A 54,011-nucleotide genomic window follows, 5' to 3' on the forward strand; every position below is an offset into this window, starting at 1 on the left:
CAATCTGGGGCTGGACCTGCGCGGCGGCGCGCATCTTTTGGCCGAGGTCAAGGTTCAGGACGTCTACGAATCCCGCATGGATGCCATGTGGCCGGAAATCCGCGACGCTTTGCGCGATGAGCGGGCTACGGTTGGCACGATCCGCCGTCAGGACTCGGCCCCTGACGAGATTCGCGTGCGCATCAGCCAGCCCGAGGGGATGGCCCGTGCTCTTGAGGTCGTGCGCGGTTTGGCCCGTCAGGTCCAGACGCTTTCGGGCGTTGGCGCGACGGATATCGAAGCCCGCGCCGAGGGTGACACTATCGTTGTGCAACTGTCGGATGCCGAAAAGCTGGCCTCAGACGACCGTACCGTGCGCCAATCGCTTGAGATCATCCGCCGCCGGATTGATGAGGTCGGCACCCGCGAGCCCACGATTCAACGCCAGGGCGCGGATCGTATCCTGATTCAGGTGCCAGGCATCGGCTCGGCGGGAGAGCTGAAGGACATCATCGGCACGACCGCCCAACTGACCTTCAACCCCGTCGGCGGTCGCACCACCGACGCAGATGCAACGCCGGGTATCGGGCAGGAAGTTGTGCCCTCGATTGACGAAGAGGGCGTGTATTACATCATCGACTCGGCCCCCGTTGTGACGGGTGAGGAGCTGGTGGATGCCCAGCCCGCGTTCGATCAGAACGGTCGTCCGGCGGTCAACTTCCGGTTCAACACCTCGGGCGCGCGTAAATTCGGCGACTATACGCTGGAAAATATCGGCGCCCCGTTTGCGATTGTGCTGGATGATGAGGTGATCTCGGCGCCTGTGATCCAGAGCCACATTCCGGGCGGGTCGGGCATCATCACCGGTAATTTTACCGTCGAGGAAAGCACCAATCTGGCCGTCCTGCTGCGCGCAGGCGCGCTGCCTGCTGGGCTGGACTTCCTGGAAGAGCGCACCATCGGCCCAGAGCTGGGGCAAGATAGCATTGACGCCGGTAAAGTGGCGACCATCGTGGCCTTTGTGGCCGTGCTGGTCTTTATGGCGCTCAGCTATGGGCTGTTCGGTATCTTCGCCAATATTGCGTTGATACTGAACGTCGGGCTGCTGTTTGGTCTTCTATCACTGATCGGGGCGACGCTGACTCTGCCGGGGATCGCGGGGATCGTGCTGACCGTCGGTATGGCAGTGGATGCCAACGTGCTGATCTTTGAACGTATCCGCGAGGAACTGAAATCCGCCAAAGGTCCGGCGCGTGCGATTGAACTGGGTTATGAAAAGGCACTGTCGGCCATTCTGGACGCGAACGTCACCACATTCATCACGGCGACGATCCTCTTTGCCATGGGCAGCGGGCCGGTGCGCGGTTTTGCCATCACTCTGGGTCTGGGTATCCTCACCTCGGTCTTCACCGCGATCTTCGTGACGCGCCTGATGATCGTGATGTGGTTCGAACGCCGCCGCCCGAAAACGATCGAGGTTTGATCATGAGACTGAAACTTGTCCCGCAGGAAACCTCGTTCGATTTCTTCAGCCGGTGGAAGATCTGGCTGGGGATTTCCGGCCTGATGATGGTCGTGGCCTTCACGTCCTTCATGCTGCAAGGTCTGAACTTCGGCATCGACTTCCGGGGCGGCACCACGATCCGCACCCAATCCGCACAGGAGATCGACGTCGGCGCCTATCGCGACGCCATCGCGCCGCTGGAATTGGGCGATGTCACCATCACCGAGATTTTCGACCCAACCTTTGGCGAAGACGAAAACGTCGCCATGATCCGCATTCAGGCGCAGGCCGATGCCGAGGCGGTCTCGGCCGCGACGGTAACGGCTGTGGAAGAGGCATTGAAGGCAGCAGCCCCCGATATTCAATTCGTGTCGGTCGAATCCGTCGGCCCCAAAGTCTCGGGTGAGTTGATCCAGACTGCCGTAATCGCTGTGGTTCTCGCCATCGGGGCCGTGCTTGTCTATATCTGGCTGCGCTTCGAATGGCAGTTCGCCTTGGGCGCGGTAGCCGCGCTTGTGCATGACGTGATCCTGACCATCGGTATTTTCTCGGAACTGCAAATCCGCTTCGATCTGGCCATCATCGCGGCGCTGCTGACCATCGTGGGTTATTCACTGAACGATACTGTGGTTGTCTTCGACCGCGTGCGTGAAAACCTGCGCAAGTACAAGAAGAAAGACCTGAAAGAGGTGCTGAACATCTCAATCAACGAGACCCTCAGCCGGACGGTCATGACCTCGGTCACAACCCTGCTGGCGCTGATCTCGCTGTACGTGCTGGGCGGAGACGTCATCCGCGGCTTTGTCTTTGCGATGATCTGGGGCGTGATCGTGGGGACCTATTCCTCGGTCTTCGTGGCCTCGACCATCTTGCTGTGGCTGGGGGTCAAACGCGACTGGTCCAAGCCGTCGAATACGGCGGGCAACCAGTTTGCAAACGTCGACGCCTGATCTTTTCGGCCAGTCCACTGTGGGGCTGGCCATCCTTTTATGCGCCGCCTTCCTCAGCGGCCTCGTGCGCGGCTTTTCCGGCTTTGGCACGGCCCTTATCTTCCTGCCTATCGCGACGCCCATTCTGGGCCCGTTCGGCGCGCTGATAGGGCTGACCATCATGGACATCTTCGGCCCGCTCCCCAACCTGCGTCGTGCGTGGCGCGAGGTTGAGCGGGGCGATCTGATCCGCCTTGTGGCTGGATGCGCGCTGATCTTACCGGCTGGGCTTTGGGTGCTGACGCAAGTTGACCCGGATGTGTTTCGGTACGCGGTCAGCCTGCTGGCCCTTGCGATGTTGGCTATTTTGATCTTGGGCCTGCGCTATCACGGTCCTGTCAGCCGTGCGATGGTGGCCGGGATCGGCTGCGCGGCAGGGTTTCTGGGCGGAGTCGCGGGCTTGCCAGGCCCCATCGTGATCCTGTTTTACATGTCCCGTCCGCTGCCCGTGGCCGTCATCCGCGCCACGATCCTTCTGTTCCTGTTCGCGTTTGACTTCCTGCTGTTCGGCTATCTGACCGGAATGGGCCGCGTGACCCTCGCGGCCGCGCTGCTGGGCCTCATGCTTGCCATACCCAATCTGATCGGCAACTGGCTGGGCGGGAAATTGTTCCGCCCCGAATACGAGCGGCTCTACCGCGCGGCTGCATATGTCGCGATTGCGCTTGCCGCCTTGTCGGGCCTGCCACTTTGGGGCTAAAACCCCACCATGCGATTGAACGAGATCACCTATACCAACGCCACCCCGATAGACGGCTACGGCCCCGGCTTTTTTCGCATCGGCGGACAGGTCCACGATGGTCCGGTTCTAACCGGCCCAAGCGGAACAACCGGGTGGAACGGGTATGACGACCAAACACCTCTGCTGAACCTCGCCGATCATATCGACGTGCTGTTCATCGGCACCGGTGCCGAGCTGACCCATATCTCGGCCACCCTGCGCCGCACGCTCGAAGACGCAGGCATCGGCGTCGAGATCATGAATTCCCCGGCCGCCTGCCGCACCTACAATGTGCTGTTGTCTGAGGGTCGCCGTATCGCGCTGGCCGCACTCCCTGTCTGAAGGATCCTCCTTCATCTGGCCATAAATTCCTCGGGGAGCGTGAGGGGCTGGCCCCCCATTCCTGACCTGACCACACAAAGCCACCGCTAAAGCTCTGCGGCAATTCCCACCTTTTGTCCGTCCCCACAATCCGTTAAGCGAGCGATATGACACTGACCGTGACCGATCTGGCCATTACGCGTGGCGGCATTCCCGTGCTCGAAGGGCTCAGCTTTACGCTGCCTGCCGGCAAAGCGCTGATCCTGCGCGGCCCCAATGGGATCGGCAAAACAACCCTTCTACGTACGCTGGCCGGATTACAACCTCCGCTGCATGGCCGCATCGAAGGGGCCGAGGATCAGATTGCCTATGCCTCACATTCCGACGGGCTGAAACCCACGTTGACTGTTGTCGAGAACCTTAACTTCTGGGCCTCGGTCTTTGGCACGCAAGGCATACAAATGGCGCTGGACGCTTTTGCCCTGAATGATCTGGCCGACCGCCACGCAGGCAACCTGTCGGCTGGGCAGAAACGACGCTTGGGGCTGGCGCGGATGCTGGTTACGGGGCGGCCGATCTGGATGCTGGACGAGCCCACCGTCTCGCTGGACCAAAACGCGGTGAAAATGTTCGCCGACGCGGTACGCACGCATCTGGGGCAGGGGGGCTCGGCCCTGATTGCCACCCATATCAACCTCGGCCTGGATGGAGAGGTTCTGGATGTCGGCCCCAACAAGGCCAAACCCAAACCCATCGACGACTTCGACGGAGGTTTCCTGTGATCGCCCTGCTGTTGCGTGACCTGAAACTGGCGCTGCGCGCGGGCGGCGGGTTCGGCCTTGGTCTAGCCTTCTTCCTGATTGTGACCGTATTGGTGCCGTTCTCAGTGGGGCCGCAATCCTCGCTGCTCTCGACCATCGCGCCGGGTATCCTGTGGCTGGGCGCTCTGCTGGCCTGCCTGCTGTCGTTGGACCGCCTGCTGGCGCTGGATTGGGAAGACGGCTCGCTAGACCTGCTGGCCACGGCACCACTGCCACTGGAATCGGTGGTGACGATCAAGGCGTTGGCCCATTGGCTGACCACCGGCCTGCCACTGGTTCTGGCCGCGCCTTTTCTGGGCGTGCTGCTGAACCTGCCGGTGCCGGGGTTCTCGTGGCTTGTGATCTCACTGCTGATCGGCACTCCGGCCATGAGCGTCATCGGCACCTTCGGCGCTGCCCTGACCGTCGGCCTGAAGCGTGGCGGTTTGCTGCTGTCGCTGCTGGTCCTGCCGCTTTACGTCCCCACGCTGATCTTCGGCGCCGAAGTGGCCCGCCGAGGCGCTACGGGGATGGAAACCCAGACCCCACTGCTCATGCTGGCGGGGATCACTGCCGCCACTATTGCGTTGCTGCCGTTTGCCAGCGCCGCCGTTTTGCGTATCAACCTTCGGTGACGTGCTCAAACTTTGACTGAGGTCAATTGAGAACACGCCCGACTCGGACTAGATAAGGCCCATGTCTATCGCAGCCAAAGCCAACGCCCTCTGGGAATACGCCAATCCGCGCAAGTTCCTTGCCACCAGTGAACGTGTGATGCCGTTTTTCTGGATTACGTCCATCGCCTGCATCGTGGTGGGGCTAATCTGGGGGTTCTTCTTCACGCCCGATGATTACAAACAGGGCTCGACCGTCAAGATCATATACCTGCACGTCCCGGCGGCGCTGATGGCGATCAATTGCTGGCTGATGATGCTGGCGACCTCGCTGGTCTGGCTGGTGCGTCGCCACCATGTCAGTGCTCTGGCGGCCCGCGCGGCCGCGCCCATTGGCATCGTCATGACGCTGATCGCACTGGCGACGGGCGCGATTTGGGGTCAGCCCATGTGGGGCACATGGTGGGCCTGGGACCCGCGCCTGACCTCATTCCTGATCCTGTTCCTGTTCTACCTGGGCTACGTCGCCCTGTGGGAAGCGATCGAAGACTCTGATACCGCCGCCGATCTGACCTCGGTTCTATGTCTAGTGGGATCCGTCTTTGCGCTCCTCAGCCGCTATGCGGTGAATTTCTGGAATCAGGGGCTACATCAGGGTGCGTCCGTGATGCGGGCTGCCGCAGTGACCGGTGCAGATACCGAGGAAAAGGTCAGCAATATCTATTTCTATCCGCTGCTTCTGTGCATGATCGGGTTTGTCCTGCTGTTCATTGCGCTGGTGCTGTATCGCACGGGTACGGAAATCCGCGCGCGCCGGATCAAGGCGCTGCTGGCACGGGAAAGGGTAAACGGATGATCCCTGATCTTGGAAAATACGCCGACACGGTGATGTGGTCCTATGTCGTCTCGATTGCTTTGCTGGTCGCGTTGATCGTGTTCAGCGTGATGCGAGGCCGAAAAGTCCGCGCCGAGATGGAGAAGGTCGAGCAAAGGATGACGCGCAATGGCTAAAATCTCACCTCTGATGGTTGCGCCGCCGTTGATCTTTGGGGCGTTCGCCGTGCTCGCCGCCGTAGGAATGTTTCGCGACGATCCAAACGCGCTCCCCTCAGCCCGCGAAGGACAAACCGCACCGCCGGTTGTATTGACACAGTTCGAGGGCAAACCAAATTTCGACGATGCCACCCTGCGCGATGGTGAAGTCAAGCTGGTCAACTATTGGGCCAGTTGGTGTGCGCCCTGCCGGGTTGAGCATCCGAACCTGCAGGCGCTGTCCGACGAAGGCATCCCGGTCTACGGCATCAACTACAAGGACCAGTTGGACAATGCCGAAGGCTTCCTGACTGAACTGGGTGATCCCTATGCGGGAATTGGGCGTGATGAACAGGGCCGCATGGGGCTGGACTGGGGCGTCTACGGCGTGCCGGAAACCTATGTGATCGACGGCGAGGGTACGATCATTCTGCGCTTTGCCGGTCCGATCACGCAACGGGTGATCGAAAGTACGATCCGCCCGGCATTGAAAAAGGCGGGAGCCAACTAGAACCCGCCCCTTCTTCTGCTCAAAAACACTTCGGAGCGGGGGCAGAGCCTCGCAAAACAAAAGGACGCCTGCAGGCGTCCTTTCTCTTTTCAGCTCTGGCCTCAGATCACCCCGCCTTGGCGAGATTCCGCAGCACGTAATGCAGCACACCGCCGTTTTCGATGTATTCGATCTCGGGCGCGGTATCGATGCGGCACTTCAGGGTGATGGCCTTCTCGGACCCGTCTGCATAGGTGATGGTGCAGGGCACCTCTTGCAGCGGCTCAACACTGTCCAGCCCGGTGATCGAGACCGTCTCATCCCCCGTCAGACCCAGCGACTTGCGGGTATCGCCGCCGGTGAATTCCAGCGGAATAACACCCATCCCCACAAGGTTCGAGCGGTGGATACGCTCAAAGCTTTCGGCGATCACCGCCTTCACCCCCAGCAGAGCCGTCCCCTTGGCCGCCCAGTCGCGGCTGGAGCCTGCGCCATATTGCTCGCCGCCGAACACCACCAGCGGCGTACCTTCGGCCTGATAGGCCATCGACGCCTCATAGACCGAGGTCTGCTGCCCATCCGGCCCCTTGGTATAGCCACCTTCAACGCCATCCAGCATCTCGTTCTTGATGCGGATATTGGCGAAGGTGCCGCGCATCATGACCTCATGGTTGCCCCGGCGCGACCCGTAGGAGTTGAACTCGCGCGGTTGCACCTGACGGTCGGTCAGATATTTGCCCGCAGGCGTCTGCGTGGCAAATGACCCGGCGGGCGAGATGTGGTCGGTTGTCACCATATCGCCAAGGATCAGCAGCACCTTGGCCCCGTCGATGTTTGAAATCGTGCCCGGCTCGGGGCTCATGCCCTGAAAATAGGGCGGGTTCTGGATATAGGTCGATGTGGGCGGCCAGTCATAGGTTTCCTGCTGGGGCACCTCGACGTCTTGCCATTTCTCGTCGCCTTTGAAGACATCGGCATATTTCGATTGGAACGCCTCGCGGGTGACAGTTTGCTGGACCAACTCGGCAATCTCGCTTTGGGTGGGCCAGATGTCTTTCATGAAGACGTCATTGCCGTCCTTGTCCTGCCCGATCGGTTCCGAAGTCAGGTCGATATCCATCGTTCCCGCCAGCGCATAGACCACCACCAGAGGCGGCGACGCCAGATAGTTGGCGCGTACATCCGGCGAAATCCGCCCCTCAAAGTTGCGGTTGCCCGACAGGACCGAGGTGGCGACCAGATCGCCCTCGGCAATAGCCTCGGACAGTTCTTTCTGGATGGGCCCCGAGTTGCCGATGCAGGTGGTGCAGCCATAGCCCACAAGGTTAAAGCCGATCTTGTCCAGATCGGCCTGCAGACCGGCGGCCTCAAGATAGGCCGACACAACCTGCGACCCCGGCGCGAGCGAGGTCTTGACCCATGGCTTGCGGTCCAACCCCAACGCGGCGGCCTTGCGGGCCACAAGCCCTGCGCCGATCATCACATAAGGGTTCGAGGTGTTGGTACATGAGGTGATCGAGGCGATCACGACCTTGCCCGATTCCAACGTGTAGTCTTCGCCTTTGACGGGCACTTCCTTGCCCATCGGGCGCTTGAACGTCTCGGCCATTTCACGCTCGAACGCGGATTTGGCGTCGGTCAGGGCGACGTAATCCTGCGGTCGTTTGGGTCCCGAGATCGCCGGAACGATGGTGCCCATATCAAGGCTCAGAGTATCGGTGTAGATCGGGTTGTAATTCTCATCCCGCCAGAACCCGTTTTCCTTGGCATAGGCTTCGACCAGCGCCAGACGGTCCTCATCCCGGCCGGTGTTGCGCATATAGCGCAGGGTCTCGCCGTCGATCGGGAAGAAGCCACAAGTCGCGCCATATTCGGGGGCCATGTTTGCAATGGTCGCCCGGTCGGCCAGCGGCAGACGGTCGAGACCCTCGCCAAAGAATTCGACGAATTTGCCCACCACGCCCTTTTCGCGCAGCATTTCCACGACCTTCAGCACCAGATCGGTGCCGGTGGTGCCTTCGACCATTGCGCCGGTCAGTTCAAAGCCCACAACCTCGGGGATCAGCATCGAGATCGGCTGACCCAACATCGCCGCCTCAGCCTCGATCCCGCCGACGCCCCAGCCCAAAACGGCCATGCCGTTAACCATGGTGGTGTGGCTGTCAGTGCCGACCAGCGTGTCGGGGTAGGCGACCTCATCCCCGTTCTGGTCGGTGTCCGTCCAGACGGTTTGGGCCAGATATTCCAGGTTCACCTGATGGCAGATGCCGGTGCCGGGGGGCACAACGCGGAAGTTGTTGAACGCGGACTGCCCCCATTTCAGGAACTGGTAGCGTTCCATGTTCCGCTCATATTCACGGTCCACATTCATCTGGAACGCGCGCGGGTTGCCGAATTCATCGATCATGACCGAGTGGTCGATGACCAGATCGACCGGGTTCAGCGGGTTGATCTTTTGCGCGTCACCGCCCAAGCCCTTGATCCCGTCGCGCATCGCGGCCAGATCGACCACCGCCGGAACGCCGGTGAAATCCTGCATCAATACGCGGGCCGGACGATAGGCGATCTCACGTGGGTTTTTGCCGCCATTGCTGGCCCATTCGCCAAACGCCTTAATGTCATCGACCGAGACGGAAAAGCCCGCATCCTCGAACCGCAGCATATTTTCCAGCACCACTTTCAGGGCGGCAGGCAAGCGCGAGAAATCGCCAAGCCCGGCCTCTTGCGCGGCAGGGATTGAATAATAGGCAATGGACTTGCCATTCACGCTTAGGCTGCGGCGTGTCTTGGCGGTGTCCTGTCCGGTTTTGATGGGCATCAGGTGGCCTCCCTCTCAAATGACTTGGAAATTGGGATTCGCTATGGGTTTTCTGTAGCATGATTGTCTCCTGTTTGGGCGCAGGAAACCGTTCCCATTTATCTTGTATGCGGTGGTATGCAATTCAAGAGGCTTCTGTTGCGGTTTCTCAAGAAACCTTGATTGGTGGGTGAAGCGCAAAGAATGGTACACCATTCACGCAGGTTATCGCATCCAGACATAATAGTTATCAGCCCGAGGTCAGATATGATCAGAACCGCCGCCGTTGCCTCTTTGCTTTCACTTGTTTTGACCGCTCCTGTAGCGGCCGAAAGCGACCCGGTCGTGATCGAGCTGTTCACCTCACAAGGTTGTTCGTCCTGCCCGCCTGCCGACAAGCTTATGCACGAGCTGGTCAAGCGCGACGATGTGATCGGTCTGGCCCTGCATGTGGATTACTGGGATTACATCGGTTGGGAGGATGAATATGCCAAGCCCGACCATACCTTGCGCCAGCGGGCCTATGCCCGTTGGGGGGGGCGCTCGATGATTTACACGCCGCAGATGGTCATCAACGGTCAGCAAGATGTTGTCGGCGCGAAATCGCAAGAGCTTGAACGGATCATCGACGCCCATCTGACCGCCGCGCCCGAGGCCGAGGTCGTGGCCGCACGTGTTGGAAACGAAGTGACTGTGGATGTCACCCCAGTCGACCTGCCAGGTGGCGGGACCTACGACGTGCGGGTGGTGCAGTATTCACCCATGCGCCATGCCTCGATCCGTCGCGGAGAGCTGGCGGGGCATGAGCTTGACTATGCCAATGTGGTCGAAGCCTGGCAGATGGCCGGGAAATGGGATGGGGTCGCGCCGCAGCAGTTTTCGGCGCAGCTGACATCGGATTTGCCCGCGGTCGTTCTGGTGCAGATGGCCGGACACGGCCCGATTGTTGCGGCCGCTAAGGTCAAGTAATCAGGGCATGTCCTCAGGCTGCACACCCAGCCCATTCCAGGTTTTCCACCGGCGGTGAATCCAGAACCACTGACCCATGTTCCTGCGAACCATGGCCTCAAGATCGTCATTGGTGAACTGAGTCATGGTTCTTGGGTCGGTGTGCTCGACCGGGTCGTGCAGCACGATTTCGAAATCAATACCGTTAGGTTGGCGTACAGCATAGCAAGGGATCAAAACGGCGTTGTATTTCATCGCCAATTCCGCATTCAGCACCGAAGTGACAGCGGGTTTTCCGAAAAACGTCAACTCTTCACCGCCATGCGCGTGGAGATCGGACACAATCGCAATGATCCCGCCTTTCTTAAGCGTGCGAACCATTTCGACCATACCACGGCGACCCTGTTCGAACATCGGGGCGCCGGTCTTGTAGAAAGCATCGACATACATATCGTTGAAGTACGGATTCGCCATACGGCGATACAGGCATCCAATGGGTTGCCCGCTGCGGGTTTGTAGGGCTATCCGCGCGGCAAGGTAATGCCCAAAATGCGCCGTGATCATCATCACCGGCTTGCCTTGTGCAACCGCGTCGTCAAACGCGGCGATACCAGGACCAGAAATCTTGGCGTGGCTTTGGCGTTCGGTGAAGCCTTCGGGCGAAAAATGCTCCATTATTGCGCGCCCGGCATTGTCGGGTACTGCCTTGCAGATCCGGCTGACCTCTTCTTCCGGCAGCTCCGGGCAGGTCAGCTTGAGGTTGGTTCTTACGCGTTTTGTAAAGCCGACCACAGGAGCCAGAGCGCGCATGAGCGCGCCCATGGTTGCTATCCGCCGCTCGTAGGGTAACAGCCGCATCGCACTGATCACGCCTTTCAGGAAAAGACCGGTCACATAGTATTGGCCAAGCTCAAAACGGCTGAGTTCAGACTTTTCAACGGGCATTCAGAGGTCTCGGCGGCTGCTTCCATTTGGATGTCAGACATACAAGCCGATGGTCGCAACCACAAGCGTTCAGCGAAACACGCTGAAGGCAGGGTCATTCTTCGGTTTCGTCTTCCACCAAAGAGATCGCACCGTCGTCCACCAGGGCGCGAATGGCGCCGACAATTTGCGTCATGGCGTCTTCACCTTCTGCCTGTTTGACCTTGCCGCGCTCAGCCATTTCCTCGCGCAGATTGTCTGCCATCCGCGAAGACATGTTGGTCAGAAGATATTCGACCGAGGCCTTGTCGCCTTCGGTATCAGCCCCTGCAAGGGCGGTGACAAGGACGGGTTGGTCGACACTCCGCAAGACTGCAGGAACATCCCTGGGCAAGATGCGGGCAGGGATATGGGCGAAGGTGAAAATTGATTGCCGCACGAGGCTGGCAAAATCGGAATCTTCTTCGTCCAGCGCCGTTAGCAGGCCATCGCGAGTGGACGCAGCAGATTGATTTAGGATAGCGCCGACCCGTTCTCCGGGGCCGTCGTTAAAGGCGGTTGCTGGTCGTTGATCAAGCTGCGCTGCCAGAGACCAGCCAATCCGTTCAACAGCCTCGGGCGTGATATTGGTGGTTTTTGACACGGCGTAAGTGATGCGCCGCGCCACGGGGCCGGGCAGATGCCCCAGCATTTGCGCAGCCTTGGCGGTTTCCAGTTTGGACAGCATGACAGCGGCGATTTCGATGCTTTCGGCCTGCGCGATCTGAGCCAGATCTTCGGCCGGAATTTCCCTGAGACGCTGCCACGGATCACCGACTTGGCGTACACCCGCCACTTTGCGCAATCGTGCCGCTGTTGCCGGAGCGATCTTGCCGTTCACGGCGTCCAATGCGCCCGCCAACCCGTGAGGGAATGACAGGCCGATACTTTCCAGAGCCTCGGCAAACTCGGCAGCGACGGCGTCCAGTGTTACGCGATCCACCAGCCCCATTTGCCCCAGCTGATGAGTCAGTTTTTCCTGTAGCTCGTCGGGAAGCTCCTCCAAGGGAATGTCGGCACCTTCGTTCAGCAATAGCCTGACAACGACGGCAGCCTTTTCCCGGCTGCTGAGTGCGCGTGGTACAACGCGCGGGGCATCGTCAACACTGTCGCTTGCGGAAGGTGTGGCCCCTGATGCCACCTGTATCAATGTGTTTGTGTCCTGCATCTGCCTGCGGTGCCAAATTGCTGTTCCGCAGGCAGACTACAGAGAGTCGGGTAAAGAAAAGCTGAAGCTTAGTAGTTGAAGGTCAGCCCGGTGCGGATCGCCTCGCGCAGGGATGCCTCGGCCCAAGTACCCTCTCCACCGCGTGCCTTGATCTCGCGCCATTGTTCGATGGCCAGATCAGTTTTACCCGCGGCCACAAAGCCCTGCGCCATATAGGACCGTGCAAGAATGTTGTCAGGGTTCGTCTTGATGGCGTCCTGGTAATAGGCATTTGCCAGTTCCAGCTTACCCATCTTGCGGAAGGTAAAGCCCCAATAGGTCTGCACGCGATCATCGTCCTGATCCATGATGCGCAGAATGCTTTGGGCATTTTCAAACTGTCCGTCATACGCAAGTTCGCGCACTGCACTATACAGTTCGTCTTCCGAAAAGCTGGTTTTGTCGGGCTTTACGCAACGGCCACGATCTTTGTCATACACCCGACCAAACAGGCATTTCTTCGTCGTGTTCGTTGTTTTGGGGGGACGGGTGTCATTTCCACCCGCTGCATACACGGCGGGTGCGAATGCAAATGCCTGAAGGGCAATGGCAGAAGCTAGTACGAGGCGCATATTCCTACTCCGTTCTCTGGGCTGTTCTGATCAATCATAGTGCGATCTGACAAAAAGCTAACAACCGCAGGCTCGCTTTTATTCACGAGTAGGAAATAATTTCTTAGCCGCTGACGTTTTCTTTACAGCTGTGGCTTACCGCGTCCCAAGAGGTTCCGGGCGCACAGGACTGTGTTTGTTCCGTGTGCGAACCGCAAGCCAAAGCGGCAGTGGTCGAACTTGCCAGCGCCAACGCGCAGATAAGAGAGCGGATCATTGTGTTTCTCCTGATTGGAAATACACAAGCATACTATCTGAATTTGGTCGAATTTTCAAAAGAACAAGGCCCGGATCCGCCAATGCAGTCCGGGCCTTTGAAAGGATTGATATTAGTCAGCTCACTCGCCGAAGACGCGGGCGAAGATCGTGTCTACATGTTTGGTGTGATAACCAAGGTCGAATTTTTCTTCGATTTCTTCAGGGCTCAGCGCAGCGGTGACATCGGGGTCAGCCAGCAGTTCCTCTTTGAAATCGGTGCGGTGTTCCCAAACCTTCAACGCGTTGCGCTGAACCATGGCATAGGCGTCTTCGCGGCTGACACCAGCCTGTGTCAGGGCCAGCAGTACACGCTGGCTCATCACCAGGCCGGGGAACTTGTTCATGTTCTCGAGCATGTTCTCGGGGAAGATCAGCATCTTGTCGATCACCCCAGTCAGACGGGCCAGCGCAAAATCCAGAGTGATCGTCGCATCGGGCCCGATCATCCGTTCAACCGAGGAATGCGAGATATCGCGTTCATGCCAAAGGGCCACATTCTCCATCGCCGGGATTACGGCAGCGCGCACCATGCGGGCCAGACCGGTCAGGTTCTCGGTCAGGACCGGGTTTTTCTTATGCGGCATGGCCGACGAGCCCTTTTGGCCCATCGAGAAGAACTCGGCCCCCTCCAGCACCTCGGTCCGCTGCATGTGGCGGATTTCGATGGCAATGTTTTCGATGCTGCTGGCGATGACGCCTAGCGTGGCAAAGAACGCTGCGTGACGGTCGCGCGGGATGACCTGCGTGCTGATCGGTTCGGGGACCAAGCCCAGCTGGTCGCAGACATGTTCTTCGACACGCGGGTCGATATTGGCGAAGGTGCCGACGGCACCGCTGATCGCGCCGGTTGCGATTTCGGCGCGGGCATCGCGCATCCGCGACAGGTTGCGGTCCATTTCGGCGTAGAAGCGCGCAAAGGTCAGACCCATGGTGGTGGGCTCTGCGTGGATGCCGTGGCTGCGACCAATACGGACGGTGTCTTTGTGCTCGATCGCGCGACGCTTCAGAGCGGTCAGCAGGCCTTCGAGGTCGGCGATCAGCAGATCAGCGGCGCGGGTCAGTTGGACGTTCAGGCAGGTGTCCAGCACGTCCGAAGACGTCATGCCCTGATGCACGAAACGGGCCTCTTCGCTACCGACATGCTCGGCCAAATGGGTCAGGAAGGCGATGACGTCGTGCTTGGTGACGGCTTCAATTTCGTCAATGCGAGCGACGTCGAATTCCACGTCCTTGGCTTTCCAGACAGCCTCGGCGTTCTCACGCGGGATGACGCCCAGATCGGCCATGGCGTCACAGGCATGTGCCTCGATCTCGTACCAGATGCGGAACTTGGATTCGGGCGACCAGATGGCGACCATATCGGGGCGGGAATAGCGTGGAATCATTGGCAGCGGCACCTTATTGTGATTTGGCAGGATGCGATGCGGCGGGGTTTAAACCCGCGCAGGCCAACGAACAAGGCGTGAGTGCGAATATGAGACGGTTTGCCCTGATTTTGGCCCTTTGGCCCGGTTTTGCCGCCGCGACCGAGTTCTGGCCGCTGACCGGAGATAAGATTCAGTCGACATTGGCCGGGCAGACACTCAGCTACGCAGAGGGCGTAACGCAGAACTTCGAAGCAAGCGGAGTGACGCATTACTTCTCGGGGCGACCCAGTGCTGGACGTTGGGCGGTGCGAGAGGACAGGTATTGCTCGACCTGGCCACCGTCCGAGCTGTGGGCTTGTTATGACGTTTTGCAAAGTGGTTTGATCATTCGCTTCATTGATGACAATGGCGAGATCACGGATGGGTATCTGTCCGAATGAACGCACCCGGCGATTTGTTTGATTTTGAAGGCCAATGGACCTTAACCCGGACAATCCGCGATGCGCGGGCAGGGCAGGTGGTGCAGGCGGACGGAACGGCCGTTCTGCACCGCGCCGATCACGGATTGGTCTATGACGAAGAGGTCACGCTGCGCATTCCCGGTCAGGCCGAGATGAAGGGGACACGTCGCTATATGTGGCACGCGGATCGTGATGGGATCGCGATACACTTCGACGACGGACGGTATTTTCACCGGTTGAAACTAGGTTCGCAGCAGGTTGCCGATCACCATGATTGCGCACCTGACAGCTATGGCGCGACTTATGATTTTGGGAACTGGCCGCGCTGGAACGTGCGTTGGGTCGTATCCGGGCCGCGAAAATCCTATGAAATGGACACGCAATACGTCCTGCGATAACGTATTCACCTTGAAGTGATCGCCCGGATTGGGCATTGCTGTTGCGGAATTCCGATCCGAATTGGGGAGAAGTGAAGATGAATGCAAACGTACTGGCCAACGCGATTGGCCCGCGTGAGGGCACAGCACTGCGCGTCAAGCAAGTGGTTCTGGTCGCGTTGGGCATCGTTGCTCTGGCCGTTGCCGCGAAAATCAAAGTACCGATGTTTCCGGTACCGATGACAATGGGCACTTTTGCAGTGTTGAGCATCGGCACCGCATATGGCGCGCGTCTGGGTCTTGTGACCATGCTGGGCTATCTGCTGATTGGTGCGTTGGGCTTTGATGTATTCGCGGGATCGTCGGCCGAGAAATTTGGCCTGACCTACATGATGGGTGGCACTGGCGGCTACCTTGTCGGCTATCTGATGGCGACCGTTCTGTTGGGCGCTTTGGCAGCACGCGGTTGGGACCGTTCGGTCGGAAAGCTGGCGCTGGCGCTGGTTCTGGCGAACGTCCTGATCTACGTTCCGGGCCTGCTGTGGCTGGGTCAGCTTTATGGCTGGGACCAACCGATTCTGGAGTGGGGTATGACTCCGTTCCTGGTGGGCGATGCGGTTAAACTGGCGCTTGCAGCCCTGTTGATCCCCGCTTTGTGGAAGCTGGTGGGCGACGCCCGCGCCTGATTTTCCGCGCAACTGACATTTACGACCCGCGCTCGGAGCAATCCCGGCGCGGGTTTTTTGTTATGCCAAGACTGGACAAACCCGAAGGTGACAGGTCAATCTAGGTTAAAAGAAACAATAGGTTATTTGGATATGTTTTTGCGATTGAGCTCTGCTTTTGCGGCGATGTGGCTAAGCGCTGTTCCGGCCTTGGCTGAAACGCCTGTCACGTATACCGATAACGGGCGCGCGCTGTTCAGCTTTTCTGTGCCCGACTTTTGGGCGGTCCGAACCGGTGGCCCGCGCGAGATCGAGGATACCGAACTGGGTGATCCGCGTGCTGTCGCACGGGTGATGGGCGTCCGGCCTGTGACCGATGATACGGTCTGGATCGGGTTCGTATCCCCCGCCGGGGTCGCCTCTATAGACGGCGGGCTGCGGTATTTGCAGGACATTGACAAGTTTCTGGTCAAGTCCCCGGTTGCATCCGATACCGTTTCGACCCGGATCGGCGGGCTGCCTGCGCAAGTTATTCGTGGTACCGGAACCCGTGAAGGACGGGGGGTCAACTTTACCGCAACCGTGATCGATCTGCCGCGCGACCGTGTGGCCGTTGCTGTCGCTGTTCTGCGCGACGGCGCGGATCCGGCTTACGTGGACGACCTGAACGCGGTGTTCGATTCGTTCCAGGCAGCGCGGTGAGGAGAGTGGACATGACCAGTAAACTGATCAGAAGAACCTTTCTGGCGCTGAGCCTGGGCGCCGCCAGTTTCACGCTCTCGGCCTGCGACGGAGTCACCGTAGGTGTCGGCTACGGGTATGACCCGTTTTATGACTCGCTGCTATGGAACGACTATTATCACGATGTCGACGTCGATATTGACGTTGATCGCCCTGTTCGTCCAAGGCCGCCAGAGGGGCGCCCCCCTGCGCGACCCGTGCCGCCAATTGGTAAACCACCCGCGCGGCCCCGTCCGCCGGTTGCGAAACCTCCGGCCCGACCGCGCCCGCCGGTCGCGCGACCGCCAACCGCGCGCCCACCGATTCATCGCCCGTCGCCGCGACGGTAACGGGCGTCAAGCCAGCAATTCGGTGGTGATCTGAGCCGTTCCTTCAAGTGTCCTGTGAACGGGGCACTTGTCGGCAATCTCAAGCAACCTTGCGCGTTGTTCCTGATCCAGTGGGCCTTCCAACCGGATTTTGCGCCGGAACAGGTCGACTTTGCCGTCGCCTATCAATCCGGCGTCCTGCGCGTGGACCTTGTTGTGACAGACATCGACCGTGATACCCGTCAAGGGCCACCGTTTACGGCGCGCATACATCCGTATGGTCATCGAGGTGCAGGCCCCCAAACCTGAAGACACGAAACCATAGGGCGACATGCCCCGGTCAGTGCCGCCATAGGACGCGGGTTCATCCGCGATTGCGTGGTGTCGGGGGCCGGACTGAATATCCTGCAAAAATCCATTCGGATCAGCCTCGGTCACGCGGACGATGCCTTCGGGCGCTCCGGGCGGTGGGGCAGGCGGGTGGAGCGCGACATAGCGCGTCACCCAGGCTGCGATAACGTCCGCAGCATATTCAGCGTCCGAGGCGCGGGTGATCAGGTGGTCGGCGTCGTCCAGTGTGACAAAGCTTTTGGGATGCTTGGCAGTCAGGAAAATCGTGCTGGCGTTGTCGATGCTGACCGTTTCGTCCAGTGGGGCGTGCAGGATCAACAGCGCGGCCTTCAGCTCTTTGATGGCAGGCGTCATCGCGGATTCTGAGATATCGTCAACAAACGCCTTGCCAATGCGGAAGGGTCGCCCACCCAATGTCACCTCGGCCGAGCCTTCTTGTTCGATCTCGGGCAGCGCTGCTTGGAAATGGTGCGATACATGGCCCGGATCGGCAGGCGCACCCAGTGTAACCACGGCCTTGACGCTGGGAATTCCAGCGCGCGCGCGCAGAACAGCGGCGCCGCCCAGCGAATGCCCGATCAGCAGAGACGGTGGCATGTCGCGCCTTGCCAGGTAGTGCGACGCCGCGATCAAGTCCTCGACATTGGATGAGAACGTGGTGTTGGCAAACTCGCCATCGGAATGGCCCAGCCCGGTGAAGTCGAAGCGCAGAACAGCAATACCCATCCCAGCCAGACGCGCAGCGATTCTGCGGGCGGCGGGAATGTCTTTGGAGCAGGTAAAACAATGTGCAAACAAAGCGGTGGCCAGCACCGGACCATCCGGCAGGTCAAGGCGCGCAGCAAGTTGGTTGCCGTCGTGACCGGCAAAAGTAATACGTTCGGTGGGCATGGCAGTTCCTTACGTCGCGAGTTGCCTTAATACTGTGGGCTTACTTGGGGTCGCTCAACCCATTTGTCGTGGCCGTCACGGGAAGGTGAGGAAAGATCGCCTCTATAGATCATGGCAGTTAAAGCAGAGAAGTTGAAACATCACCGACTGTGATGAATGGACTTTCAAATATTCGTTTTAATAAAGGAAGAACCTTCCCCATCTTGGGCTTGTGAAGCAAAGCAGCCAAGGAGGCAATCATGGCACATGTCACTTCCGCACCCCGTGGCGCAACACTGCGCCCAGACATTCTGATCGTTATCGCGTTGGCGGGGGTTATCGGTTTTTCAGCCGGTCAGAACTGGCCGAACACGCACTCGGCCAGCGTAGTGATGGCCGAGGACTGGCACGGTAACGTCAAGCGTTCGACCTGGCCGGATTAAAAGGTCAAACGAGCCCCATCAATTGGGCATCAAAGGGATAGGTCGAAAGGTTCTCATACCCGTCTTCGGTGATGAGAACCTGATCTTCCAGTTTGATCGAGAAGTCCCCGCCCACTTCGCCGACGGCGGCTTCGACGCAAAGGACCATGCCGGGCTCAAGAGGGTAATCATACGCGCCCGGCACTGCCTTGTCCGGATAAGCGACCAGAGGCCATTCGTCACACAGCCCCACCCCATGCATCAGGCAACCATATTTCTGCGCCTGAAACTTGTCGTCCAGTCGATGACTGTTGGCGGTCAGTTCGGGGATCATGACGCCGGGTTTCAGCATCTCCATATTGGTCATGATATGCTCATGGGCGTGCTGCATGGCATAGATCATGTCGGGTCGCGGTTTTTGATCACCGATCCACCATGTGCGTGAAATGTCGATGCAAATCCCGTACGAGCCGATAAGATCCGTGTCGAAGGCGATGATCTCGTTGGCTTGCGTAATGCGCGGACCACATTCCTGAAACCAAGGATTCGTACGCTGCCCCGAGGCCAGCAGTCGGGTTTCGATCCATTCGCCGCCGCGCCGGATGTTTTCAGCGTGAAGAATAGCCCAGATGTCATCCTCGGACGTCTTGCCGTCGCCCACATTGGCACGGGCAAATTTCTCCATCTCGGCGACGGCTGTTTCGCAGGCGTGGTTCGCGCAGCGCATCGCCAGAATCTCATCCGGTCCTTTGATGGCGCGGGTTTTTTCGGTGACCTCTTCGCCTTCCATGATCTCGAACCCTTGCGCTTCCAAAGCGCGCAGCCCGTGCAACATGATTTTGTCGACAGCCAGTCGCATGTTGCCGCCACAATGTTCTTCGATCAGTGCGCGTACTTCGTTCGAGAACACATCTGCCGCCACATCCACCTTGTCGCCACGGTCGAAATAGAACAGGTCCGCGCCCGAGCGCTGTTCGCGTACCAAGGGGTTGAAAGTCGAAAGAAACGGAGAATTCTTGTAGTCCCAGATCACCATGTAACCGTCCGCACAGAGCAGCACGGCACGAAACGGGTTATGCGTGTTCCACAGCTGCATGTTCGTGCTGTCGGTCGCATAGCGGATGTTGAGCGGGTCAAACATCAGCAAGCCGCCATAACCACGATCAACGACAGCTTGCGTCAGACGTTTCCATCGATATTCGCGCATTGATGCCAGATTGGGCAGGGTCACGCCAGCGGCCTCCCATTCGGCAAAGGCCAGTTGTGTTGGGCCTATCTCAATCCGGTCCAAGTCGTTTGGCGTACCATCGCCAAGGGTCGCGCCCTTTGTCGGATCGATCTTTCGGCCATCGCGGTAGTGAGTGTTCATGGCGTCCCTCCCTGCCTATTTATTAAGCGTGGAGAATCATTGCGCTGTCGTCTTGATATTTTGCGACGGTCGGCTCGTCGCTTTTTGACCGGCATCAGGATGGTGTGGTGGTAAGTCGACCGCATGACGATTTTGCAAAGCTCGATCCCGTACGACCCTCTTTCGGAAAGGCCCCTGCCGGGCATCCAACCAGCCAGCATGGAGACGTGGTTGCATCGTGATGACGCCTTCGCCGCACAGATGCAATATCGAGCGGCGTTGCTGCGCGATCGTCGCGCTGACGTTTTGGCGCTGGATCCCGCCGCCGAGCCTGCCGCGCAAGAAGTGTTGGATCTGGTGCTTCACCACGCTTATCCGGGGTGTTCTGGCACTGTCATTCGACCGGATGGGCAAGTGGTTGGCATCGATCGCAAACACCCGATGGAGACTCTGTGCAATTTGGTGCAGGAGGATATTTGCATCCTGCAAAAGCGGGGTGAAGAGCATGTTCTGACCGGTGCAATCCTGTGCTTTCCGGCCAGTTGGCGATTGTCCGAGAAATTCATGCGTCCGTTGATCGACATCCATCTGCCTGTAGACAGCTACGACGAAAACGTTGCGCGCCGCGTGCAGCGCCTGTTTGATGGAATTCAACCCGGCCGACCACTGTGGCGCTATAATGCTTTGTGGTACGAAGACGCCGAGCTGTACCAGCCACGCAGTGCGCAAGAACCACGCCACATCAAGGACCCCGGTACTGCAGCTTATTTACGAAGCGAGCGCCAAACCCTGCTGCGCCTTCCCAAATCGCAGGCAGTCATATTTTCGATCCACACATACGTTTTGGCAGCAGAGCGTCTGCGCAAAATAGAAAACCCCGCCTGATGGCGGGGCCTCCTAGGAGGGTCTTGTTTTGTGAATTACATGCCCAAAGCGTTGGCAACGCCCGCGAATGCCCCGCTTGTGCTGAGAGCAGAGATCGCTACGGAATAGGCAAGTACCTGGGTGTTCAGGCGAAAGTCTTCGCCCCTTATCAGGTTCACAGCGGCCATTGAGACCGCGATCGGGACAGACACACTGGCCACGGCACCGGTTAGTCCCCAACTGGTCAGTCGCAGGACGTCACTTGGTTGTTCGTGGTCGAGGGGGGGCGTGTCCTCCTGATCTATTGGCTGCTCGATAGGTTCTGTCCTAAAAGCGATGCTGAGCAACTGCTCATCCGACAACTGGATCGGCCGGGCTGCCGGAGGCGGCGCCTTTTTTTGTGGCTCGTCCAGTGGGTCTTCCTCAATAGTGTCCAGCCCCGCAAATGGGCCAGAAACCGCCTCGAATACTTGCTTTCTATTCCGCTTTTTTTTAGCGGGGGGCAGAGTGTCAAATGCACTCATGAATTGTTCGATGGTCAGAACCGTGTTGGGCGATAGCCACTCGACCCGTTTGGTCGCGCAGATGTCGACCATACGATACAGGATCACCACCAACATTAGTTCTGAGATTTCAGTGTCATCCAGCAATTCTGAAACCGGAGACACAGTGATTGTCAGTCGATTTTGCGGCAAGGTCACGACAGGGCGTTTAATCGTTTTCAATCCGGCCGCGCGGTCCACACGTTCGATCCGCGTCTCGCTTGCTGGCACCTGAGTGTCCAGTGTCAGCCGCACAAGATACTGGCTGCACACGATGCTGGCTTCGGTGGAATCGAGAACGCTTTTACGCTCTACCAGATGGCCATAATCTTCCAAAGTCGCAGCCACAATCGCGCTGAAACGCTCGATCGCGCCATCGGTCTCGCCGTCAAACTGCAGGCCACCATGATAGCTGTTCTTCGGAGTCACTGCGCATTCCTCTGCCGCATGTTGTGTCGAAATACAGCCTAGCAAGGAAAATAGGGCAGATTTGGGCGATAATGGAAAAAAATCACAAATTGCAAAGATTGATTACGCTCAGGAAACCTAGGCATTTTGGGGGCCGTTTAATGTTCATGGCAAGAATGTGGCCAAAATGTGGGGCAGTTGCGCGGAAATGTGGTCAGGGTCAACCGTCGATTCGGGCGGCCATTATCGCGATCGATTGTTGGTACACGGTGGCGGCATTCCATTGCTGGATGACCGCAAAGTTCGGCTGCCCCGCTTGGTAGCCGCGCCCCGGTTTCCAACCCTTTTTGCGCAAAAAGTTGGCTGTCGATGCCAGCGCGTCAGTCATGTTGTAAAAGTCAACGTTACCGTCACCTGTTGCGTCGACTCCATAGGTCAACGCATTGCCGGGTAGAAACTGTGTGTGCCCCAATTCGCCATGTTTCGCGCCCTTGGTAGCTGTCGTAATGCTGCCTTGATCGACCAGCTTAAGGGCGCCAATTGCGTGGGGAATAAAGAACTCGGACCGACGACAATCATAGGCCAGCGTGGTGATAGCCGATACAACCTGACTGTCGCCCATAAAACCACCAAAGCCCGTTTCCATCCCATGGATGGCAATAAGAACACCTGCGGGTACTCCGTATTGCCGTTCGAGAGCGGCGTAAAACTGAGGGTTTCGTGCTTTTCGTTTGCGCCCTTGCGCGACGATTGTATCCGCCCCGCGCACTTGCATGAATTTGTCTAACGAGTACTTAAAGCTTTTCTGATTGCGGTCTGCGGCAATTGTTCGTGTGGCATAGGTCGTTTGGGCCAATGCCTGAAGCCCCTTTTTCTTGACGCCAGCACGTTTTGCCTGTCGTGAGAAGTCCTTTTTCCAGGCTTCAAACCCGGCGCTGGTGTTTCCGCATTGGGCAGCAAGCCCAGCTGTAGGAAGGAAAACGGTCAGAGCAATTGCCAAGCGCAACATCATAATAATCCCAGAATACACACCCCAACCTTACGATGCGTCTTTGGTCTGGCAAAGGGTTTAGTACAGGTCCAACTCTCCGCTGTGCTTGAGGGCCTCAAACCACTCATCCGGCGTTTTGTTGATCTTGGCATGTTTGACCATCATGGCGTTCATGTTCGGTAGGTTGGACGAGTCCGGCCAGTCCTCGGGGCTCCACAGGTTCGCGCGGATCACGCATTTAGGGCAGTGCGCAAAAACAGTTTGCACCTTAATCAGAAGTGCAAGTTTGGGCGGCCGGGCTTGCACAGTCATCGAGGCCAGTAGTTTTGGATCAGCGCATATTTGGGCAGTTCCTCGGATACGCAGCGTCTCCATCTTTCCTGGCACGAAGAAGATAACACTGGCGCGTGGGTCTTTCAGGATGTTGTGAAAGGTGTCCACCCGTTTGTTGCTGGGGCGGTCAGGGATGGCGATCAAGTTGTCCGACAGCACCTGAACAAAGCCACATGGATCCCCACGCGGGGATACATCCAAATGCCCGTCCGGATTGGCCGAGGCGATCAGGCAGAACGGCGAGGTCGCGATGAAGTCGCGGCACATCTGGTCAAGCGCGGGCAGTTCCTTGGCGATGATCTGGGGCAGGGGCGCGCCGGTGATCCGTTCCAGGTCTTCGGGTGTGGTCACGAAGTTGGTGAATTCGGTGTCCATGCGATCTCCTCCTGTCGCTAGTGTGGAAGATCACCCGGAATGAGACAAGGGCGCCCGGTTGGACGCCCTTGAAAGAATTTTCGTCGAAAATTCTTGGATCAGCAGCTGTAGTACATGCCGTATTCTACAGGGTGCGGTGTGTGCTCGTAGGTTTCGACCTCTTCCATCTTCAGCGCGATGTAGCCGTCGATCTGGTCTTTGGTGAACACGTCGCCCTGCAGCAGGAAGTCGTGATCGGAGGCCAGAGCTTCGAGCGCTTCACGCAGCGAACCACATACGGTCGGGATGTCGGCCAGTTCTTCGGCCGGCAGATCGTACAGGTTCTTGTCCATGGCTTCGCCCGGATCGATCTTGTTCTTGATGCCGTCCAGACCAGCCATCAGCAGAGCAGCAAACGCCAGGTAGGGGTTCGCGGCCGGATCGGGGAAGCGGGCCTCAACGCGCTTGGCTTTCGGGCTTTCGGTCCACGGAATACGGACACAACCCGAACGGTTGCGGGCCGAATAGGCGCGCAGAACAGGTGCTTCAAAGCCCGGGATCAGGCGCTTGTAGCTGTTGGTCGACGGGTTGGTGAAGGCGTTCAGGGTCTTGGCGTGTTTCAGGATGCCGCCAATGAAGTAGATCGCTTCGTCCGACAGATCAGCATATTTGTCGCCAGCGAACAGAGGTTTGCCGTCTTTCCAGATCGACATGTTCACGTGCATACCGGTGCCGTTGTCGCCTGCGATTGGCTTCGGCATGAAGGTGGCCGATTTGCCGTAGGCATGTGCAACGTTGTGGATGACGTACTTGTACTTCTGCAGCTCGTCGGCCTGTTTGGTCAGGCTGTCGAAGATCAGGCCCAGCTCGTGCTGGCAGGACGCAACCTCGTGGTGGTGCTTGTCAACTTTCATGCCCAGACGCTTCATGGTCGACAGCATTTCCGAACGCAGGTCCTGCGCTTCGTCAACGGGGTTCACCGGGAAGTAGCCACCCTTGACGCCCGGACGATGGCCCATGTTGCCCATCTCGTACTCGGTGTCGGTGTTCCACGACGCGTCGGTTGCGTCAACTTCGTAGGATACCTTGTTGATGCTGTTCGAGAAGCGGACATCGTCAAACAGGAAGAACTCTGCCTCGGGGCCCATGTAGGCAACGTCGCCGATGCCGGATGCCTTCAGGTAGGCTTCGGCTTTCTGCGCCGTACCGCGCGGGTCACGCTCATAGGCTTCGCCAGTGTCGGGCTCAACGATCGAGCAGTGCAGGCAGATGGTTTTCTCTGCATAGAACGGATCGACATAAGCGCTTTCGGTGTCGGGCATCAGTTTCATGTCCGATGCTTCGATCGACTTCCAGCCAGCGATCGACGAGCCGTCGAACATGAACCCTTCTTCCAGGAAGTCTTCGTCAACTTGGTCCGACATGATGGTGACGTGCTGAAGCTTGCCGCGCGGGTCGGTGAAGCGGATGTCAACGTATTCTGCGTCTTCATCACGGATCAGCTGAAGAACTGCGTCCTTGCTCATACTCTATTTTCCTCTGATTGGAGTGTTCGATTACAGCGCTTCCGAGCCGGTTTCACCGGTGCGGATGCGAATGGCTTGCTCAACGGGCGACACAAAAATCTTGCCGTCGCCGATCTTGTCGGTCTTAGCGGCCGAGACAATGGCGTCGATGGCAGCATCGACCTGATCGTCGTCCAAAACGACTTCGACCTTCACTTTGGGCAGAAAGTCGACCACATATTCCGCACCGCGGTACAGTTCGGTGTGGCCTTTCTGGCGACCAAACCCCTTGACCTCGATCACGCTGAGACCCTGGACGCCAACGTCCTGCAGTGCCTCTTTTACCTCATCGAGTTTGAACGGTTTGATGATCGCTTCGATCTTCTTCATCCCGGGCTCCCTTTAACTCTTGTCAGGATGGCAGTGACCACGTCTAAGATCGGGCGGCAATCGGATTGCGAATTTGGTCCCGTTTGGCCGCCGGGAAAATAGGCTTAGGTTTAAATTTTAATCAGATTGCACAAAAAGTAATCGAAATTGAATCGACTGGGAATTTTGAGATGACGGAACTGCTGACGGCTGCTCAGATGCGGGCCATCGAACAGGCCGCGATTGAGTCTGGTGAGGTCACCGGACTGGAGCTGATGGAGCGGGCTGGGCAGGGCGTTGTCGATGCCATTTATGAGGAGTGGCCCGAGTTCAAGGATCGAGGGGCCAGCCCCTCGAGCTCCCCGAGGTATTTGAGGCCAGATGAAGGGGATCCGCTGCGCGCCGTGGTGTTGTGCGGGCCGGGGAACAATGGCGGTGATGGGTTTGTTGTTGCGCGTCTGCTGCATGCGTTGGGGTGGAACCTTGAGGTGTTTCTGTACGGGGATTCCGAGAAGCTGCCGCCGGATGCGCGAGTGAATTATGAGCGGTGGATGGAGTTGGGGGCTGTCAAAGCTCGAAAGATTGATCCACCACCCTTGGTGGATGAGTACCTGCCTTTCCCGGATCATTTGGACTTGATTGTCGATAGCTTGTTTGGAACCGGCTTGACTCGTCCTTTTGGGGGGGCGTTCAGCCTTTTGGCTCAAGAGGCGGTGAAAACTATGCTAACAGAGAAAGGTGTTCGGGTTGTGTCCGTAGACACACCGAGTGGATTGTGCGCAGACAGCGGTCGGGCGATAGGCTCCGCAATTTCGGCTGATTTGACCGTTTCATTTCATACTAGAAAGATTGGTCATCTCATCGCGGATGGTCCCCGATATTGTGGAAAGACTATTGTGACTGGCATTGGGTTGCCGTCACTGGAAAAGCCTGATTCAGCGGCCCGAAGTGCTTTGGTTAAGCTCCACGATCAGGAAAAACTGGTTCGGGTGCTGTGTACGGAAGCAGATCAAAGCAACTTGCCACAGTATCTCTTCAAAAAACTTTACGAGCATAAATACTCCCACGGTCACGCCCTGATCCTCTCAGGCGGCGCTGCGAAAACTGGTGCTGCGCGGTTGGCGGCGCGGGGGGCTTTGCGGATTGGGGCGGGCCTGGTGACGCTTGGCGTGCCGGGCTCGGCTCAGATGGAGGTGGCGGCGCAGGTGACGGCCCTCATGGTGCAACGGGTTGATGGGGCCGAGGGGTTTGCGGATGTGCTGGGCGACGAGCGGTTGAATGCGCTGTGTCTTGGGCCGGGAATGGGGTTGGAGCGGGCGCGCGAACTGGTGCCGGTTGCGCTGCGGGCCAAGCGGGCGACCGTGCTGGATGCGGATGCTCTGACGGCGTTTGCGGATGATCCGGCGGCTTTGTTCGGGCAGTTGCACGAGAATTGCGTTCTGACCCCGCATGGGGGGGAATTTGCGCGCCTGTTCCCGGATATTGTCGAGAAATTGCCGGCTGCGCCGACCAAAGGCCCGGCCTATTCCAAGGTGGACGCCACGCGCGAAGCCGCCAAGCGGGCGGGGTGTGTCGTTCTGTTCAAGGGGCCAGACACGGTGATTGCCGCTCCGGATGGGCGATGTTCGATCAATGCCGCTGTCTATGATCGGGCGGCACCGTGGTTGGCCACGGCCGGGTCAGGGGATGTTCTGGCGGGGTTCATCACGGGCCTGTTGGCGCGCGGGTTCAGTCCGATGCAGGCGGTGGAAACGGGCGCTTGGCTGCATGTGGAATGCGCGCGCAACTTTGGTCCGGGTCTGATCGCCGAGGACTTGCCCGAGCAGTTGCCTGCTGTTTTAAAACAGATCGAAGCCTGATCGCGCCTTGGAGGCAGGCTTGTATTGCTGTCTGTCTCTTCCGCGTCGCGGGAACCTAGTCACCAACATTTTTGGACAAAAGACGGTCAAAACAAGGCTGATCGGGCAGTTGCCTCTTGCACGCGGGGGGCTGGGCAAATAGAAGGCGTCAAATTTGCCCGGCGCGCCGTTTTGCGCGCCCCGAATCCTATGGGGACTACCATAATGCAGGTTACCGAGACGCTGAACGAAGGTCTGAAACGCGGCTATAACATTGTCGTATCCGCCGCCGAGCTGGACGACAAAGTGAATGAGAAACTGGTTGAAGCGCAGCCAGAAGTCGAAATGAAGGGTTTTCGCAAAGGCAAGGTGCCGATGGCGCTGCTGAAAAAGCAGTTCGGCCAGCGTCTGCTGGGTGAAGCGATGCAGGAAAGCATCGACGGTGCGATGAACAAGCATTTTGAAGACAGCGGCGATCGTCCGGCCCTGCAGCCCGAGGTCAAGATGACCAACGAGGACTGGAAAGAAGGCGACGACGTCCATGTCGAAATGTCCTATGAGGCTCTGCCCGCGATCCCCGAGGTTGACCTGAAATCAGTCGAGTTGGAAAAACTGGTCGTCAAAGCCGATGACGCAGCTATCGAAGAGGCGCTGAACAACCTCGCCGAAACCGCGCAGGATTTCAAAGCGCGCCGTAAAGGCTCGAAAGCCAAGGATGGCGACCAGATCGTGTTCGACTTTGTCGGCAAGGTTGACGGTGAAGAGTTCGAAGGCGGCTCGGCCGAGGACTACCCGCTGGTTCTGGGCTCGAACAGCTTCATCCCCGGCTTCGAAGAGCAGCTGGTTGGCGTTAAAGCCGAAGAAGAAAAAGACGTGAACGTCACCTTCCCGGCAGAATATGGCGCCGAGCATCTGGCCGGAAAAGACGCTGTTTTCACCTGCACCGTGAAAGAGGTGAAAGAACCCGTCGCAGCCGAAGTGAACGACGAGCTGGCCACCAAGTTTGGCGCTGAAGACCTGGAAGCTCTGAAGGGCCAGATCGCCGAGCGTTTGGAAGCCGAATATGCGGGCGCTTCGCGCGCAGTCATGAAGCGTGCCCTGCTGGATGCGCTGGACGAGAAAGTCTCGTTCGACTTGCCGCCGTCGTTGGTTGAGGCGGAAGCCAAACAGATCGCACACCAGCTGTGGCACGAAGAAAACCCGGACGTTGAAGGTCATGACCACGATCCGATCGAACCCACCGACGAGCACAACACATTGGCCGAGCGCCGCGTGCGTTTGGGCCTGCTGTTGGCCGAGCTGGGGCAGAAAGCCGAAGTTGAAGTCACCGATGCCGAGATGACTCAGGCGATCATGAACCAGGCACGTCAGTACCCGGGTCAGGAACGTCAGTTCTTTGAGTTCGTGCAGCAGAACGCTCAGATGCAGCAGCAACTGCGTGCCCCGATTTTTGAGGACAAGGTCATCGACTACATTGTCGAGCTGGCTCAGGTCACCGACAAGGAAGTCAGCAAAGACGACCTGCAGAAAGCTGTCGAGGCTTTGGAAGAGGAATAATTCTCTTTCGCCCTTTTCGGGCGAGCAAGATAAAACGCGGAGCCGTCTGGAAACAACGGCTCCGCTTGAGTGGCTTACGCTATGAGGTGAGGGGGTCAGGCCTCATGAGCGAAAGCACGGGGGGTACTCAGCAGAGCGAACTTCTGCTCTGGCGTAAACTTATCCGAAAGTTCTTCAATCAGCCTCAGAACAGCGTCAACTTCGTCTTTCGAGGTGGCTGCACCCATTTGTTCCACAAAGTACTTTTCGAGCTGATTGAGCGGCTTACGGTCGTAGTTTGCAGCCTTGGGTGCTGCTTTGGTCTTGTCGAACAGCGCGCGTGCTTGTTCGTCGCTTAGAAACACATCGTGCGCGATTCCTGCATATTTCCGAATTCCGGAAATCCTTTCGTCCGAGCAATCCATAAGTGCGGCCATGGCAACAACTTTGCCCATTGGTTTGGCAGAGCCTAAATAGTCATACGGAGCGTTACCAGACCGTTGCAGAACCCGGTTCATGACAGGATCAATCACAGCGATCGAATCCAGCACTCCTGCCATCTTTGCGTATTCGAACGACCCTATCATGACCTCGCTGGTTACGTACGAGACCGAATTTTCGCCCCTGCCACGCCCCAGTTTCTTTGTGTCGACGCAAAAACGGGTTGCTTCCCAAACTTGCGCGCTGCGCACAGGCGGTTCGCCGTCCAGGATCGAGTTAAACACGTCTGCCAGCATATGCGGCCCCGTGGTCTGCAGCAGCCGCATGCAGCCTACGACGTCCCCCTCGTCGTTCAGGCTGACCACGTGTGCAGGATTAAGCGTATCAAATTTGTCGACTTCCCGACCATCGCGGATGTTCACATCCCATCCCAAGCGGTCGCCGAAAACGCGCGCGCGCAGTTGGTACATTTCGTCCAAGACGTCTTTGAATTTATGTTGGTTTATACCATCAATCACGATGATCATTTCCATCCCCCTACAGATTGGTTACCGTGAATGGAAAATTAACCAAGTTATGATCTGAGACTATTGGGGGTTTCCCGTAGATAAGCGGTTTTTTGGTTAACCAGGGGCGATTAAACCAAGGCCTATGGCCCGACCAATGGCCTGTGGAGTCGTTAACGCCCCCAGTTTTTCACGCCCTGATCGTACATGCACTTCAACAGTGCGGTGCGAGATCGAAAGAATATCGCCGATGTCCTGTTGTGACTTCCCTTCGGCCACCCACTGCATAATCTCTTTCTCACGGGTGGACAGGGTCGGCAGATAAAGAGCTTTTGCCAAAAGCCCGGACTGCATGACAGTGTCATGCGCCTGGACTGCCGCCAACTGGAGGTCGCCCATGACGTGTCGCTTCAGTTTTTCCCATTCCTCGTCCGAACAGTTGCGGGTGACGTTCAGCAACCCGCATTCGCCATACGGACCACGAACCGGTACCGTCAGTCCTCTGGGCGTGATGCCAAAGTCGTGGGCATCCTTGAACACTGTCTGGAACTTCTCATCGTGGTCAAACCTGCTCCAGTCCACTGGCGCGATACTGAGCATGGATTGATACAGCGTGGGATCGAAGTGATGAAAGCCTTGGCTGCCGTAATGAATCTTCCATTCGTCGGGGTAATTTGCATAACCCTGAACATCCCCTTTGACGGGGTTGAAAGTTGCATAGGATGCGTAATCAAAGCCAAGTTCGTTGCAAACGGCATTGATAATGTCCGCCGCAGACCTTTCTTCTTGTTCGATCCTGGCCAGGTCGATGAGCTTCAAGTGTCTAACCTTCGTGATGACTATCCTCTCCCCAGAGCATAGTCGTATCTGTCCAAATTAAAGTATACGTTGCGTCACCTTGATGATGTGACGCAAGCAAATAGTTCGCTTTGCATGGTGTTAATGCAGCGAAATGGCAATAGATACGTAGGAATTGGCCTGTTTTTGCAGCGGTATTTTGCGGATTGTTGCCGACTGCAGGACAAGTTGTCTCACTCGGGTTTCAACCCAGTCTCGACCAGCAATCCGCGGGCCTTGGCCTCAGGCCAATAGCCCTTGGCGTAAAGAAAGATCGCGCGCTGCTGATCGCCATCGGATAACAACCATGCTCCGCGTAGGTATTTTCCCGCAAATTCCAGATTGGTATCGGCGTCCAACAGGCCCTGTGGGTCACCACTGTAACCCATGGACCGGGCTGTCGCCGGCAGGATCTGCAACAGGCCATAATAGGGACGGTTCACCGCCCACGGCCGGTGTGTGCTTTCTCGGATGGCGAGCTTGTGAACCAACTCTCGCGGGAGCTCGTAGTGATCGGCCCATTTGTTGATCGAGGCCCGTAACTCGGGCGTCTCGTTGGGATAAAGCGGAGGATCAAATGCGGCACGTGTCGGGGTGTCCGGGCTTCCGCATGCAGCAAGAGGCGCGGCGAACAACAGGGCAATCAGATTACGGCGCTTGATTTTGGTCATCGAGATCTCCGGCGTTTGTCGCGATACTAGGAAACTTGGTTTCGTCCGCAAGGGTAGTGGAAAATTCAGGCTGAAATATGCCGTTTGGACCCAGAACGAAAAAAGGCCGCGCATGACGACGCGGCCTTTCTCAAATCCAGCGGAGAAGATCAGGCTTTTGCTTCCTCTTCTTCCGCAGCGGGCGCTTCGTCAGCAACCAGGTCATCGTCGTCCGACGCGGCCGAACCGATGTCGTCGAACAGCTCGGCGATTTCGAATTCAGCGGCTGCTTCTTCTTCGGCAGCCAGTTCCTGGATCGACTTGCCCGAAGCTTGCAGTTCGGCTTCTTCTTCCGAACGGGCGACGTTCATCTGAATCTCGACTTCGACCTCGGGGTGCAGTTTGACTGCCAGCGAGTGCAGACCCAGTTCCTTGATCGGTGCGATCAGGGCGATCTGTTTCTTGTCGACGGTGAAGCCAGCTTCGGTCGCGGCGTCTGCGGCGTCACGCGGAGTGACCGAACCGTACAGAGCGCCAGCATCCGATGCCGAGCGAATCACGATGAACTGCTGACCGTCCAGCTTTTCAGCCAGTGCTTCAGCTTCTTTCTTGGTTTCCAGGTTGCGGGCTTCAAGCTGCGCTTTCTGTGCTTCGAACGAGGCGATGTTCGACTCGGACGCGCTCAGGGCTTTGCCTTGGGGCAGCAGGAAGTTGCGGGCGTAGCCGGGCTTGACGTCAACAACGTCGCCCATCTGACCCAGTTTCGCAACGCGTTCCAGCAGGATAACTTGCATGTCAGTCTCTCCTTACTTAACGGCGTAGGGCAGCAGGGCGAGGAAGCGGGCGCGCTTGATAGCACGGGCCAGTTCACGCTGCTTTTTCGCCGAAACGGCGGTGATGCGCGAAGGTACGATCTTGCCACGCTCAGAGATGTAGCGCTGCAGCAGACGGGTGTCTTTATAGTCGATCTTCGGCGCGTTATCGCCCGAGAACGGGCAGACCTTGCGGCGGCGGAAAAATGGTTTTGCGGCCATGGTTTATGTCCTTTCGTCAGGCGTTGATCAGCGGCGCTCGCGGCGGCCTTCGCGCTCGTCGCGCTTCTGCATCTGGACCGAGGGGCCCTCGGCATGTTCGTCGACCTTGATGGTCAGAACGCGCATGACGTCTTCGTGCAGGCGCATCAGGCGCTCCATTTCCTGAACCGCGTCAGCAGGCGAGTCGGTTTTCAGGAAGGCGTAGTGGCCTTTGCGGTTTTTGTTGATCTTGTAGGCCATCGTCTTGACACCCCAGTACTCGCTTTCGACGACGCTGCCGCCGTTGTCAGCCAGAACGGTGCCGAAATGTTCGACAAGGCTTTCTGCCTGCGCGTTGGACAGATCCTGACGCGCGATCATTACATGCTCATACAGTGGCATGTGCACTCCTGTTTATATCAAGGCGCATTTCATAGGCGGGGCCATCTGGTCCTTCGCGACCCTGCCACGAGAGGCTGCGCGATTCATACGATTAGCGAAGGATGGCCCCGTATACACGTTTATTGCGACGGGGCAAGTCCCGTCACATATGCCTTGGTGAAGTCGTGCTATTTCCACCGCGACGCCCAATTCCTGACGCTTTTCAATTCGATCTTAACTCTCATACCGGGACAATAACCGGACACACCGGACCCAAGTCGGCAACCTGAGAAACAGGGTGAGAGAAATGACCGCGATTAATACGAATACACTCGAACAGACCGCGTCGAACGCGAGTTTTGAAAAATCCGTTCCAGTTCTGATCGCGTTCGCGCCGAACTGGAAAGTCCGCATGATCCTGGCGCGCATGGTTGGTGCGTTCCTGATTGTGATGGCATTTTCAATGTGGCTCGCTCCGGGCTCTGCCATGGCTGCCGAGGTCTGGCCAATCAAGCTGGCCGCATCGCTTGCCTTTCTTGTTGTCGGTGTAAGCCTTCTGACCATTCAGGTTATGGATGCCCGTCCTGATGCGTATTTCGATCCGATCCGCCGTGAGGTGCGCGTTTTGCAAAAGAACGAAAACGGCCGCCCCCAGACTGTTCTGCGCCGCAGCTATGATACTCTGGGGGGTGCTAAGTTCAGCGATGATCAGGTCGAGCTGTTCGACGTTGATGGCAGCCTGCTGATGAAGCTGCCGTTGCAATCGGCGGATGTCAGCCGAGCGCTCAAGGGTCAGCTGAGTGGAAGTGTAACAATCTTCGCCTGATTTTTATTCTGTTCATATAGGAACAGAAGTTGTGAGAGAATAAAGCTTGTGTGCCGCCCTTGGGCGGCACATTTTCGTTATCGAGCAACCCAACAGGTTTGCATCCACAACATTGCGGAGTTTGTCATGAAATCCACCCTTCTTGCTGCTGCACTGGCCGTGTCGGCGACTTCGGCGTTTGCCAGCGCCGAGAAATACGTTCTGGACCCAAGCCACAGCCAGGTCATCTTCAACTACAATCACCTTGGTTTCTCGACGACCTATGGCATGTTCTCGGGTTTTGAAGGCGAGATCATGTTCGATCAGGAAAACCCGGCAGCGTCCAGCGTCTCTGTATCTATGCCCGTCGTTGAGATGTTCACCGGTTGGAAGCCGCGTGAAGATCACTTTATGACCGAAGATTTCTTTGGCGTGACCGAAGGCGACCTGATCTCATTCACGTCGACCGGGATCGAAGTTACCGGTGAGAACACCGCCAACATCACCGGCGACCTGACCATGAACGGTGTTACCAAATCGGTTGTGCTGGACGCCAAACTGAACCAGGTCGGAGAACACCCGATGGCTGGCAAGCCTTGGGCCGGTTTCGACGCAACGACCACGCTGATCCGCAGCGATTTCGAGTTGGGCCAGTTTGCCCCGTTCGTTAGCGACGAAGTCCAAATCCAGATTTCGGTTGAGGCGCAGAAAGCAGAATAAACCGCTTTTATCTGCAGAAATCGAAACCGCCGGAGCGCAGGCTCCGGCGGTTTTCTTTTACTCGCCGCGTGTCGCGATCAAGTCTACCAAAACGATGACCGCGAACCCCAGTGAGTCCTCGGTAGGTTGTGAAGTTCCGACGTCGAAATCCATTCGGTTCAACTCCAACTTGCCAGAGACTGTGGCGGTATCGCCCTGCAGATCCAGAGTGAAGGGCAACACCACGTCGACAGATTTGTCGCGAATGGACAGAGGCCCGCGTGCCTCGTACCCGGTTTCGGTCTTGAACAGATCGGCTGTGAATTGCGCTGTCGGAAATTGCGCGCTGTCGAAGAAGTCAGACCCCATTGCCTGTCCGCTGACTGTGCCGAGGCTCAGGGAGGGGATTGAGATCGTTACATTTGCCGATCCGGCCATACCGGGTTCGGCTGGGTCGTCAAATGCGATTGCAGCGGTCCAGTCGGCGAAACTGCCAGTTACGGGACTGCCTAATTGGCTAATGGTGATACCCAATGTGCCTTCTTGTACCTGCCACTCCGATTGAACCTGGGCCAGTTCGGCGGCGTCGGTATGGGCGTGAGAGTGATGGCTGAACGCGCCGATTCCCCAGCCGCCGATCAACACGGCGCCCCAGACAACCAGTGCGGCAAACGCCGGCGTTGCCGAATGGTGCTGGGCTGGAGGTTCCGGTGACTGCGCAGAACCGGGCAGCATACGCCTCAACGTGCTGTCCTTGTCGATGACATGGTGTTTCACCGCCCCGGCAATGTGCAGCACCAGAGAGCCGCCAAGCGTCCATACGAAAAGCCAATGCAGGCTTGCGGTGAATTCGGCCAGATGCTCGGATTTGGGGACCAGAGGCAGGTTTTGCCCAAATGGCCAAAGGATCGGCGCAAATCCCTCGGCCGCCGCGTGGTGAATCCAACCAGTCAGCGGCACCAGCACCAATGAGCCGTACAGCAGCCAGTGTACGGTTTCCGCGGCAAAAGCCTCGGGCTTGTTGTCGGCGTTCAGAAGGCCGGGTTTGGTTTGCGTCAGAGCCCAAAGGATGCGTGCGAGGGCGATGAAAAAGACGGCCACGCCGACAGTCTTGTGTAGCGAGAACAGGCGCGCTGCACGTGAGATGTCATCTTCTGTCGTTGGGATGTTCGGATCATAGATCGCCTGAGCCAGTTCGTTGGCAAAATACCCCAGAGGGAACGCGGTAAAGATCAGCAGTGCGGTCAGCCAGTGAAAGGCCTTGGTGACACTGCCATAGCTTGAGAATGTATTGGTCGAGGGCATCTGGCGCTCCGGGGGTTGGGTGGCTTCGCTCAAACTAAAGCCATGGGATCAGGACTCAAGGGGGCAGGGCGCACAACTACGGTGCCTTTGTGCAGAGATCAGGCAGTGCTTGTGCCGCGCGGTTTCACAGTTTACACCCCGCCGCAACCTAACGTCATCCAAGAGGTTGCAATGACACGCGCATTTGTTTTCCCGGGGCAAGGTGCCCAGACCATCGGAATGGGCAAAGCTCTGGCCGAGGCTTACCCTGCCGCACAGGCGGTGTTTGACGAGGTGGACGAAGCCTTGGGCCAAAAGTTGAGCAGCCTGATCTGGGAAGGCGATATTGCCGAGCTGACCCTGACGCAAAACGCACAGCCGGCACTTATGGCCACGTCCATGGCGGCGATGCGGGCGCTGGAGGCCGAGGGTGTCTTGATCACCGATGCAGCCTTTGTTGCCGGGCATTCGCTGGGGGAATATTCCGCGCTGGCCGCTGCTGGTGCGCTGACGGTTGCGGATACTGCGCGTCTTCTGCGCACCCGTGGTCAGGCGATGCAAAGCGCCGTGCCAGTGGGCGAAGGTGCGATGGCGGCGATCCTTGGGCTGGACCTTGAAGCCGTGCGTGCCGTGGCAGATGAGGCCGCACAGGGTGAGGTTTGTCAGGCCGCAAACGACAACGACCCGACGCAGGTTGTGGTCTCGGGCGCGAAGGCTGCTGTGGAACGCGCGGCCGAGATTGCTAAGGAAAAGGGCGCCAAGCGCGCAGTCATGCTGCCTGTCAGCGCGCCTTTCCATTGTGCCTTGATGCAGCCTGCTGCTGATGTGATGGCCGAAGCTTTGGCAGGGGTAGAAATCAAAGCGCCTGCCGTGCCGCTGATTGCCAATGTGCGCGCCGAGGCGGTCAGTGACCCCGATCTGATCCGTCAGTTGCTGGTCGAGCAGGTCACCGGCTCGGTCCGCTGGCGCGAAAGTGTGCAGTATATGGCCGCGCAAGGCGTGACCGAGACGTGGGAGATCGGGGCGGGGAAAGCTCTGTCCGGGATGATCCGCAAAATCGACCGTTCGATCGCGGGTAAAGCTGTCGGCACGCCGGATGACGTGCAGAATGTGACCCAAGCCGAATCGTAAGATACCGCGCGTCGCGTGGCGCGTAGCTAAAGGATAAGAGAATGTTTGATTTGACAGGTAAGAACGCACTGATCACCGGTGCCTCGGGCGGGATTGGTGGTGAGATCGCGCGCTCTCTGCATGCCGCAGGCGCTACGGTGGCGCTTTCGGGCACGCGTGTTGAACCGCTGGAGGCGCTGGCCGCCGAACTCGGCGATCGTGCCCATGTGCTGCCCTGTAATCTGAGCGACCCTGAGGCTGTGGCCGCCCTGCCAAAGCAGGCGGCGGATGCGATGGGGTCGGTCGATATTCTGGTCAACAACGCGGGTATCACCCGTGACAACCTGTTCATGCGCATGTCGGATGACGAATGGCAGAGCGTAATCGACGTCAACATGACCTCGACCGCGAAACTCTGCAAAGGCGTGCTGCGCGGCATGATGAAGGCGCGTTGGGGCCGGATCATCAACATCTCGTCCGTGGTGGGCGCGACGGGCAACCCCGGTCAGGCGAACTATGCCGCGTCCAAGGCGGGGATGGTCGGGATGACCAAGTCGCTGGCCTATGAGGTCGCAAGTCGTGGAATCACGGCCAATGCGGTGGCGCCGGGCTTTATCACCACGGCGATGACCGACAAGCTGACCGACGATCAGAAGTCGGGCATCCTGGGTCAGGTTCCGGCCGGGCGTATGGGGGACGCGTCGGAAATTGCCGCAGCAGTTCTGTACCTTGCCAGCCCCGAGGCCGGATATGTGACCGGAACCACCTTGCATGTAAACGGCGGCATGGCCATGTTGTGACCACCTGTCGGGGCAGGCGCGAAAGCGTTTGCCTTGGGCGTTGTCTGTGCTATAGGCGGCGCATCAATTCGGGGGTCGGCCACAGGGTCGGCCTTCTAGTTTCCCGGCAATCGGGAACCCAAACCGCCCAGACGGGCACATCAAGGCCAGCCTGAGCGGGCAAGGGCAGAACCGGGCACTATGCCCTGAAATGGAATGAGGAATAGACATGAGCGACGTCGCAGATCGCGTTAAGAAGATCGTTGTTGAGCACCTGGGTGTTGAAGAAGACAAAGTAGCGGAAAACGCTTCCTTCATCGACGATCTGGGCGCAGACAGCTTGGACACTGTTGAGCTGGTCATGGCCTTCGAAGAAGAGTTCGGCATCGAGATCCCCGATGACGCAGCCGAGACCATCCAGACCTTTGGCGACGCCGTCAAATTCATCTCTGAAGCGTCCTAAGACCTTAGAGAATCCTAAAAAGCGGCGCTTCCGGGCAACGGAGGCGCCGTTTTTTGTTGTGTGGACGTTATTCGGGCTTGTCAGAGGCTGTTTTCGTCCGCACCCTTTCCGCTGAGGCAAAAAATTCAGAGCGGGCAGGGCATGATACGATCCACCCCGATGATAAACACGGCACGCTTGACGCTCTGCGCCATGCGGCCTGAGGATTTCAACCGGTTCGCCGAGATCTGGCGTAACCCGTGTGTCGTGCGGCATATCGGGGGCAAGCCAAGGTCGCGCGGCGAAGCCTGGGATTCGTTCTTGCGCAATGCGGGGCATTGGCAGATGGCCGGATTCGGCCAATGGGCTGTAATTCAGCAATCGAATCGGCAGATGATTGGACAGGCCGGTTTTTTCTATGGCAATCGCGCGCTGGGCGAGGATTTCGACGACTTTCCCGAAGCAGGATGGGTGCTTGCCCCAGAAGCCCAAGGGCAGGGCATGGGCCTTGAGGCCGCGCAGGCCGCCCATGACTGGTTCGATCGGATTATGCCCGGTCCATTGGTTGCAATGGTAAATTCCGACAACTTGGTCTCGCAAAAACTGGCGGCGCGGTTGGGATATGTCGAAATGCGCGAGGATGATTACCAGGGGTCTCGCGTGTGCCTGTTGCGGCGAAATGGTCCTCCGACGCGGCACTGACAGTGCGGTTTGCGATGCCGCAAAAAGCCTGCGGTTTGCCGAAACTGGTAATTTCGCGGACCGGTACTGCGTGTATTCTGATCTCATGTGCAAAGGATTGAGCGGAGGATCAGGCTCATGAGGATTTACCCCACGATGGAATTGCAAAACGGCCGGTGTGTCACGCTGGACAAGGGCCGTCTGGACGAAGCTATGATCTGGCATGTGAACCCTGCCGAAACAGCCCGTAGCTGGGCGGCCGCAGGGGCGGAATGGATGCACCTGACGGATTTCGACGCCATCGAAGGGCTTGATACCAATTCGGAACTGGTCGAAGAGATCATCCGGTCAGCCGAAATCCCGGTGCAGTTGGCTGGCGGCATGCGCACGCGCGAACAGGTCGAACGCTGGATTGACAAGGGAGCGGGCCGGATCGTCATCGGGACCTTAGCTGCCTGGGACCCCAATCTGGTGAAGGAATTGGCCAAGCTGTATCCGGATCAAATCGTTCTGGCTGTTGATGTCTGGCAGGGCTACGTCATGACAGAGGGGTGGCGCAGCCAAAGCGCCTTTACGCCGGACGCATTTGTCGAAGCATTTGCAGACACGCCTTTTGCGGCCATTCTGGTGACCGATATTGATAGCGATATGAGCGATGTCGAAGCTCAGCTGGGTCTGATTTCCGGGTTGGCAGAAAAGTCACGCACGCCGATTATTGCCAGCGGCGTGGTGCGCTCTGCCGACGATATCTCACGGCTGGCCTACATCCCGAATATCTCGGGTGCGCTGGTTGGGCGCGCGCTATTCCGTAAGACATTGGAACTGTCCGATGCGTTGGAGGTTGCCACCGCTGCGCATGAACCAGTCGCAGAGTTCCAATAATCGAAGGCCAACCCAAGGACGCCGCCCTTTCAAGCTATAGCAAGGGCGGTTTTCCGCCTTTTATGCTGTTTGCCCGTGTGCCGAGACCAAGTTGGCGAGAGTAGCTTTCCGGCGGAATGTACCCTTGCTCTTGCCCCCACACCCCGGGCCGGGGTATGAGCGTTTCTTAAACACGAAGCAGGCAAGAGGCACTTCATGCGCAGAGTCGTCGTAACCGGTCTGGGATTGGTCACTCCGTTGGCCAGCGGGGTCGAGGAAACCTGGTCACGGCTGCTGGATGGAGAATCCGGCGCTGGTCCGATCACTCAGTTTGATGCCGAAGGCAGTGGGGTCACAACGACCTACGCTTGCGAAGTCCCTCGCGGGGATGGCACAAACGGGACGTTTAATCCCGACGATTGGATGCCGCCGAAAGAGCAGCGCAAGATCGAGGATTTTATCCTTTATTCCATCGCAGCGGCCGATATGGCTTGCGAAGATGCGGGCTGGATGCCCGAAGATGAAGAAGCGCGCTTGCGCACAGGAGTCCTGATTGGCTCCGGGATTGGCGGTCTTGGGTCCATCGCGGAAACAGCCAATCTGATCCGCGACAAGGGTCCGCGCCGCGTCTCACCATTCTTTATTCCGGGCGCGCTGATCAACCTGGCCTCGGGGCAAGTCTCGATCCGACGTGGGTTTAAGGGACCAAACCATTCGGTTGTAACGGCCTGCTCGACCGGTGCGCATGCCATCGGTGATGCAAGCCGCATCATCCGCGCAGGTGATGCGGATGTCATGGTTGCTGGCGGTGGCGAAGGCTGCATCTGCGAGATTGGCATCGCAGGCTTCAATTCGTGCAAAGCGCTGTCCACCAAGTTTGCCGATGACCCCAAGAAAGCCAGCCGTCCGTATGACATTGACCGTGACGGTTTTGTCATGGGTGAAGGCTCTGGGATCGTGGTCTTGGAGGAATACGAGCACGCCAAGGCGCGTGGAGCGAAGATTTATGCCGAGGTTCTGGGCTATGGCATGTCTGGTGACGCCTATCACATCACCGCGCCTAGCGAAGATGGCGATGGGGCCGAACGCTCGATGCAGGCCGCGCTGCGCAGCGCGGGCCTTGAGCCCAAGGATCTGGACTATATCAACGCGCATGGTACTTCGACCATGGCGGATACCATTGAATTGGGCGCGGTCGAGCGTTTGCTGGGCGATCATGCGGCGAATGCCACGATGAGCTCGACAAAATCCGCAACGGGCCACTTGTTGGGTGCTGCGGGCGCGATCGAGGCGATCTTCTCGATCCTCGCAATCCGTGACCAGGTTGCGCCTCCGACGATCAACTTGGATAACCCGGCGGTTGAAACTCCGATCGACCTGGCCCCTAACGCCAAGCGCGAACGCAAGATCGATGTGGCGCTTTCAAACTCTTTCGGCTTTGGCGGCACCAATGCCAGCGTGATCTTCGGAAAGGTAAGCTAAATGTGGCGGGCCCTGGCGTCGAACATGCTGACCATTCTAGTGGTCGGCTTGTTCTTGATGGGTGGTCTGATCCTGTGGGGGCAGTCGCGGTACAAAAGCGAAGGCCCGTTGGAAACGGCGATCTGTTTGAGGGTCGAACGCGGATCGAATATGGGGGAGGTCAGCCAGCTTCTGCAGGATCAGGGTGCAATCAGCAGTGCCACGGTTTTTCGTATGGCGGCGGATTACACTGACCGGTCCCAGCAGTTGAAGGCTGGCAGCTTTCTGGTGCGCGAAGGCGCGTCGATGGAACAGATCATCGGCGAAATCACCAGCAGTGGCGCCAGTACCTGTGGGTCCGAGATCGAGTACCGCATCGGTGTGACCCGTATCCAGACCCGTGTGCGTGAACTGAATCCTGCCACTCTGGCCTTTGACGAAATTGCATCTTTTGACGTCACCGATGAAGACGTGCCTGCCGCCTATACTGAGAAAAGCGAGGATGCGGACACGCGCTATCGCGTTTCAGTTGCCGAGGGCGTGACCTCGTGGCAGGTGGTTGAAGGTTTGAAACAGATTGGGGCCTTGACCGGAGAAGTGACTGAGATTCCGGCCGAAGGGATGTTGGCGCCTGATAGCTACGACATCGCGCGCGGAACTGATCGGATGGCCGTGCTGAAGGGGATGCAGGACAAGCAGCAACTTCGGATCAACGCGATCTGGGAAAGCCGTCAAGATGATCTACCGATCTCGAACCCCGAAGAGATGCTGATCCTTGCCTCGATCATCGAAAAAGAAACCGGTGTTCCACATGAGCGTGGACAGGTGGCCAGTGTGTTCGTCAACCGTTTGGAGCGCGGCATGAAGCTGCAAACCGACCCGACGGTGATCTATGGAGTTACCAAGGGACAAGGCACGTTGGGACGCGGATTGCGCAGGAGTGAACTTCGTCGGGCAACCCCTTGGAATACTTATGTGATTGACGGTTTGCCGCCGACACCAATTGCCAATCCGGGGTTGGCCAGTCTTGAGGCTGCCGTGGCACCGGAGGAGACAGACTATGTGTTCTTCGTGGCGGACGGAACGGGGGGGCACGCTTTTGCGGAAACGCTGGACGAGCACAACCGAAACGTCGCCAAGTGGCGCGAGATTGAAGCCCAGAGGAACAGCTCGGGCAACTAAAAAAGGGCCGCGTCCGAAACGCGGCCCTTTTTTTGATTATGCTGCTGGACGCCTGCGTGGACGGCGCCGTTTAGAGGCGGCGGGTTTGGGCCCGGACTTGGCCCCTTGTGGCTTACGCGCCCGGAAACCGCCCTGTTTGCGAGGCTTCTTGGGCTCGGCGAATTCAGGCATGGTTCCGCTGGCGACCGGAATGTCGATTTTCATCAGCTTTTGGATTTGCTTCAGTTGGTCCAACTCATCCGGGGCGCAGAAAGCGATACCCTCACCCTCGCGCCCTGCGCGGGCCGTGCGGCCAATGCGGTGGACATAATTGTCAGGCACTTCGGGCAGGTCATAGTTGATCACGTAAGCGACGCCTGGAATGTCGATGCCACGCGCGGCAACGTCGGTTGCGACCAGCACATTGACCTCGCCAGCGCGGAAGGCTTTGATGGCCCGGTCGCGCTGACCTTGGCTTTTGTTGCCGTGGATCGACGCCGCGTTGAACCCGTCTTTCACGAGGTCTTTCATCAGGCGCTCGGCCCCGTGTTTGGTGCGCGAGAAGACCAACGTCAGGGCTTCCATATCGGCGGAGAGGATTTCACGCAGCTTGCGGGGCTTGTCCGCCCGCGACAGGAAGTGAACGGACTGAGTGATCTTGTCCGCTGCTTTACCCGGGGGCGAGACCTGAATACGCTGCGGATTGGTGAGGTAAGATTGGCTCAGCTCTTCCATCTGTTTTGGCATGGTGGCCGAGAACAGCATCGTCTGGCGCGGCGTGCCCAAGGCGGGTGCAATTTTACGCAGGGCATGGATAAAGCCCATGTCCAACATCTGGTCGGCCTCGTCCAGTACCAGATGGCGCACTGAACCAAGATCGACGGCTCCGCGCTCCATCAGGTCGATCAAACGGCCGGGGGTAGCCACCAGAATATCGGTGCCGCGCGATAGGAAGGAAATCTGCTTACCGATGGATTGGCCACCGACAACGGTGGCGACGCGTAGTTTTGTCTTTTGCGTGAGGGCACGCAGGCTGTCCGCGATCTGGTTCACCAGTTCACGCGTCGGGGCAAGGATCAAAGCCTTGACCGTCTTGGGTGCAGGTTTGGCCGGTTGCGCAAGCAGGTGATCAATCAGCGGCAGGCCAAAGGCCAGCGTTTTACCGGTGCCGGTCTGGGCCAGACCAAGAATGTCATGTCCATTCAGCGCCATCGGGATGGCCTGGTTTTGGATCGGGGTAGGTTGGGTAAAGTTCGCCCGTTTCAGGGCGTCGTTCAAAGCCGGGGCAAGGCCCAGCATGTCGAAGTCGAACACGTAATAATCCTTTGATATCCGCAGCTTTGCAAGCGGATGCGTATTGCCGCGCAAAAGCGCGGCAGGCAGGGTTTAGCGGGACCTCGGGACGCACAGGCGTATCCTGCACCGTCCGGTCGTCGCATCAAGAACCCTGCGTGAAGGGGAACCAGGAGAGATATGGTGCGCCGGTGGGGCTAAGGCCCGAATGCTCACGCGGCGGCGCTGATGGCGTGCACATGAGGGTTGGCGCGGGCTTTGTCAAGTATTTGTCTGATGGACCGACGGTCGGAGTTCCAAATTCTGCTGGCGTTCTCAATCAGTTTGAGCCATCGATTTCCGAGTGGCGGTTTAGCGCGTCGTGACATTTCGGGGCGAAGTTTGGGGTTGGGAATGAAGGGAAGTGCACAGCAGGGCCATAGCCTGAAGCTCGCCAGCGGTGCCCTGGTTCTTGGCGGCATGATGTGGGGGCTGTACTGGATCCCTGTCCGCTACTTCGTGGATCAGGGGCTGGAAGGGGCTTGGCCGGGGATCGTGATGTATTCAGCAGCGCTGCTTGGCCTTTTGCCGCTTTTGTGGCGCGACCGGTACGATCTGGCACGTCGCTGGCAGGATTTGATGTTCAGCGGCATGTTCACCGGTGCGGCCTTTGGTCTGTTCACGATCAGTCTGGTCTATACGGATGTCGTGCGAGCCATCCTGCTGTTCTACCTGACGCCGGTTTGGGGCACGATCTTAGGTCGGGTTTTTCTTGGCGAGCGTCTGACCGGAACCCGCATTTTGGGGTTGGTATGTGGCCTTTGCGGCATGGCGATCGTCCTTGGCAGTGGCCACGGCATCCCTTGGCCTAGCAATACTGGGGATTGGGCGGCGCTGGTATCCGGCATGGCTTGGGCGGTGGGCACGCTGGGTTTGTATCGCTCCTCAGGCATTTCGGTTCCGGGGCAGGTTTTTGCGTTTATTGCCGGGGCTCTGCTGCTGTCGCTGATCAGCCTGGTGTTCAGCGTAGGCGAGGTGCAAGAGCAAAGCACGGTTGTTGTCGCTGTGCTGCCAATCGCGATGCTGTCGGTGCTGTACACTCTGCCGATGATCTTTCTGACGATCTGGCCCGCGACCTTACTGACACCGGCCCGCGTGGGGTTGTTATTGATGAGCGAGGTTGTGGTCGGCCTGATTTCGGCTGCTATATTTTCGGGCGAGCCCTTTGGGCTGCGCGAGGCCACGGGGGCGGTACTGATTGTGAGTGCCGCCGTGCTGGAGATCGCTCGGGGCTGAGCGAGTTTACCGGTGGATAGACAGGTCAAACGCCAACAGTCTTAACAGGCAGTGCGGTTCCTGTTGCGTGGGTGTTGCGCAACATATTGACTTTGCGCGCTTTTTCACCTATAAGTTGTGTCATGCTAGGAGAGATGGGCAACGGCCCCGGGTAAACCCCGGTGGTCGTTTTTTGTTTCTATCGTGCGGAGAAAACTCACGCATGAGGTCACAGGCACACATGACTTTGATTACCCCGGAAGAGCGGATGTCCCAGACGGCGGAACTGTTGCAGTCGCTGGAAACATCCATTCGCGGTTTGCGCCAAGCAGCAGAAGAACTGCGCAGGCAAATCGGAACCGGGGAGGATGCAGATCTTGCCGGAACGGCAAAACAACTGGGTCAGTTAGAGGGGCTGATCCGAAGTTGTCAGAAAGTGGAGACAAGCTTTGTCGAACAACATCACAGACAAGCCGGAATTGCCCAAGGGGGATATGCGCTCGACCTTGAGCGCGCTCGATTTGAAATCGGGTGCAGACTGGCTCGCCTCCGCCGATGCTGCGGTGAGGGACAGATTTCTGAGTGAGATCGGGGAGGGGGGGCTGTGTGCCCTCCCTTTCCTGTTTGAATTCTGGGCGCTGCCACACCAGCTGCCACCCGAGGGCGACTGGCGGTCCTGGGTGATCATGGGAGGGCGCGGCGCAGGCAAGACGCGCGCGGGGTCGGAATGGGTGCGCTCTATGGTCGAAGGGCCCAAGCCGCTGGATCGCGGTGAGGCCAGCCGTGTGGCGCTGGTGGGTGAGACCTTTGATCAGGTGCGCGATGTTATGATCTTTGGCGACAGCGGTATATTGCAATGCTCGCCCCCGGATCGTCGGCCTGTCTGGAAGGCATCGGAACGCAAGCTGATCTGGCCCAACGGGGCCGAGGCGCAGGCGTTTTCTGCGCATGATCCCGAGGGGTTACGTGGCCCGCAATTCGATGGGGCTTGGGTGGACGAGTTGGCCAAGTGGAAAAAGGCCGGTGACACTTGGGATATGTTGCAATTTGCTTTGCGCTTGGGTGAGCGTCCGCGTGTTTGCGTGACCACGACGCCGCGCAATGTGAAGGTTTTGAAGGATCTGCTGGCGTCGCCCTCCACCGTGCAGACCCACGCGCCGACCGAGGCAAACCGCGCCAATCTGGCCGACTCGTTTCTGGCCGAAGTCCGCGCGCGTTACGCAGGCACGCGGCTGGGTCGGCAGGAGTTGGACGGCGTGCTGTTGTCGGATGCCGAGGGCGCGCTGTGGACGGGCTCGATGCTGGATGCGGCGCGGGTAGACGCCGTGCCCGAACTGGACCGTGTCGTGGTGGCGTTGGACCCGGCGGTGACGGCGGGGTCCAGTGCGGATGCCTGCGGGATCGTGGTCGTGGGCGCGCAGCTACAGGGGCCGCCCGAGCAGTGGCGCGCCTATGTGCTGGCCGACCGAACAGTGCAGGGCGTTGGCCCGGCGGGCTGGGCGCAGGCTGCGATTGACGCGATGGATGAATTCGGGGCGGAGCGGCTGGTGGCCGAGGTCAATCAGGGCGGGCAACTGGTGGAAGAGGTCGTGCGGCAGTTGGACCCTCTGGTCCCTTATCGCGGGGTGCGGGCCTCCCGCGGCAAGGTCGCACGAGCCGAACCTGTCGCGGCACTCTACGAGCAGGGGCGGGTGAACCACGTGACCGGTCTGACCGCGCTGGAGGAACAGATGAGCCAGATGACCGCGCGCGGGTTCGAGGGACAGGGTTCGCCGGACCGGGTCGACGCGCTGGTCTGGGCGCTGCATGAGCTGGTTGTGGGGCCTGCGGGGGCGTATCGGCGGCCTAGAGTGCGGAGTTTGTGAGCGTCATTCTTATTTTGGTAACAATCACTTAAATTTACGGAGCGCTGGAAAAAATTGTTTGTTTGATCGCATGTTGTTCAAAATTAGTATTGTTTGAACGGTAGAACCAGTTAATCTTCAAAAATATTTTTTACTAAGTTGGAACGAACAATGATTTTCCTCTCGCTTATTGCGCCAATCGCAAGTGTTTTGACATTAAGTGTTTGTTCTCAAAATTTCGTTCCGGCATACCCGGTGCAGCAGATATCCGTTGATGCTCGTGAGCCGATAGATATCCGAAGCGCAATGGCGACATTTGTTGACTTTTGCTACGGGGCGGCTCCAAGTTTTTCTGGTGTCGAAAACAAAGCACTGGCTCGCGGATTTAACATCGCGCCGAACGGCTGGATGGAGCATTCGAAATATAAGGCATCTTTGGTGACATCTGACGAAGACTTGTATAGAACTTGTCGATTTACGTTTGCGTCGAACCAAAGCGCTAAAAATTTTGAAAGCCAGATGGAACGACCCTTTCATGCAAGTGAGATTTCGATAGCCCAGTATTTGGATATCATCGGCCAGCAAGGCTCAGAGGAAGAAATAAGCAGGTCCATCGAGAAAGTGTTTGTAAGCAATACAGAGTTTGAGGGAGGGGTTTCAGCAACTCTTTTTGGATTTATGTTCCGAAGTTTTGATAGCTCCGACGATAAAAACTATTTTGGCGTGATTTTGCAGACCGAAAAATAACACGAGAACTTTCTTCTAGTGGTTTTAAGCAATACCCGTTGCCCAACCCCCGTACGCCCCATTCCCAAGCCTTAAACTTCTTTCCGTCATAACTCCTTTCAGCAAGCCGGACACAGCGGCGACAGAAAGGAGCACAGATGGTATTCGATTTCTTGCGTCGTGGGACGGCCGGGGAAGCGCCCGAGGCGAAGGCCAGCGCGGCGGGCCCCGTGGTGGCATGGCAGACAGGCGGGCGCGTGGCGTGGAGCCCTCGGGATGCGGTGTCGTTGACCCGCACGGGGTTTTCGGGGAACCCGGTGGGGTTTCGATGCGTCAAACTGATTGCCGAGGCGGCGGCGGCTCTGCCTTTGGTTTTGCAGGATCAGGCGCAGCGCTATGACGCGCATCCGATCCTGTCGTTGATGCGCCGCCCCAATGCGGCGCAGGGGCGGGCGGAGTTGATGGAGGCTCTGTTCGGGCAGTTGCTGCTTTCGGGCAACGCCTATGTTGAGGCCGTGCAGGCCGAGGACGGGCTGCCGGTCGAGCTGCACGTTCTGCGCTCGGACCGGATGAGCGTGGTGCCGGGCGCGGATGGATGGCCCAAGGCTTATGATTACACGGCGGGCGGCAAAACGCACCGGTTCCCGGCGGATGCGATCTGTCACATCAAATCCTTCCATCCGCAGGACGACCACTATGGGTTTTCGCCGATGCAGGCGGCGGCGATGGCGATTGATGTGCATAACAGCGCGTCGCGGTGGTCCAAGTCGCTGCTCGACAATGCGGCGCGGCCTTCGGGGGCGCTGGTGTGGAAGGGTGATGGCCACGGGGTGATGGCCGAGGATCAGTTCCGGCGTCTGTCGGATGAGATCGAACAGAACTATCGCGGGGCGCGCAATGCTGGTCGGCCGATGGTTCTGGAAGGGGGGCTGGATTGGAAGCCGATGGGTTTTTCGCCGTCCGATATGGAGTTTCAAAAGACCAAAGAAGCCGCCGCCCGCGAGATCGCGCTGGCCTTCGGTGTCCCGCCGATGTTGCTGGGGATACAGGGCGACGCGACCTATTCGAACTATCAGGAGGCCAACCGGGCGTTTTACCGCCTGACCGTGCTGCCTCTGGTGACGCGGGTGGCGGCGGCGGTGTCGGAATGGCTGGTGGGCTATACTGGCGAGGATCTGATGCTGAAGCCCGATCTGGATCAGGTGCCTGCGCTGTCGGCCGAGCGTGACGCGCAATGGGCGCGGGTCAACGGTGCCGATTTCCTGACCGATGCTGAAAAGCGCGCGTTGCTGGGGCTGCCGGAGCGTGCGGATGGCTGAGGGGTATCCCCCGTTCGATTGCGCGCCGGGCCTGCGTCTGGCCGCGCATGAGAGGGTGGCCGAGATCCAGCACGACCATCTGTGCCGCAGGCTGGATCAGATCGAAGAAATGATGGAACGGCTGGAGAAACGGTTGTGGCTGACGGTCTATGGCGTGGCGGCAGTGATCCTGGCGCAAGTGTTTCAGTCGTTCCTTGCGGCGACGCCGTGAAATCAGAGGCTTACGAGGAGGTGTTCATGGATTTGGAACACAAGTTCGCACGGTTCGGAGACGGGCTTTCGGTAACAGATGATGCGGTGATCGAAGGCTATGCCAGCCTGTTCGGTCAGGTGGATCAGGGCAGCGACGTAGTGCAACGCGGGGCGTATCGCGGCTCGCTTGACGGTCTGGCGAAAGCGGGGCAGCGGGTCAAGATGCTGTGGCAGCACGATCCGGCGCAGCCCATCGGCGTCTGGGATGAGGTGCGCGAGGATGACCGGGGCCTCTGGGTCAAAGGGCGTCTGCTGGAGGCCACGCAAAAGGGCCGTGAGGCGGCTGAATTGATCCGGGCCGGTGCGATGGATGGTCTGTCGATTGGCTATCGCACCAAACGGGCCGTGAAGAATGAAAAGGGCCAGCGGGTCCTGACCGAACTGGAGCTGTGGGAGGTGTCCTTGGTGACGTTCCCGATGCTGCCCAGTGCGCGGGTGGCGGCGAAGGGCGTTGAGCCTGACGCGCAAGACACCTGGCGCAGTATTGCCGAGGTGTTCAACACCGCCCGGCAGGAGCTGGCGCGGACCTAGCGCGCCTCAACCCCCACCCAAGAAATGGAAGAGCTGATGAGCAAGACCGAAACCCCGGCCTTGACCGGAGGGGGTGCGCCCCTGGTTCAGGAGGTGAAGCAGGCGATGACTGGCTTCGTGAATGAATTCAAGGGCCTCAAGGCTGAAGTGAAAACCCAACTGCAACAGACAGAAGAGCGACTGACCATGCTGGATCGTAAATCAACCATCGCGGCGCGTCCGCACCTTGCGGCCTCGATTGAGGACGGCGCACCGCATCAAAAGGCTTTCGACGCCTATGTGCGTTCGGGCGAGGATGACGGCCTGCGCGGACTTGAGATGGAATCGAAATCCCTGTCCAGCGCCGTGAACAGCGATGGCGGCTATCTGGTTGATCCGCAGACCGCTGAAATTATCAAGTCGGTGCTGAAATCCACTGCTTCGATCCGCTCGATTGCGTCGGTCGTGAATGTCGAGGCGAATTCGTTCGATGTTCTGATTGACCATACGGACGTGGGCGCTGGCTGGGCCGATGAGAACGCCGCCGCGACCGAGACGGCGACCCCGTCGATTGACCGCATCTCGATCCCGCTTCACGAACTGAGCGCGCTGCCCAAAGCCTCGCAGCGGTTGCTGGATGACAGCGCCTTTGACGTCGAAGGCTGGCTGGCGGGCCGTATTGCGGACAAGTTCGCCCGGGCTGAGGCTTCGGCCTTTATCAACGGTGATGGTGCGGACAAGCCCAAGGGTATCCTGAACCACACCAAGGTCGACAATGACGTTTGGGACTGGGGCAACATTGGTTATGTGCCCACCGGTATCGACGGCGGTGTCGAGGCGGACGCGATTGTCGATGTGGTCTATGCGCTGGGCGCGCAGTACCGCGTGAACGGCACCTTTGTGATGAACTCGAAAACCGCCGGTCTGATCCGCAAGCTCAAGGACAGCGATGGCCGCTTCCTGTGGTCGGACGGTCTGGCCGCGGGTGAACCCGCGCGCCTGATGGGCTATCCGGTGCTGATCGCCGAGGACATGCCGGATGCGGGCACTGACAGCTTCTCGATTGCCTTTGGCGATTTCCAGGCGGGCTACACCATTGCCGAGCGCCCCGATCTGCGCGTCCTGCGCGACCCGTTCAGCGCCAAGCCGCATGTCCTGTTCTATGCGACCAAGCGTGTCGGCGGCGACGTAAGCGACTTTGCCGCGATCAAGCTGGTGAAATTCGGCACCGCCTAAAGCGGTCTGAATCCTCGGGGGGCCATTGGTCCCCCGGGGCGGCGGGCGCGGGCCGGGGTGAGATCCCTTGCGTTGTCTAGCTGCTCCCCTCCGTCCGAGCAACGTGGGGCGGCGCGTGCCCGCCAATTCCTGAAGTTACGGCCCCGGAGGGGTCCGAGATTGCGGAGTGTATGGATGATGTTGATCGAAGAAACCGCCATCGCGGATGCGGCGCTGCCGGTGGAGCAATTTAAGGCGCATCTGCGGCTGGGGACCGGCTTTGCCGAGGACAGCGTGCAGGATGAAGTTCTGAAAGGTTTTCTGCGGGCGGCGATTGCAGCGATTGAAGCGCGCACCGGCAAGGTGCTGATCGCGCGCGCGTTTTCATGGGATTTGAATGGTTGGCGCGATGCGGCGGGCGAGGTGCTGCCGGTGGCCCCGGTCACGACGATCAGCGCGGTGACTGTGACCGACGCAACTGGCACCGACAGCGTTGTGGACAGCGCCCGGTATCGTCTGACCCAAGACAGCCAACGCCCGCGTCTGCGTCCTGCTGGGGCAAGCCTGCCGACCATTCCCACGGGCGGGTCGGTCAAGATCGCCTTTACCGCCGGGATGGCTGCGGATTGGGGGACTCTGCCCGCTGATCTGGGGCAGGCGGTGCTGTTGCTGGCCGCGCATTACTATGAATACCGCGATGAGACGGCGCTGGGCGCGGGCTGTATGCCCTTTGGCGTTACCAGCCTGATCCAACGCTACCGGATTGTGCGCTTTGGTGCCGGGGTGGCGCAATGAAGACGCCCCGATTGAATAGAAGACTGGTGCTTGAGGCACCGGTACGCAGCGCGGATGGGGCCGGTGGCTATACTGAGACCTGGGCCGCCGTGGGCACGGTTTGGGCCGAGGTCACTGCCCGCAGCGGGTCCGAGAGGCAGATCGCAGGTGTACCGGTCTCGCGCGTTGGCTATCGCATTGTGGTGCGCGGCGCGCCCGAGGGGTCGGCGATGCGCCCAAGCCCGGATCAGCGCTTCACTGAGGGCACGCGACGGTTCGTGATCCGTGCGGTGGCCGAACGTGACCCGCGTGGCCAGTACCTGACCTGTTTCGCAGACGAAGAGGTGGCGGCATGAGTTACGGCGTTTCAGCCGCGTTGCAGGCGGCGGTGTTTCAACTGCTGTCGGGCGATGGGCAGGTCAGCACGCTGTCAGGTGGCGCGATTTATGACGCGGTTCCTGCGGGGGCGGTACCCCAGACCTATGTGACGCTGGGCCCGGAAGAGGTGCATGACGCCTCGGACCGGTCGGGCGCGGGGACAGTGCATCGGTTCACCGTGTCGGTGGTGTCCGAGGCCGCAGGCTTTGGCGCTGCCAAGACGCTGGCGGGCGCGGTGTGTGATGCGCTGGAAGGCGCGGCACTCAGCTTGGATCGGGGCCGCCTTGTGGGGCTCTGGTTCGAACGTGCCAGCGCCCGGCGCACCGGAACGGGCGGCGCGATCCGCCAGATCGACCTGAGGTTCCGCGCCCGCGTGGAAGACGACTAAGCAATCAACGGAGAGAGCATATGGCTGCCCAGAACGGAAAAGACCTGTTGGTCAAAGTGGATATGAACGGCTCGGGCCTGTTCGAGACCATCGCGGGCCTGCGCGCCACGCGGGTCAGTTTCAACGCGGAAAGTGTGGATATTACCAGCCTTGAAAGCCAGGGCGGATGGCGCGAGCTGCTGTCGGGGGCGGGGGTCAAATCGGCCTCGATCTCAGGCTCGGGCGTGTTCAAGGACGCGGGCACCGATGAACGCGCGCGTCAGTTGTTCTTTGATGGTGAGACGCCGGATTTTCAGGTGATCATCCCTGATTTCGGCATCGTTGAAGGCGCGTTTCAGGTGACGGGCATCGAATATGCGGGCTCGCATAACGGTGAGGCCACCTATGAGATGAGCCTGGCCAGCGCCGGCGCCCTGACCTTTACGGCGCTGTAATCCGATGGCCAATCCGTGGACGGGTGAGGTGGCATTGACCATCGACGGGCAGCGACGGGTGCTCAAGCTGACGCTGGGCGCTTTGGCGGAACTGGAACAGGAACTGGGCACCGGGACTTTGGTTGAGTTGGTGCAGCGGTTCGAAGGCGGGGCGTATTCCAGCGGGGATGTCTTAGCGCTGATCGTGGCGGGGCTGCGCGGCGGTGGGGCGGATGTGACCCGCGCCGACATGCTGCGCGCCGAGATTGAAGGCGGCCCCATGGCGGGTGCCCGTGCTGCGGCCGAGCTGCTGGCCCGCGCCTTCATGGTGCCGGATCGTTGAGCGGGTTCGACTGGCCCGCCCTGATGCGGGCCGGGATGACCGGCCTGCGACTGACGCCGGAGCAGTTCTGGCGTCTGACCCCGGCCGAGTTGCGGCTGATGCTGGGGCAGGGCGCAGGGACGCCCGCGATGAACCGGGCGGGGCTGGACGCCTTGCTGGCGGCCTACCCGGACAAGGAACAAGGAGAGCGTGATGACGACGGATCGTGACGGGTTGGACGACCTGCAGGAGCGGGGTGAGGCATTGGGCGATGCGCTGGGGGATGCGGCGTCGATGGCGGCGGCATTTGACAGCCAGATGAAACGTATCAGTGCGGCGTTTGAGGAAACCGGCAAGGATGTGGCGACGCTGGAGCGCGGCATGTCCGGAGGCTTGCGCAAGGCGTTTGACGGCGTGGTGCTGGACGGGATGAACCTGTCGGACGCGCTGGACGTGTTGAAGAACTCGATGATCCGCACGGCCTATTCGGCGGCGATCAAGCCGGTGACGGACCATTTCGGTGGCCTCATTGCCGGAGGGATCGGCAGTTTTGTGCAAGGCATCCTGCCCTTTGCTGACGGCGGCAGCTTTAGTCAGGGCCGGGTGATGCCTTTTGCCAATGGCGGCGTCATCAGCGGCCCAACTACGTTTCCGATGCGCGGTGCGACCGGTTTGATGGGCGAGGCGGGTCCCGAGGCGATCATGCCTTTAGCGCGCGGACCGGATGGCAAGCTGGGTGTGCGCACCTCGGGCGGTGGCGGCGCGGTGAACGTGGTGATGAACATCACCACGCCTGACGTGCAGGGCTTCCGCCGCAGTCAAAGCCAGATCGCCGCACAGATGAGCCGCGCTTTGGGTCGCGGCAATCGCAATAGATAACGGGAGCAGGTCATGAATTTCCACGAAGTCAGATTTCCCGCCAGCCTCAGTTTTGGTTCGGTCGGTGGTCCGGAACGGCGTACGGACATCGTAACGCTGGCCAACGGGTTTGAAGAGCGTAACACCCCGTGGGCGCATTCACGCAGACGCTATGATGCGGGTTTTGGAATGCGGTCTCTGGACGACATCGAAACGTTGATTTCGTTCTTCGAGGCGCGGCAAGGGCAGATGTTCGGGTTTCGCTGGAAAGACTGGTCGGACTATAAATCCGGCGCGGCGACCGCTGAGGTCGACAAGGCTGATCAGGTTATCGCGCGTGGCGATGGGGTCACGACCGTATTCCAGTTGGTCAAAACCTACACGTCTGGTGGGTTTGAGTATATCCGGCCGATCCTCAAACCCGTCCTGGGAACCGTAAAGCTTGGGCTCGAACAGGATGAGGTTCGCGA

64 protein-coding genes (2 of these 64 running past the window's edge) are annotated in these 54,011 nt (G+C 58.8%); 43 read left to right on the top strand and 21 right to left on the bottom strand.

All coding sequences use genetic code 11. The features are described from left to right. The 9 genes from secD to J7380_RS02300 form a co-directional block, all read left to right on the top strand. Nucleotides 1–1,462, top strand: the 3' portion of a protein-coding gene (gene secD, locus J7380_RS02260; RefSeq protein ID WP_209194300.1) for a protein translocase subunit SecD. 200 nt of this gene lie to the left of the window's left edge; only the last 1,462 of its 1,662 coding nucleotides appear in the window; its start codon lies beyond the left edge, outside the window; its stop codon occupies nucleotides 1,460–1,462. A 2-nt stretch (nucleotides 1,463–1,464) separates the two neighbouring features. After that, nucleotides 1,465–2,433: a protein translocase subunit SecF gene (gene secF, locus J7380_RS02265; protein ID WP_209194301.1), complete on the top strand. Its 969-nt coding sequence runs from the start codon at nucleotides 1,465–1,467 to the stop codon at nucleotides 2,431–2,433. Next, on the top strand, nucleotides 2,414–3,172 hold the full coding sequence (locus J7380_RS02270) for a TSUP family transporter (RefSeq protein WP_209194302.1): 759 nt from the start codon (nucleotides 2,414–2,416) through the stop codon (nucleotides 3,170–3,172). Before secF ends, J7380_RS02270 begins: the two co-directional genes overlap by 20 nt. Before the next feature lie 9 nt (nucleotides 3,173–3,181). After that, on the top strand, nucleotides 3,182–3,535 hold the full coding sequence (locus tag J7380_RS02275) for an Mth938-like domain-containing protein (RefSeq protein WP_209194303.1): 354 nt from the start codon (nucleotides 3,182–3,184) through the stop codon (nucleotides 3,533–3,535). 146 nt (nucleotides 3,536–3,681) lie between these two features. Continuing rightward, entirely contained in the window at nucleotides 3,682–4,296 is a 615-nt protein-coding gene (gene ccmA / locus J7380_RS02280) for a heme ABC exporter ATP-binding protein CcmA (protein ID WP_209194304.1), read from the top strand. Further along, entirely contained in the window at nucleotides 4,293–4,949 is a 657-nt protein-coding gene (gene ccmB, locus J7380_RS02285) for a heme exporter protein CcmB (protein ID WP_170354554.1), read from the top strand. The genes ccmA and ccmB overlap by 4 nt, the downstream gene beginning before the upstream one ends. Before the next feature lie 61 nt (nucleotides 4,950–5,010). Continuing rightward, nucleotides 5,011–5,784, top strand: coding sequence for a heme ABC transporter permease (locus tag J7380_RS02290; protein ID WP_209194305.1), 774 nt, complete (start codon nucleotides 5,011–5,013; stop codon nucleotides 5,782–5,784). Next, nucleotides 5,781–5,939: a heme exporter protein CcmD gene (ccmD, locus tag J7380_RS02295; protein ID WP_170354552.1), complete on the top strand. Its 159-nt coding sequence runs from the start codon at nucleotides 5,781–5,783 to the stop codon at nucleotides 5,937–5,939. Before J7380_RS02290 ends, ccmD begins: the two co-directional genes overlap by 4 nt. Beyond that, a complete protein-coding gene (locus tag J7380_RS02300) occupies nucleotides 5,932–6,471 on the top strand; it encodes a DsbE family thiol:disulfide interchange protein (protein WP_209194306.1) in 540 nt (179 codons plus the stop codon). The genes ccmD and J7380_RS02300 overlap by 8 nt, the downstream gene beginning before the upstream one ends. A gap of 106 nt (nucleotides 6,472–6,577) precedes the next feature. Here J7380_RS02300 and acnA read toward each other — a convergent pair whose 3' ends face one another. After that, nucleotides 6,578–9,268: an aconitate hydratase AcnA gene (gene acnA, locus J7380_RS02305; protein ID WP_209194307.1), complete on the bottom strand. Its 2,691-nt coding sequence runs from the start codon at nucleotides 9,266–9,268 to the stop codon at nucleotides 6,578–6,580. A gap of 246 nt (nucleotides 9,269–9,514) precedes the next feature. On the opposite strand from acnA, the gene J7380_RS02310 reads away from it, so the two are divergent. Then, complete coding sequence (locus J7380_RS02310; protein WP_170354549.1) at nucleotides 9,515–10,216, top strand: DUF1223 domain-containing protein; 702 nt, start codon at nucleotides 9,515–9,517, stop codon at nucleotides 10,214–10,216. Here the strand turns inward: J7380_RS02310 and J7380_RS02315 are convergent, their stop codons facing one another. From J7380_RS02315 to purB, 5 genes are all read right to left on the bottom strand, one after another. Next, the gene (locus tag J7380_RS02315; protein ID WP_209194308.1) at nucleotides 10,217–11,140 is read right to left on the bottom strand and encodes a lysophospholipid acyltransferase family protein; all 924 of its coding nucleotides are present in this window, start codon (nucleotides 11,138–11,140) and stop codon (nucleotides 10,217–10,219) included. A 94-nt stretch (nucleotides 11,141–11,234) separates the two neighbouring features. Then, a complete protein-coding gene (locus J7380_RS02320) occupies nucleotides 11,235–12,326 on the bottom strand; it encodes a FliG C-terminal domain-containing protein (RefSeq protein WP_209194309.1) in 1,092 nt (363 codons plus the stop codon). A 68-nt stretch (nucleotides 12,327–12,394) separates the two neighbouring features. Continuing rightward, on the bottom strand, nucleotides 12,395–12,937 hold the full coding sequence (locus J7380_RS02325; RefSeq protein ID WP_170354546.1) for a hypothetical protein: 543 nt from the start codon (nucleotides 12,935–12,937) through the stop codon (nucleotides 12,395–12,397). Nucleotides 12,938–13,040: 103 nt separating this feature from the next. Next, nucleotides 13,041–13,193 (bottom strand): adenylosuccinate lyase, encoded by a 153-nt coding sequence (locus tag J7380_RS02330; RefSeq protein WP_209194310.1) that lies wholly within the window; start codon nucleotides 13,191–13,193, stop codon nucleotides 13,041–13,043. A 121-nt stretch (nucleotides 13,194–13,314) separates the two neighbouring features. Beyond that, nucleotides 13,315–14,619 (bottom strand): adenylosuccinate lyase, encoded by a 1,305-nt coding sequence (gene purB / locus J7380_RS02335; protein WP_209194311.1) that lies wholly within the window; start codon nucleotides 14,617–14,619, stop codon nucleotides 13,315–13,317. An 89-nt stretch (nucleotides 14,620–14,708) separates the two neighbouring features. Here purB and J7380_RS02340 point away from each other — a divergent pair, with 89 nt between their 5' ends. The 5 genes from J7380_RS02340 (at nucleotide 14,709) to J7380_RS02360 (ending at nucleotide 17,174) form a co-directional block, all read left to right on the top strand. Further along, complete coding sequence (locus J7380_RS02340; protein WP_209194312.1) at nucleotides 14,709–15,041, top strand: hypothetical protein; 333 nt, start codon at nucleotides 14,709–14,711, stop codon at nucleotides 15,039–15,041. Then, on the top strand, nucleotides 15,038–15,460 hold the full coding sequence (locus J7380_RS02345) for a DUF6314 family protein (protein ID WP_209194313.1): 423 nt from the start codon (nucleotides 15,038–15,040) through the stop codon (nucleotides 15,458–15,460). The genes J7380_RS02340 and J7380_RS02345 overlap by 4 nt, the downstream gene beginning before the upstream one ends. A 77-nt stretch (nucleotides 15,461–15,537) precedes the next feature. Further along, the gene (locus tag J7380_RS02350; RefSeq protein ID WP_170354541.1) at nucleotides 15,538–16,125 is read left to right on the top strand and encodes a biotin transporter BioY; all 588 of its coding nucleotides are present in this window, start codon (nucleotides 15,538–15,540) and stop codon (nucleotides 16,123–16,125) included. Between the two features lie 132 nt (nucleotides 16,126–16,257). Continuing rightward, on the top strand, nucleotides 16,258–16,806 hold the full coding sequence (locus J7380_RS02355) for a hypothetical protein (RefSeq protein ID WP_209194314.1): 549 nt from the start codon (nucleotides 16,258–16,260) through the stop codon (nucleotides 16,804–16,806). Between the two features lie 11 nt (nucleotides 16,807–16,817). Further along, complete coding sequence (locus J7380_RS02360) at nucleotides 16,818–17,174, top strand: hypothetical protein (RefSeq protein ID WP_170354539.1); 357 nt, start codon at nucleotides 16,818–16,820, stop codon at nucleotides 17,172–17,174. 6 nt (nucleotides 17,175–17,180) lie between these two features. On the opposite strand, the gene J7380_RS02365 is transcribed toward J7380_RS02360, so the two are convergent. Beyond that, on the bottom strand, nucleotides 17,181–18,395 hold the full coding sequence (locus J7380_RS02365) for a bifunctional alpha/beta hydrolase/OsmC family protein (RefSeq protein ID WP_209194315.1): 1,215 nt from the start codon (nucleotides 18,393–18,395) through the stop codon (nucleotides 17,181–17,183). A 239-nt stretch (nucleotides 18,396–18,634) separates the two neighbouring features. Between J7380_RS02365 and J7380_RS02370 the strand changes: the two genes are divergently transcribed. Next, nucleotides 18,635–18,817: a hypothetical protein gene (locus J7380_RS02370; protein ID WP_209194316.1), complete on the top strand. Its 183-nt coding sequence runs from the start codon at nucleotides 18,635–18,637 to the stop codon at nucleotides 18,815–18,817. A gap of 4 nt (nucleotides 18,818–18,821) precedes the next feature. Here the strand turns inward: J7380_RS02370 and dddP are convergent, their stop codons facing one another. Continuing rightward, a complete protein-coding gene (gene dddP / locus J7380_RS02375; RefSeq protein ID WP_209194317.1) occupies nucleotides 18,822–20,165 on the bottom strand; it encodes a dimethylsulfonioproprionate lyase DddP in 1,344 nt (447 codons plus the stop codon). A 123-nt stretch (nucleotides 20,166–20,288) separates the two neighbouring features. Here dddP and J7380_RS02380 point away from each other — a divergent pair, with 123 nt between their 5' ends. Next, the gene (locus tag J7380_RS02380) at nucleotides 20,289–21,029 is read left to right on the top strand and encodes a DUF3445 domain-containing protein (protein ID WP_209194318.1); all 741 of its coding nucleotides are present in this window, start codon (nucleotides 20,289–20,291) and stop codon (nucleotides 21,027–21,029) included. 35 nt (nucleotides 21,030–21,064) lie between these two features. Here J7380_RS02380 and J7380_RS02385 read toward each other — a convergent pair whose 3' ends face one another. From J7380_RS02385 to J7380_RS02405, 5 genes are all read right to left on the bottom strand, one after another. After that, nucleotides 21,065–21,979 carry a hypothetical protein gene (locus tag J7380_RS02385; RefSeq protein WP_348539064.1) on the bottom strand — a complete coding sequence of 305 codons (915 nt, stop codon included), beginning with the start codon at nucleotides 21,977–21,979 and terminating at the stop codon, nucleotides 21,065–21,067. Between the two features lie 199 nt (nucleotides 21,980–22,178). Further along, nucleotides 22,179–22,967, bottom strand: a complete 789-nt coding sequence (locus J7380_RS02390) for a lytic murein transglycosylase (RefSeq protein ID WP_209194319.1) — start codon at nucleotides 22,965–22,967, stop codon at nucleotides 22,179–22,181. A 60-nt stretch (nucleotides 22,968–23,027) separates the two neighbouring features. Next, nucleotides 23,028–23,657: an MSMEG_1061 family FMN-dependent PPOX-type flavoprotein gene (locus J7380_RS02395; RefSeq protein WP_209194320.1), complete on the bottom strand. Its 630-nt coding sequence runs from the start codon at nucleotides 23,655–23,657 to the stop codon at nucleotides 23,028–23,030. 98 nt (nucleotides 23,658–23,755) lie between these two features. Next, the gene (gene glnA / locus J7380_RS02400) at nucleotides 23,756–25,162 is read right to left on the bottom strand and encodes a type I glutamate--ammonia ligase (protein WP_170354533.1); all 1,407 of its coding nucleotides are present in this window, start codon (nucleotides 25,160–25,162) and stop codon (nucleotides 23,756–23,758) included. A gap of 30 nt (nucleotides 25,163–25,192) precedes the next feature. Then, the gene (locus tag J7380_RS02405; protein ID WP_170354532.1) at nucleotides 25,193–25,531 is read right to left on the bottom strand and encodes a P-II family nitrogen regulator; all 339 of its coding nucleotides are present in this window, start codon (nucleotides 25,529–25,531) and stop codon (nucleotides 25,193–25,195) included. 170 nt (nucleotides 25,532–25,701) lie between these two features. Between J7380_RS02405 and J7380_RS02410 the strand changes: the two genes are divergently transcribed. Together J7380_RS02410 and tig are read left to right on the top strand one after the other, a co-directional pair. Further along, nucleotides 25,702–27,369, top strand: a complete 1,668-nt coding sequence (locus tag J7380_RS02410) for an NAD(P)H-hydrate dehydratase (RefSeq protein WP_209194321.1) — start codon at nucleotides 25,702–25,704, stop codon at nucleotides 27,367–27,369. A gap of 204 nt (nucleotides 27,370–27,573) precedes the next feature. Further along, nucleotides 27,574–28,905, top strand: a complete 1,332-nt coding sequence (gene tig, locus J7380_RS02415) for a trigger factor (protein WP_209194322.1) — start codon at nucleotides 27,574–27,576, stop codon at nucleotides 28,903–28,905. A gap of 95 nt (nucleotides 28,906–29,000) precedes the next feature. Here tig and J7380_RS02420 read toward each other — a convergent pair whose 3' ends face one another. The 6 genes from J7380_RS02420 to rpsF all read right to left on the bottom strand — a co-directional run bounded on the left by J7380_RS02420 (nucleotide 29,001) and on the right by rpsF (nucleotide 32,733). After that, nucleotides 29,001–29,852 carry an acyl-homoserine-lactone synthase gene (locus J7380_RS02420; RefSeq protein ID WP_209194323.1) on the bottom strand — a complete coding sequence of 284 codons (852 nt, stop codon included), beginning with the start codon at nucleotides 29,850–29,852 and terminating at the stop codon, nucleotides 29,001–29,003. A gap of 96 nt (nucleotides 29,853–29,948) precedes the next feature. Continuing rightward, the gene (locus J7380_RS02425) at nucleotides 29,949–30,650 is read right to left on the bottom strand and encodes a LuxR family transcriptional regulator (RefSeq protein ID WP_209194324.1); all 702 of its coding nucleotides are present in this window, start codon (nucleotides 30,648–30,650) and stop codon (nucleotides 29,949–29,951) included. A gap of 212 nt (nucleotides 30,651–30,862) precedes the next feature. After that, entirely contained in the window at nucleotides 30,863–31,339 is a 477-nt protein-coding gene (locus tag J7380_RS02430; protein WP_209194325.1) for a transglycosylase SLT domain-containing protein, read from the bottom strand. A gap of 149 nt (nucleotides 31,340–31,488) precedes the next feature. Further along, nucleotides 31,489–32,112 (bottom strand): 50S ribosomal protein L9, encoded by a 624-nt coding sequence (gene rplI, locus J7380_RS02435; RefSeq protein WP_209194326.1) that lies wholly within the window; start codon nucleotides 32,110–32,112, stop codon nucleotides 31,489–31,491. A 12-nt stretch (nucleotides 32,113–32,124) separates the two neighbouring features. Beyond that, nucleotides 32,125–32,352 (bottom strand): 30S ribosomal protein S18, encoded by a 228-nt coding sequence (rpsR, locus tag J7380_RS02440; protein WP_005982441.1) that lies wholly within the window; start codon nucleotides 32,350–32,352, stop codon nucleotides 32,125–32,127. Between the two features lie 27 nt (nucleotides 32,353–32,379). Beyond that, a complete protein-coding gene (gene rpsF / locus J7380_RS02445) occupies nucleotides 32,380–32,733 on the bottom strand; it encodes a 30S ribosomal protein S6 (RefSeq protein WP_209194327.1) in 354 nt (117 codons plus the stop codon). A 286-nt stretch (nucleotides 32,734–33,019) separates the two neighbouring features. Between rpsF and J7380_RS02450 the strand changes: the two genes are divergently transcribed. Beyond that, nucleotides 33,020–33,538 (top strand): hypothetical protein, encoded by a 519-nt coding sequence (locus tag J7380_RS02450; protein WP_209194328.1) that lies wholly within the window; start codon nucleotides 33,020–33,022, stop codon nucleotides 33,536–33,538. A 126-nt stretch (nucleotides 33,539–33,664) separates the two neighbouring features. Then, nucleotides 33,665–34,237, top strand: a complete 573-nt coding sequence (locus tag J7380_RS02455) for a YceI family protein (RefSeq protein WP_209194329.1) — start codon at nucleotides 33,665–33,667, stop codon at nucleotides 34,235–34,237. 57 nt (nucleotides 34,238–34,294) lie between these two features. Here J7380_RS02455 and J7380_RS02460 read toward each other — a convergent pair whose 3' ends face one another. Beyond that, nucleotides 34,295–35,521, bottom strand: coding sequence for a cytochrome b/b6 domain-containing protein (locus J7380_RS02460; protein ID WP_209194330.1), 1,227 nt, complete (start codon nucleotides 35,519–35,521; stop codon nucleotides 34,295–34,297). 171 nt (nucleotides 35,522–35,692) lie between these two features. Here J7380_RS02460 and fabD point away from each other — a divergent pair, with 171 nt between their 5' ends. From fabD to mltG, 7 genes are all read left to right on the top strand, one after another. Then, nucleotides 35,693–36,631, top strand: coding sequence for an ACP S-malonyltransferase (fabD, locus tag J7380_RS02465; RefSeq protein WP_209194331.1), 939 nt, complete (start codon nucleotides 35,693–35,695; stop codon nucleotides 36,629–36,631). A gap of 41 nt (nucleotides 36,632–36,672) precedes the next feature. Next, complete coding sequence (fabG, locus tag J7380_RS02470) at nucleotides 36,673–37,410, top strand: 3-oxoacyl-[acyl-carrier-protein] reductase (protein WP_170354521.1); 738 nt, start codon at nucleotides 36,673–36,675, stop codon at nucleotides 37,408–37,410. Nucleotides 37,411–37,618: 208 nt separating this feature from the next. Then, the gene (locus J7380_RS02475) at nucleotides 37,619–37,852 is read left to right on the top strand and encodes an acyl carrier protein (protein WP_008756330.1); all 234 of its coding nucleotides are present in this window, start codon (nucleotides 37,619–37,621) and stop codon (nucleotides 37,850–37,852) included. Between the two features lie 141 nt (nucleotides 37,853–37,993). Further along, entirely contained in the window at nucleotides 37,994–38,533 is a 540-nt protein-coding gene (locus J7380_RS02480) for a GNAT family N-acetyltransferase (protein ID WP_209194332.1), read from the top strand. Between the two features lie 117 nt (nucleotides 38,534–38,650). Continuing rightward, nucleotides 38,651–39,394, top strand: coding sequence for a 1-(5-phosphoribosyl)-5-[(5-phosphoribosylamino)methylideneamino] imidazole-4-carboxamide isomerase (locus J7380_RS02485; RefSeq protein WP_209194333.1), 744 nt, complete (start codon nucleotides 38,651–38,653; stop codon nucleotides 39,392–39,394). 195 nt (nucleotides 39,395–39,589) lie between these two features. Next, on the top strand, nucleotides 39,590–40,855 hold the full coding sequence (gene fabF / locus J7380_RS02490; RefSeq protein WP_209194334.1) for a beta-ketoacyl-ACP synthase II: 1,266 nt from the start codon (nucleotides 39,590–39,592) through the stop codon (nucleotides 40,853–40,855). Further along, nucleotides 40,856–42,016, top strand: coding sequence for an endolytic transglycosylase MltG (gene mltG / locus J7380_RS02495; protein WP_209194335.1), 1,161 nt, complete (start codon nucleotides 40,856–40,858; stop codon nucleotides 42,014–42,016). A gap of 36 nt (nucleotides 42,017–42,052) precedes the next feature. Here the strand turns inward: mltG and J7380_RS02500 are convergent, their stop codons facing one another. Continuing rightward, the gene (locus J7380_RS02500) at nucleotides 42,053–43,309 is read right to left on the bottom strand and encodes a DEAD/DEAH box helicase (protein WP_209194336.1); all 1,257 of its coding nucleotides are present in this window, start codon (nucleotides 43,307–43,309) and stop codon (nucleotides 42,053–42,055) included. Nucleotides 43,310–43,681: 372 nt separating this feature from the next. On the opposite strand from J7380_RS02500, the gene J7380_RS02505 reads away from it, so the two are divergent. The 15 genes from J7380_RS02505 to J7380_RS02575 all read left to right on the top strand — a co-directional run. Beyond that, nucleotides 43,682–44,563 carry a DMT family transporter gene (locus tag J7380_RS02505; protein ID WP_209194337.1) on the top strand — a complete coding sequence of 294 codons (882 nt, stop codon included), beginning with the start codon at nucleotides 43,682–43,684 and terminating at the stop codon, nucleotides 44,561–44,563. Between the two features lie 473 nt (nucleotides 44,564–45,036). Beyond that, the gene (locus tag J7380_RS02510) at nucleotides 45,037–46,407 is read left to right on the top strand and encodes a terminase family protein (protein ID WP_209194618.1); all 1,371 of its coding nucleotides are present in this window, start codon (nucleotides 45,037–45,039) and stop codon (nucleotides 46,405–46,407) included. A 150-nt stretch (nucleotides 46,408–46,557) separates the two neighbouring features. Further along, nucleotides 46,558–47,133 carry a hypothetical protein gene (locus J7380_RS02515; protein ID WP_209194338.1) on the top strand — a complete coding sequence of 192 codons (576 nt, stop codon included), beginning with the start codon at nucleotides 46,558–46,560 and terminating at the stop codon, nucleotides 47,131–47,133. A gap of 137 nt (nucleotides 47,134–47,270) precedes the next feature. Next, the gene (locus tag J7380_RS02520; RefSeq protein ID WP_209194339.1) at nucleotides 47,271–48,431 is read left to right on the top strand and encodes a phage portal protein; all 1,161 of its coding nucleotides are present in this window, start codon (nucleotides 47,271–47,273) and stop codon (nucleotides 48,429–48,431) included. After that, nucleotides 48,424–48,642, top strand: a complete 219-nt coding sequence (locus tag J7380_RS02525) for a hypothetical protein (RefSeq protein WP_170770510.1) — start codon at nucleotides 48,424–48,426, stop codon at nucleotides 48,640–48,642. Before J7380_RS02520 ends, J7380_RS02525 begins: the two co-directional genes overlap by 8 nt. Nucleotides 48,643–48,668: 26 nt before the next feature. Next, nucleotides 48,669–49,214, top strand: coding sequence for an HK97 family phage prohead protease (locus J7380_RS02530; protein ID WP_209194340.1), 546 nt, complete (start codon nucleotides 48,669–48,671; stop codon nucleotides 49,212–49,214). A gap of 36 nt (nucleotides 49,215–49,250) precedes the next feature. Further along, a complete protein-coding gene (locus J7380_RS02535) occupies nucleotides 49,251–50,429 on the top strand; it encodes a phage major capsid protein (protein ID WP_209194341.1) in 1,179 nt (392 codons plus the stop codon). 174 nt (nucleotides 50,430–50,603) lie between these two features. After that, nucleotides 50,604–51,203: a head-tail connector protein gene (locus tag J7380_RS02540; protein WP_209194342.1), complete on the top strand. Its 600-nt coding sequence runs from the start codon at nucleotides 50,604–50,606 to the stop codon at nucleotides 51,201–51,203. Then, nucleotides 51,200–51,538, top strand: a complete 339-nt coding sequence (locus J7380_RS02545; protein ID WP_209194343.1) for a phage head closure protein — start codon at nucleotides 51,200–51,202, stop codon at nucleotides 51,536–51,538. The genes J7380_RS02540 and J7380_RS02545 overlap by 4 nt, the downstream gene beginning before the upstream one ends. Further along, on the top strand, nucleotides 51,535–51,948 hold the full coding sequence (locus J7380_RS02550; protein WP_209194344.1) for a DUF3168 domain-containing protein: 414 nt from the start codon (nucleotides 51,535–51,537) through the stop codon (nucleotides 51,946–51,948). The genes J7380_RS02545 and J7380_RS02550 overlap by 4 nt, the downstream gene beginning before the upstream one ends. Nucleotides 51,949–51,968: 20 nt before the next feature. Then, nucleotides 51,969–52,382, top strand: coding sequence for a phage major tail protein, TP901-1 family (locus J7380_RS02555; protein ID WP_209194345.1), 414 nt, complete (start codon nucleotides 51,969–51,971; stop codon nucleotides 52,380–52,382). Between the two features lie 4 nt (nucleotides 52,383–52,386). Further along, nucleotides 52,387–52,704: a gene transfer agent family protein gene (locus J7380_RS02560; RefSeq protein ID WP_209194346.1), complete on the top strand. Its 318-nt coding sequence runs from the start codon at nucleotides 52,387–52,389 to the stop codon at nucleotides 52,702–52,704. After that, nucleotides 52,701–52,913, top strand: a complete 213-nt coding sequence (locus tag J7380_RS02565) for a rcc01693 family protein (protein ID WP_209194347.1) — start codon at nucleotides 52,701–52,703, stop codon at nucleotides 52,911–52,913. The genes J7380_RS02560 and J7380_RS02565 overlap by 4 nt, the downstream gene beginning before the upstream one ends. Further along, complete coding sequence (locus J7380_RS02570) at nucleotides 52,897–53,562, top strand: phage tail tape measure protein (protein WP_209194348.1); 666 nt, start codon at nucleotides 52,897–52,899, stop codon at nucleotides 53,560–53,562. Before J7380_RS02565 ends, J7380_RS02570 begins: the two co-directional genes overlap by 17 nt. Nucleotides 53,563–53,574: 12 nt before the next feature. Next, nucleotides 53,575–54,011, top strand: partial view of a DUF2460 domain-containing protein gene (locus tag J7380_RS02575; protein WP_209194349.1) — the 5' portion only. Its footprint extends 196 nt past the window's final position; 437 of the gene's 633 nt are visible here — the first part of the coding sequence; it begins with the start codon at nucleotides 53,575–53,577; its stop codon lies beyond the right edge, outside the window.

Source organism: Ruegeria sp. R8_1, assembly GCF_017743815.1.
Classification (GTDB): Bacteria; Pseudomonadota; Alphaproteobacteria; order Rhodobacterales; family Rhodobacteraceae; genus Ruegeria; species Ruegeria lacuscaerulensis_A.

Excerpts from the sequence above, each read along its gene's own strand:
- secF (WP_209194301.1), top strand. The coding sequence starts at position 1,465 with ATGAGACTGAAACTTGTCCCGCAGGAAACCTCGTTCGATTTCTTCAGC.
- J7380_RS02275 (WP_209194303.1), top strand. The coding sequence starts at position 3,182 with ATGCGATTGAACGAGATCACCTATACCAACGCCACCCCGATAGACGGC.
- ccmA (WP_209194304.1), top strand. The coding sequence starts at position 3,682 with ATGACACTGACCGTGACCGATCTGGCCATTACGCGTGGCGGCATTCCC.
- J7380_RS02290 (WP_209194305.1), top strand. The coding sequence starts at position 5,011 with ATGTCTATCGCAGCCAAAGCCAACGCCCTCTGGGAATACGCCAATCCG.
- ccmD (WP_170354552.1), top strand. The coding sequence starts at position 5,781 with ATGATCCCTGATCTTGGAAAATACGCCGACACGGTGATGTGGTCCTAT.
- J7380_RS02300 (WP_209194306.1), top strand. The coding sequence starts at position 5,932 with ATGGCTAAAATCTCACCTCTGATGGTTGCGCCGCCGTTGATCTTTGGG.
- acnA (WP_209194307.1), bottom strand. The coding sequence starts at position 9,268 with ATGCCCATCAAAACCGGACAGGACACCGCCAAGACACGCCGCAGCCTA.
- J7380_RS02310 (WP_170354549.1), top strand. The coding sequence starts at position 9,515 with ATGATCAGAACCGCCGCCGTTGCCTCTTTGCTTTCACTTGTTTTGACC.
- J7380_RS02315 (WP_209194308.1), bottom strand. The coding sequence starts at position 11,140 with ATGCCCGTTGAAAAGTCTGAACTCAGCCGTTTTGAGCTTGGCCAATAC.
- J7380_RS02320 (WP_209194309.1), bottom strand. The coding sequence starts at position 12,326 with ATGCAGGACACAAACACATTGATACAGGTGGCATCAGGGGCCACACCT.
- J7380_RS02325 (WP_170354546.1), bottom strand. The coding sequence starts at position 12,937 with ATGCGCCTCGTACTAGCTTCTGCCATTGCCCTTCAGGCATTTGCATTC.
- J7380_RS02330 (WP_209194310.1), bottom strand. The coding sequence starts at position 13,193 with ATGATCCGCTCTCTTATCTGCGCGTTGGCGCTGGCAAGTTCGACCACT.
- purB (WP_209194311.1), bottom strand. The coding sequence starts at position 14,619 with ATGATTCCACGCTATTCCCGCCCCGATATGGTCGCCATCTGGTCGCCC.
- J7380_RS02340 (WP_209194312.1), top strand. The coding sequence starts at position 14,709 with ATGAGACGGTTTGCCCTGATTTTGGCCCTTTGGCCCGGTTTTGCCGCC.
- J7380_RS02345 (WP_209194313.1), top strand. The coding sequence starts at position 15,038 with ATGAACGCACCCGGCGATTTGTTTGATTTTGAAGGCCAATGGACCTTA.
- J7380_RS02350 (WP_170354541.1), top strand. The coding sequence starts at position 15,538 with ATGAATGCAAACGTACTGGCCAACGCGATTGGCCCGCGTGAGGGCACA.
- J7380_RS02355 (WP_209194314.1), top strand. The coding sequence starts at position 16,258 with ATGTTTTTGCGATTGAGCTCTGCTTTTGCGGCGATGTGGCTAAGCGCT.
- J7380_RS02360 (WP_170354539.1), top strand. The coding sequence starts at position 16,818 with ATGACCAGTAAACTGATCAGAAGAACCTTTCTGGCGCTGAGCCTGGGC.
- J7380_RS02365 (WP_209194315.1), bottom strand. The coding sequence starts at position 18,395 with ATGCCCACCGAACGTATTACTTTTGCCGGTCACGACGGCAACCAACTT.
- J7380_RS02370 (WP_209194316.1), top strand. The coding sequence starts at position 18,635 with ATGGCACATGTCACTTCCGCACCCCGTGGCGCAACACTGCGCCCAGAC.
- dddP (WP_209194317.1), bottom strand. The coding sequence starts at position 20,165 with ATGAACACTCACTACCGCGATGGCCGAAAGATCGATCCGACAAAGGGC.
- J7380_RS02380 (WP_209194318.1), top strand. The coding sequence starts at position 20,289 with ATGACGATTTTGCAAAGCTCGATCCCGTACGACCCTCTTTCGGAAAGG.
- J7380_RS02390 (WP_209194319.1), bottom strand. The coding sequence starts at position 22,967 with ATGTTGCGCTTGGCAATTGCTCTGACCGTTTTCCTTCCTACAGCTGGG.
- J7380_RS02395 (WP_209194320.1), bottom strand. The coding sequence starts at position 23,657 with ATGGACACCGAATTCACCAACTTCGTGACCACACCCGAAGACCTGGAA.
- glnA (WP_170354533.1), bottom strand. The coding sequence starts at position 25,162 with ATGAGCAAGGACGCAGTTCTTCAGCTGATCCGTGATGAAGACGCAGAA.
- J7380_RS02405 (WP_170354532.1), bottom strand. The coding sequence starts at position 25,531 with ATGAAGAAGATCGAAGCGATCATCAAACCGTTCAAACTCGATGAGGTA.
- J7380_RS02410 (WP_209194321.1), top strand. The coding sequence starts at position 25,702 with ATGACGGAACTGCTGACGGCTGCTCAGATGCGGGCCATCGAACAGGCC.
- tig (WP_209194322.1), top strand. The coding sequence starts at position 27,574 with ATGCAGGTTACCGAGACGCTGAACGAAGGTCTGAAACGCGGCTATAAC.
- J7380_RS02420 (WP_209194323.1), bottom strand. The coding sequence starts at position 29,852 with ATGATCATCGTGATTGATGGTATAAACCAACATAAATTCAAAGACGTC.
- J7380_RS02430 (WP_209194325.1), bottom strand. The coding sequence starts at position 31,339 with ATGACCAAAATCAAGCGCCGTAATCTGATTGCCCTGTTGTTCGCCGCG.
- rplI (WP_209194326.1), bottom strand. The coding sequence starts at position 32,112 with ATGCAAGTTATCCTGCTGGAACGCGTTGCGAAACTGGGTCAGATGGGC.
- rpsR (WP_005982441.1), bottom strand. The coding sequence starts at position 32,352 with ATGGCCGCAAAACCATTTTTCCGCCGCCGCAAGGTCTGCCCGTTCTCG.
- rpsF (WP_209194327.1), bottom strand. The coding sequence starts at position 32,733 with ATGCCACTGTATGAGCATGTAATGATCGCGCGTCAGGATCTGTCCAAC.
- J7380_RS02450 (WP_209194328.1), top strand. The coding sequence starts at position 33,020 with ATGACCGCGATTAATACGAATACACTCGAACAGACCGCGTCGAACGCG.
- J7380_RS02455 (WP_209194329.1), top strand. The coding sequence starts at position 33,665 with ATGAAATCCACCCTTCTTGCTGCTGCACTGGCCGTGTCGGCGACTTCG.
- J7380_RS02460 (WP_209194330.1), bottom strand. The coding sequence starts at position 35,521 with ATGCCCTCGACCAATACATTCTCAAGCTATGGCAGTGTCACCAAGGCC.
- fabD (WP_209194331.1), top strand. The coding sequence starts at position 35,693 with ATGACACGCGCATTTGTTTTCCCGGGGCAAGGTGCCCAGACCATCGGA.
- fabG (WP_170354521.1), top strand. The coding sequence starts at position 36,673 with ATGTTTGATTTGACAGGTAAGAACGCACTGATCACCGGTGCCTCGGGC.
- J7380_RS02475 (WP_008756330.1), top strand. The coding sequence starts at position 37,619 with ATGAGCGACGTCGCAGATCGCGTTAAGAAGATCGTTGTTGAGCACCTG.
- J7380_RS02480 (WP_209194332.1), top strand. The coding sequence starts at position 37,994 with ATGATACGATCCACCCCGATGATAAACACGGCACGCTTGACGCTCTGC.
- J7380_RS02485 (WP_209194333.1), top strand. The coding sequence starts at position 38,651 with ATGAGGATTTACCCCACGATGGAATTGCAAAACGGCCGGTGTGTCACG.
- fabF (WP_209194334.1), top strand. The coding sequence starts at position 39,590 with ATGCGCAGAGTCGTCGTAACCGGTCTGGGATTGGTCACTCCGTTGGCC.
- mltG (WP_209194335.1), top strand. The coding sequence starts at position 40,856 with ATGTGGCGGGCCCTGGCGTCGAACATGCTGACCATTCTAGTGGTCGGC.
- J7380_RS02505 (WP_209194337.1), top strand. The coding sequence starts at position 43,682 with ATGAAGGGAAGTGCACAGCAGGGCCATAGCCTGAAGCTCGCCAGCGGT.
- J7380_RS02510 (WP_209194618.1), top strand. The coding sequence starts at position 45,037 with ATGCGCTCGACCTTGAGCGCGCTCGATTTGAAATCGGGTGCAGACTGG.
- J7380_RS02515 (WP_209194338.1), top strand. The coding sequence starts at position 46,558 with ATGATTTTCCTCTCGCTTATTGCGCCAATCGCAAGTGTTTTGACATTA.
- J7380_RS02520 (WP_209194339.1), top strand. The coding sequence starts at position 47,271 with ATGGTATTCGATTTCTTGCGTCGTGGGACGGCCGGGGAAGCGCCCGAG.
- J7380_RS02525 (WP_170770510.1), top strand. The coding sequence starts at position 48,424 with ATGGCTGAGGGGTATCCCCCGTTCGATTGCGCGCCGGGCCTGCGTCTG.
- J7380_RS02530 (WP_209194340.1), top strand. The coding sequence starts at position 48,669 with ATGGATTTGGAACACAAGTTCGCACGGTTCGGAGACGGGCTTTCGGTA.
- J7380_RS02535 (WP_209194341.1), top strand. The coding sequence starts at position 49,251 with ATGAGCAAGACCGAAACCCCGGCCTTGACCGGAGGGGGTGCGCCCCTG.
- J7380_RS02540 (WP_209194342.1), top strand. The coding sequence starts at position 50,604 with ATGATGTTGATCGAAGAAACCGCCATCGCGGATGCGGCGCTGCCGGTG.
- J7380_RS02545 (WP_209194343.1), top strand. The coding sequence starts at position 51,200 with ATGAAGACGCCCCGATTGAATAGAAGACTGGTGCTTGAGGCACCGGTA.
- J7380_RS02550 (WP_209194344.1), top strand. The coding sequence starts at position 51,535 with ATGAGTTACGGCGTTTCAGCCGCGTTGCAGGCGGCGGTGTTTCAACTG.
- J7380_RS02555 (WP_209194345.1), top strand. The coding sequence starts at position 51,969 with ATGGCTGCCCAGAACGGAAAAGACCTGTTGGTCAAAGTGGATATGAAC.
- J7380_RS02560 (WP_209194346.1), top strand. The coding sequence starts at position 52,387 with ATGGCCAATCCGTGGACGGGTGAGGTGGCATTGACCATCGACGGGCAG.
- J7380_RS02570 (WP_209194348.1), top strand. The coding sequence starts at position 52,897 with ATGACGACGGATCGTGACGGGTTGGACGACCTGCAGGAGCGGGGTGAG.